Origin of the sequence: Collinsella aerofaciens, from assembly GCF_964283865.1 — a bacterium.
Classification (GTDB): Bacteria; Actinomycetota; Coriobacteriia; order Coriobacteriales; family Coriobacteriaceae; genus Collinsella.
The window spans coordinates 1-57398 of the sequence record NZ_CAXYLS010000004.1 but is presented as its reverse complement, the minus strand read 5'-3'; the positions used below and the strand labels follow the sequence as shown (position 1 = coordinate 57398).

Genomic DNA, 57398 nt, shown 5'->3' with positions numbered 1-57398 from the left:
CGACGATGACGATAACGATACCGATACCGACGATTTCGATGACGACGACGAGCACGATTCCGGCTCGCTCGACGATCATGAGCTCAAGATGGCCCGTCAGGCCGACGCCGAGATGGGTTCTTCCAAGAGCAAGAAGAAGCGCACCGTGCGCACGTCCCGTTCACGCTCGCGCGTGCGTGGCATCGATGCCTCCACGGTGATGCTGACCGGCGATCCGGTTCGTATGTACCTCAAGGAGATCGGCAAGGTCGACCTGCTGACCGCCTCCGAAGAGGTCGATCTGGCTATGAAGATCGAGGCCGGTCTTGAGGCCACCGAGAAGCTCGAGGCTGCCGATGCCGGTGAGCTCGAGCTCACGCGTGCCGAGATGCGTCGTCTTACGCGCATTGAGAACGTCGGCCTCGAAGCCAAGCAGGCACTCATCAGCGCAAACCTGCGTCTGGTTGTCTCCATTGCCAAGCGCTATGTCGGCCGCGGCATGCTGTTCCTTGACCTGATCCAGGAGGGCAACCTCGGTCTGATTCGCGCCGTCGAGAAGTTCGACTACCAGAAGGGTTTCAAGTTCTCCACGTACGCCACGTGGTGGATCCGTCAGGCCATTACGCGCGCCATTGCCGACCAGGCCCGTACCATCCGTATTCCCGTACACATGGTCGAGACCATCAACAAGCTCGTCCGCGTGCAGCGCCAGCTCCTTCAGGACCTGGGCCGCGACCCGACCCCCGAGGAGATCGGTGCCGAGATGGACATGAGCGCCGATCGCGTCCGCGAGATCCAGAAGATCTCGCAGGAGCCCGTGTCGCTCGAGACCCCCATCGGCGAGGAAGAGGATTCCCAGCTGGGCGACTTCATCGAGGACTCCCAGGCAATCGTTCCTCCCGATGCCGCCAGCTTCTCCATGCTGCAGGAGCAGCTCACTCAGGTGCTCGACTCGCTTGCCGATCGTGAGCGCAAGGTTATCGAGCTGCGCTTTGGCCTTGTCGACGGGCATCCCCGTACGCTCGAGGAAGTCGGCCGCGAGTTTGGCGTCACGCGCGAGCGTATCCGCCAGATCGAGTCCAAGACCCTGGCCAAGCTCCGCCACCCGAGCCGCAGCAGCAAGCTGAAGGACTACATCGAGTCATAACCTCGCAAGCAAGAAGCGCCCTCAAGCACATCCGCTTGGGGGCGCTTTCATGTGGTCATTGGGGACGTCTCCAATGACTAGGTCGGAAAAATTCTTAAAAAAGTTCTTGCCCTGAGCTGATTCGTCCGTATAATAAACTTCGTTGCTTGAGAGCACGCACCTATTCCTCGGTAGCTCAATGGTAGAGCACGCGGCTGTTAACCGCGCTGTTGTAGGTTCGAGTCCTACCCGGGGAGCCAGGTTGTAAAACCCGTCGCTTATGCGGCGGGTTTTTTCATGCCGCGACCACTTGACTCGAACGTTGCCATATCAACATTTCGTGTCGAGGATGTAATCCCGCGACCCACCACCTCAACATGGCGCGGTCGTTGTAGAATATTGCAATGATTGCTCCCACGACATGGTGCCGCGAGCACCAGATAAGGAGATTCTTGTGTCTGAGACCATTAACGGCAGCCTGAGCGTCTCGAACGACGTTATTGCCGATATTGCCGGTTATGCCGCGATGACGTGCTATGGCGTCGTCGGTATGGCTGAGCAGCTCCAAGGCGCCGAGAGCGTGCGCCTGCTTGCCGGTCAGCGCCTCCGCAAGGGCGTGCTTGTCTCCGCCGACGAGAACGGCCTTACGGTCGATCTTCACGTCGTGCTCGAGAACGGCGTCAACATGAAGTCCGTCTGCCACAATCTTTCGAGCTCCGTTGCCTTCACCCTGCAGGAGATCGCCCAGATCGATCCCGCCAGCCTTAAGATCGGCATCCATATCGACGCGCTCAAGAGCCGTCTGAACTAGCATCCGAAAACGGAGATTCAAATACCCATGATTGCAAAGACCATTCGCACCTGTTTTCCGATCGCTGCGGCTGCCGTTTCCGACAAGGCCGAGGAGATCAACAAGCTCAACGTCTTCCCCGTGCCCGACGGTGACACCGGCACCAACATGTCGCTCACGCTCGCCTCGGTGACCAAGGAGCTCTCCGCTCTTCCCGCCGACGCCGACATGGAGGCCATCGCCGGCGCCATCACCCACGGCTCCCTGATGGGCGCCCGCGGCAACTCCGGTGTCATCACCTCGCAGATCCTGCGCGGCGTGGCCGAGGGCCTTGTCTCCGCCGACGAGCCCATTACGTCCGCCAACATCGCCTTCGCTTTCCGTCGTGCCGTCAAGGTTGCCTTCCAGGCCGTCCGTAAGCCCATCGAGGGTACGATCCTCACGGTGCTGCGCGATGTCTCAACCAAGGCCGACGAGTGCGAAAAGAAGAAGTTCTCGGCTGAGGACGCGCTCGACGCCATCGTCGTCGAGGCCTACCAGTCCGTCGCCCGCACGCCCGACCTGCTGCCCGTTCTGAAGGAGAACGGCGTGGTCGACTCCGGCGCCTTCGGCTTTGCTATTTTCCTTGAGAACTTTGTTGCCGCCGCTCTTGGCCGCAGCACCGTGGTCGAGGATTTCTCCGCCACGTTTGATTCCGCCGGCTCTGCCCGCGACGCGGCCCTTGGTCGTGTTGAGATCGAGGCCAACGACGACTGGGAGGGCTCGGAGTTCCGCTACTGCAACGAGTTCCTCTTTAAGGCCGACGCTCCCTTTGACGAGGACGAGTGCCTCAGGTTCCTGGGCTCCATGGGCGACTGCGAGCTGCTTGTGGGCGCTTACCCCGATTACAAGATCCACGTGCACTCCAACACCCCCAACCTGGTGCTCGAGCACATGCTGCAGCTTGGTCAGATCTACGAAGTCTTTATCCACAACATGGAGATGGAGGCCCACGACCGTACCGCCAAGATCCACGAGGACCAGGAAAAGGCCGCCGAGCCCGCCAAGGCCCTGGGCTTTGTCGCCGTTGCCGCTGGTTCCGGCGAGGCCGACATCCTCAAGTCCCTCGGCGTCGACGTGATCGTGTCCGGTGGTCAGACCATGAACCCCTCGACTGCAGACCTGCTGGGCGCCGTCGACCAGGTCAACGCGACCTCGGTCATCATCCTGCCCAATAACGGCAACATCCGCATGGCCGCCGAGGCCGCTGCCTCTGCCTGTACCGACAAGAAGGTCGCCGTCGTTCCCACCAAGACCGTTCCGCAGGCCTTCTCTGCGCTGTTCGCGGTCCTGCCCGATTCCGAGCTCGAGGATGCCGTCGCCGCTATGGTCGACGCCATCAGTGAGGTTCGTGATGGCGAGGTCACCCGTGCCGTGCGCGATTCCAGCGCGTCCGACGGCTCGCCGATTCACTCCGGTGACGTCATGGGTATCATTGCCGGCTCCATTGACGTGGTCGGCTCCGATGTGAAGCAGGTCACGCTCGATTGCATCAACCGCATGCAGGAGGAAGAGGAGGGCGATGCGCTGACGATTCTGGCCGGCGAGGAACTGTCCGATGAGGCCTTCCAGGAGATCGTCGACGCCATTGAGGAGGCTCAGCCCGATCTGGAGATTGACGCCCATCGTGGCGAGCAGCCGCTCTATCCCGTGATCTTCTCGATCGAGTAGGCATCTGCCCATGTCCGAGCTGTGCTCCGTGCCGCGCGTCTCGGAGCGCTTTGCCCAGAGCAATGCGCTCGACGAGGATATCGCGCGACTCAAATATGTTTCGGGTAAACGTGAGGAGGCCCTTCGCCGTCTGGGAATTCGGACGGTGGGGGACCTCCTTCTCCATATCCCTCATCGATACCTGGACTTTACGCGCTCCTGGTCCATCGAGATGGCGCCCATCGGTACCGTGTGCACCATCATCGCCACGGTCGACCGTATCGTCCAAAAGCAGCCGCGTCCGCGCATGCAGGTGACCGAGGTCTCACTCGTTGACGAGACGGGCGTGCTGCAGGTCGCCTTTTTCCGCCAGCCCTGGATTGCCCAGCAGCTTAAGCAGGGCGACCGCCTGGCCGTGATGGGTAAGGTCGAGTTTGCCTACGGCTTTAAGCAGATGGCCTCGCCGCACTTTGAAAAGCTCGATGACGGGCGTGCTGCGGGCACCATTTTGCCGGTCCATTATGTGAGTGACGGCGTGAGCCAGGCATGGATGCGCCGCATCGTAAGCGGCGCGCTCGAGGTCGTCGGCAATCCCTTTGATCCCATTCCGGCACGCTTACGCGTTAAACGTCGCCTGATGAGCCATGCCCGTGCGCTCCGATCGATCCACTTTCCCTCGAGCATGGCCGAGCGCGATATCGCGCGCGCACGGCTTGCCTACGAGGAGTGCCTCTACCTGCAGTTGGCGCTGCGCCTGCGCAACGACGGCGGCCTGGTCGATGTAGTGCCCTACGCCCACGCCGCGGGCGAGCACCTGGCCGCGCTCAAGCAGGCCCTGCCGTTTTCGCTGAGCGACGAGCAACAGGCCGCGTTCCAAGACATCCTGCGCGATATGTGCGATGGCGGGCGCGTGATGAACCGCCTGCTGCTGGGCGATGTCGGTACCGGCAAGACCGCTGTTGCCGCCTGCGCGCTGGCTGTGGCTGCCGATAGCGGCACGCAGGCCTGCGTTATGGCGCCCACGGGCGTGCTGGCGCGTCAATATGCCGATAAGACCGGCCCTCTGCTCTCGCAGGCTGGCATGACCTGGGCGCTCCTGACGGGCGCCACGCCGGCGGCCGAGCGCGAACGGATCCATGCCCAGCTGGAATCGGGCGAGCTCGATGTCCTCTTTGGCACCCACGCGGTGCTTTCGGATAACGTTGCGTTCAAGCATCTGTCGCTCGTGGTCATCGATGAGCAGCACCGGTTTGGCGTCGGCCAACGCAACGCCCTGCGTGCGAAGGGCCCTGGTGCCGATCTGCTCGTTATGACGGCAACGCCCATCCCGCGTACGCTGGCGCTTTCAGTCTACGGCGATCTGGACACGAGCATCATCCGCCATCGGCCCGTCCCTGGCGCTGGCGTGACGACGCGCGTTCTCACCGAGTCGAGCCGTGACCTCGCCTATGGCGCCATCCGTAAGGCGCATGAAAAGGGTCAGCAGGCCTACGTGATTTGCCCGCTCGTGGAGCCGAGCGACTCGGCCGATGAGTTGGAGGACGTGCCCGGTATCGCCCGTGACGATGAGGGCCGCGTGACGGTCCCCGTGCCGCTGCACGATACGGCGACCGAACTCGATCGCCTGCGTCTGGCGTTGCCGGGTCTTGCCATCGATCGCCTTCACGGCCGCATGCCAGCGGGGGAGAAGGACCAGGTTATCGATGCCTTCAAGCGCGGCGAGATCGACGTGCTCGTCTCGACTACGGTGGTCGAGGTGGGCGTCGACGTGCCCAACGCCACCGTCATGGTCATCGAGAACGGCGAGCGCTTTGGTTTGGCGGCCCTGCACCAGCTACGCGGCCGCGTGGGCCGCGGCAGCGTGTCGGGCACCTGCCTGGTCATGACGCACTCCAAGGGCAACGGCGGCGCTTCGGCAGCACAAGATCGCCTGCAATCGCTCGAGAAGACCTCGGATGGCTTTACGCTCGCGCAGATGGACCTGCGTCTGCGCCACGAGGGCGAAATCCTGGGGTACCGCCAGCATGGCGGAGTGACCCTGCGCTTTGTCGACCTGGATGTCGACGAGGAGCTGATCGAGTGGGCCCATTTGGACGCGGTCGAGCTCTTGCGGTATGCTTGCAACCTTGACTCCGTGGCGACGCGCCCCCTGCGCGATGCGGTCGCCATGCGATATCGACACATTTTTAAGGAGGTCAGCGGAGGATGAGAATCATCGGCGGCGAATGGCGCGGTCGTAAGATCGAGGAGCCCCGTGGTCGCGATGTCACCCGCCCCACGACCGATCGCGTGCGCGAGGCATGCGCATCTATGGTCATGTCGGCATTTGACTTCGATCTGGACGAGGTCCGCGTGCTGGACGCCTTTGGCGGCTCCGGCGCTTTGGGTATCGAGATGCTCTCACGTGGTGCCCGCTCGCTCACGACGTTCGAGATCGATCGGAATGCCGCGCGGCTCATTGCCAAGAATATCGAGTCGCTCTGCCGTGACCGTGCGCGTTGGCGCGTGATAACGGGCGACATGCTGGCGAGTGCCTCGCGCGGTCGTGTGCCGGGCGGCCCCTTTGATCTGGTCCTGCTCGACCCGCCCTATGCTTTTGGTGCCGAGCCGGTCGAGGGGCTGCTGCAGAACCTGGCTCAGCAGGGTCTGCTTGCACCTGGCGCTTATACCCTGTTTGAGCATGCCGCCGCCGATGCGGGCGCGCATCCGGCAGGCTTTGAGATCGTGCGCGAGAAGCGCTACGGCATTACCTCGGTCGACCTGCTTCGTTGGGTCGGCGATGACGATGGTGAGGAAGATTGCGCTGGCACCGATGCTCACAACAACGATGCCACGACGTTTCAGGAGGACGCCCATGAATGACACCATCAACCGCGTGATCGTCCCGGGCACCTTCGATCCCATCACGTTTGGCCATATCGACGTCATCCGCCGCGCCCGTCGCATCTTTCCCAGCGTGATCGTCGCTGTTGCCGAGTCGCAGGGTAAAAACGGTGTGGGTACCACGTTTATGCTCGATGAGCGCGTGGCACTGGCCCGCGAGGCGCTCGGTGAAATCGACGGCGTCGAGGTCCTGCCCTTTACCGGCCTCTTGGTCGACTTCGCTCGTGAGCAGGGGGCGGGGGCCGTGGTCAAGGGCCTGCGCGCCATGACCGACTTTGAGTACGAGCTGCAGCAGGCAGATCTCAACTATCGCTTGGATAACGAGCTGGAGTCCATCTTTGTCATGAGTGCGCCGCAGTACGGTTATATCTCGAGCTCGGTCGTTCGCCAGATCGCCTCACTCGGCAGCGATGTATCGACGTTTGTCCCGCCCAACGTGGTCGAAGCGCTCAGACATCGCTTTTCGTGACGTTTTTTATTGCCTGGTGGCATGTGGTAAACTAGCACGATGATATGTTACCTATGAAAGGAGACCGGATGCCGGGCGAGAATTTTCCTGGCGATAGGATCGTCAGCTTGGTCGATGAGCTCGAAGGGCTGATCGAGGAAGCCAAGCCGCCTTTCGGCAAGAACGCTCAGTTCAAGGTCATCGACGCCGACGTGTTCTTCAACATCCTCGACGAGATCCGCATGAGTTATCCCGAGGAGTGGCAGAAGTCCCGCCGTATCCTTAAGGAGCGCGAGGAGCTTATGGCTTCCGCCGCCGCTCAGGCCGATTCCATCATCGCCGACGCTCAGCAGCAGGCCCTCACCATTGCCGGTGAGCAGGAGATCGTCCGCTTGGCACAGCAGCAGGCCGATGACATCCGCGATCGTGCCCAGCAGTACGAGCGCGAGACGCGTTATGCTGCCGAGGACTACGCAGAGCAGGTCTTTACGCACTTGGAGGAGAACCTTAAGAGCCTGACCGGCACCGTTACCCGTTGCCGTCAGCAGCTCAACGAGGGTGCCGCCCAGCAGAATGGTCAGTGGTAATGGCTGAGTTCCCGAGCGTTACCGTCGATCTTTCCGAGCAGCTCGAGTTTCCTGGAGATTCGTATCCGCTGACCGGTAAGGTCGATGTCGCCACCTACACGGTGGGCGAGAAGGAGTACCAGCTACAGGACGGCATCGACTACGACGTTGTCTTTACCAATGCCGGTACCGGTGTTTTGCTTACCGGCATGGTCCGCGCGCACGCCGCCGGCGAGTGCGACCGTTGCCTGGAGTCCGCCTCGTTTGATATCGCCGGCGAGATCGAGGAGTTCTACCTCTTTGAGGAACCCGAGGATCCCGAGGCCTACGAGGATGGCTACGAGCTCCTGGGTGAGGACCGCATCGTGGATCTGGGTGAGCCCATCAACGACGCGGTCGTCATGGACACGCCGTTTGTGGTGCTCTGCAAGCCCGATTGCCGCGGTCTGTGTCCCACTTGCGGTTGCAATCTCAACGTCGAGCAATGCGATTGCGCCGCCCAGGCAGAGGCAGAATGGGCCGCTGCCACGGAAAATCCATTTGCAGCATTGAAGAATCTCAAGCTCGATGAGTAAAACTGTGGTAGTATCGCTACTTGCGCGTAATCGCCACACTGGATAGTTCATAAGGAAGGTCACTATGCCCGTACCTAAACAAAAGCAGGGTCGTATCCGCACTCACACCCGTCGTTCCGCCAACATGAAGATCTCGGCTGCGGCTCAGTCCACGTGCCCCCGTTGCGGCGCTGTCAAGCTTCCGCACCACGTGTGCCCCAGCTGCGGTTTCTACAAGGACCGCGAGGTTATCGTTACCGAGTAACGGTATACTCTGGATGCGATGCCGTTCCAAATGGAACCACAATGGCCGGCTCAATGAGTCGGCCATTTTTGTATAAGGAGCATGTATATGAGTAACGTTCGCGTTTGTGTAGACGTTGTGGGCGGAGACGAGAAACCTCAGGTTGTTCTCGATGGTATCGAGGCTGCGCTTGCAGTCGATCCCGATATCGAGGTCTTGGCAGCTGGCCCCGCTGAAATCGTCAATCCCTTTGCTGCTTCCCATGCACGTGTTGAGGCCCTTGAGGCACCCGACGTTATCGCCATGGATGACGATCCCATTCGCGCCGTGATGACCAAGCGTAAATCGTCGATCGTGCTTGCCTGCCGCGCCATCAAGAAGGGAAATGCGGACGCGTTCTTCTCCGCCGGCTCGACCGGTGCCATGACTGCTGCCGCCACCGCCTATGTGACGCCGTTTAGGTATCAGGCCGAAGGCAAGAAGCAGCCGGTGCGTCCCTGTCTGACCAATGCGCTGCCCAATCGCGCCGGCGGTCTGACGGTGCTGTGCGATATGGGCGCCAACCCCGATGTCGAGGTCGATGACATGGTGCGTTTTGCCCAGATGGGTAGCGCCTATGCCCGCGTCGTCCTGGGCATCGAGCATCCCCGCGTGGGCCTGCTCGCCAATGGCACCGAGGACGAGAAGGGTTCCAACTTTACCAAGGCCTGTTTCCCTGCTATGAAGGCCGCCGTTCCCGGCTTTGTGGGCAACTGCGAAGGCACCGACCTCACCTCGGGCAATTTCGATGTCGTCGTTGCCGATGGCATGTCGGGCAATATTGCGCTCAAGGCCACCGAGGGCGCTGCCAAGTTTTTGCTGCAGGAGCTCAAGGGTGCCTTTATGGCCTCGCTCGGCACCAAGATCGCCGCGCTACTCATTAAAAAGCAGATGCGCGAGATTAAGGCCAAGCTCTCTGGCGATGCCAAGGGCGGCGCCATCCTGCTGGGCCTGCGCGGTGTGGTCTTGATCGGCCATGGCGCTACCTCGGTCGAGGCTGTTAAAAACGGTACGCTCGCGGCGGCCGAAGCCGTGCGCGTCGGGCTGGTCGAGAATGTCGCCAACTCTATGGACGGTATCGTTTTATAAGAGCGAGTTAGAGCGCTGTTATGTGCCTCGCGGCGCACGTCGTGGGGTAGAATCAAAACCGTGTCTTGGTGCCGCCCGCGCGGTGCCAATCTTTTGGTATTCATGCACTATGAGAGGAAGCGCTATGGACCGCTCCGAAATCTTCGACAAGATCGCCGAGGTCGCTGCTGACGTTCTGGGCGTCGATGTTGCCGAAATTAGCGATGAGACCACCTTTGACGACCTCGATGCCAACTCGCTCGAGCGCCTGCAGCTGGTTACGGCTATCGAGGACGAGTTCAATCTCGAGATCGATGATGAGACCTTGCTCTCGCTCAACTCTGTCGCCGACGCCGTCGACGCGATCGAAAACGCCAGGGAGGCTTAGGTCTTGGCTTTATCCGAACGACTTACGCGCGCCCAGGAGATTCTGGGCCACGAGTTCAATGACAAGGTGCTGCTGCGCGCGGCCCTTACGCATCCTTCGGCCGTCGAAGGCCAGCCAGTCTCGGCAAGCTACGAGCGTCTTGAGTTCTTGGGTGATTCCATTTTGGGCGCCGTCGTCGCCCGTTCGCTCTTTGAGTCCTATCCGGAGTTTGACGAGGGCAAGCTCACGCGCCTGAAGGTGTCGCTTGTCTCGGGCGCTACGCTGTCCGAGGTGTCGCATGAGCTGGGCATCGACGACATCATTATCTTTGGTGCCTCCGAGACCGGTACCGGTGCGCGCGGCCTGCACTCGGCGCTCGAGAACGTCTACGAGTCGCTCGTGGGCGCGCTGTACCTGGATGCCGGCTGGGATGTTGCGGCAGACTTTATCCATCGTACGCTCAAGCCGCACCTGGCCTCCGAGCGTGCCGAGCACCCCGCGAACCCCAAGTCGTTCTTGCAGGAGTGCGTGCAGGCAGACGGCCACGAGCCTCCCGCGTATAAGCTGGTCGGCTCCGAGGGCCCCGCGCATGCGCCCACCTTTACCGCTGTGGTGCTCATCGACGGTATTCGCCAGGGCCGCGGCACCGGTTCCTCCAAGAAGGAGGCCGAGGGAGCCGCTGCGCTCGAGGCACTTGACCGCATGGGCTACACCACCAACGGCGTGATTCTCAACAAGAAGCCTGTTTAAGCGAGGAGCCGTGTATCTCAAGTCCCTCACGCTCAAAGGGTTCAAGTCGTTTGCCGACCGCGCCCATATGTCATTTGAGCCGGGCCTGACCGTCATCGTCGGTCCCAACGGCTCGGGAAAATCGAACATCTCCGACTCGATTCTGTGGGTCCTGGGCGAGCAGAGCGCCAAGCAGCTGCGCGGCCAGGCCATGGAGGACGTCATCTTCTCGGGTTCGTCGGCTCGCAAGCCGGTGGGTGTCGCCGAGGTCACGCTGGTGCTCGATAACTCGGACCATGTGCTACCCGTCGATTTTGACGAGGTCGCCATCACTCGGCGCATGTATCGCTCGGGCGAAAGCGAGTACCTCATCAACTCGAGTCCGTGCCGCCTGATGGACATTCAGGACATCCTGCACGATTCTGGCCTGGGTAAGGATACGCATTCCATCATCAGCCAGGGCAAGCTCGATGCCATTTTGCAGAGCCGCCCTGAGGAGCGCCGTGCCCTCATCGAGGAGGCCGCCGGCATCTCCAAGCACAAGCGCCGCAAGGAGCGTGCGCTCAAAAAGATTAAGTCGATGGACGAGCACCTGACGCGTGCCCGCGACATCAATAAGGAAATTGCCCGTCAGCTGCGACCGCTGGAGCGTCAGGTCGATCGTGCGCGCAAGTACAAAGAGCTGTCCTCGCGCGCGAACGAGCTTACGCAGATGCTAGCCGTCGACGAGCTGCGTTCGCTGCAGTCGCAGTGGAACGACCTGGGGAGTCGCTCCAAGGAGGGTGCTGCCGAGCTTGAGCTTGCGCAGTACCGCTTGGGCGAAAAGGAGCGCGAGCTCGAGAAGCTCCAGGTCATGCTTGAGGAAAAGGGCCTGTTTGTGGGCGACCTGGGCGAGCAGCGCCGTCATATGCAAGATGTGGTCGGTCGCATTAACTCCGACATGCGCCTGCTTGAGGAAAAGGGCCACAACATGGTGTCGCGCCTGTCTGACATGCGCGGGCAGATTTCGAGCTCCGAGCATCAGCGTCGTCGCGTGGTCGAGGAGCTCGAGGACGCGCGTGCGCAGCTTGAGGAAGTGACCGGTGCGCATATGCAGGCCCAGGAGGACGTTGACGCCGCCGGACCTGCCGCCGCTGAGCTCCACGAGCGACGCGTGGCTCTCGACAATCAGATTTCGCAGCTTACGCGTGAGCAACGCGATGTGCAGCGTGGGGCCGATAACGCGGCGCTCGAACTCGCCAAGGTGAAGGACTCGCTGAGTAACGCCGAGGTTGAGGACAACATGTACGCCTCGCGCTTGGAGCAGATCGATGAACAGCTCGAGGAGGTCACGGCCTCGCTCGAGAGCCGTCGCGAGCGCGCCGAGGAGCTTGAGGGTGCTCTTGAGGAAGCGCGCCAGGCTCAGGTCGATGCGCGTGAAGCCACCGAGACGGCACGCGCGGCCCTGAAGGACCTGCGTGCCCGCGAGAGCGAGGCACGCAACAAGTTATCCGAGGTGCGCTCGGAGCTTGCCAGCCAAAAGAAGCTCGATGCCCGCATGGCTGACAGCTCGCCGCTGGTGAGCCGTCTGATGGGTGCGCTGGGCGATGATGTCTCGGGTCGTCTGGGTGACGTGCTCGAGGCTCCTCGTGAGCTCGAGGGCCTGGTCGAGCAGCTGCTTGCCGGCGATATCGATGCTCTTTTGTTTGATGACGCCGCCACGCTTGAGCGTGCCGGTCGCGCGGCTCTGGACCAAAAGAAGGCCTCGGGTGAGGCGCTGCTGGTCGCGCGCGGTGTAAGCGCCTCTGCTGCCGCTAAGGGCGCTGCCGGTTCCCGCCTGGTCGATCGTCTGTCCGTGCGCGCAGGCTACGGTCCCGTCGTTGAGGCACTGCTCGGCGGTTATTACGTCGTGGACGATCTTGCTGCCGCGCTGTCGGCGCCGGTCGTTGACGGCGTGACTTACGTGACCCCCGATGGCGCCCGCGTCGCCTGCGGCGGCCTGGTGCGTGTGGGGCTCGACGCGGGCGAGGCTTCGGGTGCCTTGGAGCGCAAGCGTCGCATTCGCGAGCTGGAGGGCCTGGAACCCGATCTGGCTGCCATCTTTGAGCATGCTTCGGACCAAGTCGTTGAGGCCAACGCCGCCGTCGAGGAGGCACGTGCCGCCGAGGGCGATGCCGCCGGTGAGATCGCCCGTCTTGAGGGCGAGCGCCGCTCGCTGCTCTCCGAGATCGGCCGCCTGGAGCAAAGCGCCAACAATGCCGAGGTCGAGCGCGTGCGTATCTCCAAGCGCCGTGAGCAGGCTGCCGAGGCCGTTCGCGCCGCGCGTCCGCGTGTGGACGAGCTCACCCGTTCGCGCGACGAGGCGCGTGCACAGGCAAGCGACCTGGGCCTTCAGATTGCCGAGGCCAACGACGAACTCGACCGCGTTCGCCGTGACGATTCCGAGGCTGCTGGCAAGCTCGCCGACGCCAAGGTTCGCCTGGCCCAGACGAGCGAGCGCCTGCGTTCGCTGAAGGGCCGCGTGCCCGACCTGGAGCATCGTCTTGAGGGTATCGACCGTCGTATCCGCGGAACACGTCAGGCTTCGCGTTCGCTCGAGCTGCTGCGCCTGCGCGTCGATCCCATGCACGAGCGCTATTCGGCCCTGCTGGAGCGCGCGTCAGATTGGGCCGCACGTCTGCGTGACCAGGCCTCTCTGGAGGAGGCGGACTCCGCTTCGCTCAAGAAGACCATCGAGGATGCCAAGGCAGAGGTTGCCCGCGCTAAGGAGCGGGTCGATACCGCCACCGCCACGCAAAACGAGTTCAAGGTCGCACGCGGCAAGCTTGAGGTGCAGGTAGAGGCCGCCATTAAGGCCATTACCGCCGATGGCACCACGGTACTCGAGGAAGCGCTCATGCTTCCGGCGCCCACCGACCGCGATGCCGCCGAGCGCGAGCTCAACCAGCTTGTGCGCCAGATCAACAACCTGGGCCCTGTGAACCAAGTTGCCATGGAGGAGTACGAGCAGCTCAAGCGTCGCGCCGATTACATCGAGGAGCAGCTGGCCGATCTGGAGAGCGCGCGCAAGGCGCTCACCAAGATCACCGTGGCCATCGACCGCAAGATGCGTAAGGCCTTCCTGGTGACCTTTGAGAAGGTCGATGCGAACTTCCGCGAGATCTTCGCCATGCTGTTCCCGGGTGGTCAGGCGCATCTGGAGATGACCGACCCCGAGTATCCGGCCGAGACAGGCATCGAGGTCGTGGCGCAGCCGCGCGGCAAGCGCATCACCAAGATGATGCTCATGTCGGGCGGCGAGAAGAGTCTGACGGCGCTCGCCTTGCTCTTTGCCGTGTATCGCACGCGCACGGTGCCGTTCTATGTGCTGGACGAGGTCGAAGCGGCGCTTGATGACGCCAACCTGTCCAAGCTCATCGGCGCCCTCGATGTGCTGCGTTCCGATACGCAGCTCTTGGTCATTTCGCATCAGCGCCGTACTATGGAGGACGCTGATGTTCTCTATGGCGTCTCGATGCAAGCCGACGGCGTCAGCCGCGTCGTCTCGCAAAAACTCGATCGCGAAACCGGAAAGGTCGTGAATGCATAATGGGATTCTTTGACGCTCTCTCGCGCGGACTTGAGCGCAGCCGCGAGGCCCTCAACGAGGTCTTCTACTTTGGCGGCGAGGTCGACGAGGACTTTTGGGAGGACCTTGAGGACACCCTCGTTATGGGTGACATGGGTGCCGAGGTCGCCATTCAGGTCTCCGATGACCTGCGCGAGACGGCCGCCAAGAAGAACCTCAAGACCGCCCCGCAGCTCCGTCGCGCCCTAGCCGAGCAGCTTGAGCAGCACTTTGTGCCCATCGAGCGCGATCCATTCGCCGACACGCCGAGCTGCGTGCTGTTTGTAGGCATTAACGGTGCCGGCAAGACCACGACGGTCGGTAAGATCGCGAGCGCCATGGCTGCCCGCGGCAAGAATGTCGTGATCGGTTCGGCCGATACCTTCCGCGCTGCCGCCATCGAGCAGCTCGATGTGTGGGGCCAGCGTGCCGGCGTCCCCGTCATCAAGCGCGATCGCGGCTCCGATCCGGCAAGCGTTTGCTACGACGTGCTCGACGAGGCCGATAAACGCGGCAGCGACCTGGTGCTTATCGACACCGCCGGCCGCCTGCACACGAGCCCCGAGCTCATGCGCGAGCTCGCCAAGGTGGTCAACGTGACGCGTAAGCGCGCCGCCAATATGGCCGCCGGCCCCATGCCCGTCTCGGTCGTGCTCGTGATCGATGCCGCCACCGGCCAGAACGGTCTGAACCAGGCGCTCGAGTTTAACGAGGCACTGGGTCTGGACGGTATTATCATGACGAAGCTCGACGGCACGGCAAAGGGCGGTATCGCCATGGCCGTGGCCGAGAAGCTCAAGCTCCCGATCCTGCGCGTGGGCGTGGGCGAGCAGGTCGATGACCTGCAGGAGTTCAATGCCAAAGATTTCTGCCGCGCCCTGGTGGGCGAGTCCAATTAAGGAGTGACTAGTGTTTGATTCCCTGAGCGATCGCCTCAACGACACATTTGACCGCCTGCGCGGCAAGGGCAAGCTGACCGAGGCCGATATCACCTCGGCCATGCGCGACATCCGCATGGCGCTGCTCGAGGCCGACGTCAACTTTAAGGTCGTCAAGGAGTTTGTCGCCAAGACCAAGGAGCGCTGCATGACCGCCGAGGTCATGGAGTCGCTGTCGCCGGCACAAAATGTCGTCAAGATCGTGCTCGACGAGCTCACCGAGATGCTCGGCTCCACCGAGAGCAAGCTCGTCTTTAGCAACCGTATCCCCAACGTCATCATGCTTGTTGGTCTGCAGGGCTCCGGTAAGACCACGGCGGCCGTAAAGCTTGCTTACCTGCTCAAGAAGCAGGGCCGCTCGCCGCTGCTCGCCGCGTGTGACGTCTACCGTCCCGCCGCTGCCGACCAGCTGGCCACGCTTGGCGGAGAGATCGGCGTTCCGGTCTTCCGCGGCGACGGTGCACACCCGGTCGACATCGCCAAGGGCGCCATTCAGGAGGCCGTCGACCACCTGCGCGACGTGGTCATCGTCGATACCGCCGGTCGTTTGCAGATCGACGAACAGATGATGCAGGAAGCCGTGGACATTAAGAAGGCCGTCAAGCCCGATCAGGTGCTGATGGTCGTCGATGCCATGACCGGCCAGGATATCGTCAACGTCGTCTCGACCTTTGCCGAGCGAACCGACTTTGACGGCGTGATCATCTCCAAGCTCGACGGCGATGCCCGTGGCGGCGGCGCGCTTTCCGTGCGCCAGGTGACCGGTAAGCCCATCAAGTTCGTGAGCATGGGCGAGAAACCCGATTCGCTGGAGCCGTTCTATCCCGATCGTATGGCCAAGCGCATTCTGGGCATGGGCGATGTTGTCGGCATCATCGAGAAGGCCCAGGAGGCCGCCGATGCCGAGCAGCTCGAGGCTGCCGAGCGCATGCTGCGCGAGGGCTTCACCATGAACGACATGCTCGACCAGATGAAGGCCGTCAAGAAGATGGGCGGTATGAAGGGCATCCTGGGCATGCTTCCCGGTGGCCAGCGTGCGCTCAACCAGATGGGCGGCAATCTGGACGAGGGCATCTTCGATAAGAACGAAGCCATCATCATGTCGATGACCAAGGAGGAGCGCCTGCGCCCCTCCATCATCAACGGTCAGCGCCGTGCCCGCATTGCCAAGGGTGCTGGTGTGACCCCCACTGAGGTCAACAGCCTTATGAAGCAGTGGGGCGAGATGAACAAGATGATGGGCCGCATGCGCACGATGGCCAATCAGGCACAGGCTGGTGGCAAGAAGGGCAAAAAGGGTAAGAAGGGCAAGAAGATGCGCATGCCCAATATTCCCGGTCTGGATGCCATGGGTCTGGGCGGCATGGGCGGCCTGGGTGGCTTGGGAACGGGCGGTCCCAAGTCCGATATGGACCTGCTGCGTCAGATGGAAGCGCAGATGCGCAATAAAAAGTAATGGCTCTTTTGAGTTGTGTATGACGAAGGCCGCCTGGATCGTATTCCAGGCGGCCTTCGCCGTTCGTTTGCAGGTCGTTGTACGCGTGGGAGCGTGCTGGCGGCAGGGTATTTGCCGCTAGTGGCAGCCGCAACCCTCGTGGCCCTTGTGCTCGTGATGGCCGTGGCAGCCGCAGGACTCGCCATGCTCATGGGCGTGCTCGTGGTCGTGACCATGGCAGTCGCAGGTGGCCTCGCCGGTCTGCGCGAGCGTGCCCGCGATAAGGGCCTCGACGCAGGCGTCGCAGCTGCCCTGGGCGCCCGCGTAGACCGTGATGCCGGCCTGGGTGAGCGCGTTGATGGCGCCGCCGCCGATACCGCCGCAGATGAGCGTGTCGACGCCGCCGTTGGCAAGCAGGCCCGCCAATGCGCCGTGACCGGTGCCGCCGGTGCCCACGACCTGTTCGTTGAGCACCTTGCCATCCTGGATGTCGTAGATCTTGAACTGCTCACTACGGCCAAAGTGCATAAAGATGTTGCCGTTGTCGTACGTCGTTGCCACCCTCATGGCGCCGACCTCCTTTGCTGGCCATGCGGCCGTCGTTGCGGTGATGGGGGAGTATGCGATAGTGCCGCCCTCGATGACGAGCGCCCGCCCGTTGACCAGCGCGTTTGCCACCTTGCGATGTGCGCGGCTGCAGATGGCCGCCACGGTGGCGCGGGCGATGCCCATTTGCTGGGCGACAGCCTCCTGATTGAGGCCTTCCAGGTCGCACAGACGCAGGACTTCGAGCTCATCGACCGTCATGTCGATCGCGTCTCCGCTGGCCAGGCCATCGGGGGTAAAGCCACGATATTCGGGGATGATCCCAACGCGGCGCAATTTTTCGCGTCTTCCTGCCATACACACTCCAAACCTGGCATATGTCAACAATAGAATAGCGCGCATGAGGAACCACGCAAGGTATTTCTGGCATATGTCAGAAAATGAGGGCTTATGTTTGGGCTGTGGGGCCGCGTGCGCCTGGGCTACAATAAAAATCGCTTATAGGCGACTGACAGGAGGGTCAATGAGCAAGGCTGATCAACAGTTTGTATCCATGTGCCGCGATATTCTGGACCATGGCACCACCACCGAGGGCCAAAAGGTCCGTCCGGTGTGGGAAGACGGCACCCCTGCCTATACCATTAAAAACTTTGGCGTTACGGCGCGCTACGACCTGCGCGAGGAGTTCCCCGCGCTTACGCTGCGTCGAACGGCGCTTAAGTCTGCGATGGACGAGATCTTGTGGATCTATCAAAAGAAGTCCAATAACGTCCATGACCTCAACAGCCATATTTGGGATGAGTGGGCCGACGAGACCGGCTCCATCGGCAAGGCCTACGGGTACCAGATTGGCCAGAAGAGCCATTATGCCGAGGGCGATTTCGACCAGATGGACCGCGTGCTGTACGATCTTAATCACACGCCGTATAGTCGCCGCATCATGACCAACACGTATGTGTTTAGCGACCTGTCCGAGATGCACCTGTATCCGTGTGCGTACAGCGTGACCTATAACGTGACGCAGCGCCCGCAGGATGACAAACCGACGCTCAACATGATTCTCAACCAGCGCAGCCAGGACATTTTGGCCGCAAACAACTGGAACGTGTGCCAGTACGCCATTCTGCTCATGATGGTTGCGCAGTCGGTCGATATGATTCCCGGCGAGCTGCTGCACGTGATCGCCGATGCACACATTTACGACCGTCATGTCGATATCGTCCGCGAGCTTATCGAGCGTCCGCAGTTTGCGGCGCCTAAGGTAACGCTTAACCCCGATGTGCATGATTTCTACGCGTTTACGACCGACGACCTGATCGTCGAGGGCTACGAGCACGGCCCGCAGGTCAAGAACATCCCCATTGCGGTATAGGTGGCAGGTATGACGTGTAAGCTTTCTGCCATCGTCGCCGTGTGTGACGACTGGGGCATTGGCTGCGAGGGCGATATGGTCGTGTCCAATCGCGCCGACATGCGTCATTTTGTGGCGTGCACCAAAGGTTGCCCGGTCATTATGGGACGCAAGACACTGCTGAGTTTTCCCGGCGGGCGTCCGCTCAAGAACCGCCGCAACATTGTGCTCACGCGCGATGAGGACTTTGCTCCCGAGGGCGTCGACGTGGTGCATAGCGTCGACGAAGCGCTCGCCGCGGTAGCCGATGAGCCCGTTGCTTGGGTGATCGGTGGTGGCGAGGTGTATCGGCAGTTTTTGCCGTATTGCGCCGAGGCCGAGGTTACGCAAAACCATTGCGTGCATGGCGTGGATACGTACTTTCCCGATCTGGATGCCGATCCCGCGTGGGAGATTGCGCGGCGTTACGGTGTTGCCACGATTGCCTCGGGCGAGGGCGACGAGGGTGTCGATTATGAGTTCATAACGTATCGTCGCGTTGAGGCGTAAATCTCCTATTTGCCCACGGTATTATCGGGTTGGAATGATTGAGGGGCGGCGCCTAGCGTCGCCTCGTTTGATATTGATGCTGCTGTAAGAAGGGTGCGGGCTGGCTGCTATGACTGATGCCGTTGAGGTTCTGCGAATCGATTCGCTCGAGGACGAGCGGCTCGATGCCTACGTGCGACTGACCGAGCGCGAGCTGCGCTGCGTGCTGGAGCCGCAAAAGGGCATCTTTATCGCCGAGAGCGCCAAGGTTATCGAGCGTGCGGTGCGTGCCGGATACCGGCCGGTGAGCTTTCTTTTGGGTGAACGCTGGCTCGACCAGATGATGCCGCTGTTTGAGCGCCTGGTTGTGCGCGAGGGCGCGGGTCCGGTTCCTGTGTTCGTGGCCTCCATGGAGCTCATGGAGCAGTTGACGGGCTTTAACGTGACGCGCGGTGCGCTCGCGGCGTTCCGTCGCCCGCGTCAGATTCCTGTTGATGAGTTCCTGGGCGGCGTTGTCGAGGCGGCGGGGGAGCGCCCGGTGCGCGTATGCGTGCTCGAGGGTATTGTCGACCACACCAACGTCGGCGCGATTTTCCGCTCGGCGGCTGCGCTGAACGTCGATGGCATTTTGGTGAGCCCTACGTGCTGCGATCCGCTGTATCGTCGCTCGGCCCGTGTGAGCATGGGCACCGTGTTTCAGGTGCCGTGGACGCGTATCGGCAGTGAGGCGCGCGTGTGGCCGCATGATGGCCTAGCTGCGCTGCACAATGCCGGTTTTTCCTGTGCCGCCATGGCGTTGACGGATGACTCCGTTTCGCTGGACGATCCTGTGCTGCAGGAGATTGATCGCCTGGCGATCTTTATGGGCACCGAGGGTGCCGGTCTGGGCGCCAAGACCATCGCGGGCTGTGACCGGGCCGTGCGCATCCCGATGGCGCACGGGGTCGATTCGCTCAACGTGGCCGCGGCGAGTGCCGTCGCCTTTTGGCAGCTGTGCCCGCACGTGAGCAACGAGTATCACTACCAGCCGGGTTTGTATCACTAGGCAAATATTTCGCACCGCGCTCTAATTCGGGGTGTTTCGGTTGCCGCCGGCCGGTGCTAATCTGGTTTTGGCTTTGGTTCTAAATCGCTGTTTTGTTGTTTGACGTACGCTTTTGGGGAGGGCGTGTGGCTAAGAAATCTACGGCTATCGATGTAACGCAGGGTGTTATTTGGCAGCAGCTGCTTTCGCTGTGCGTTCCCATCTTTTTTAGTTCGTTTTTTCAGCAGGCTTACACGCTTATCGGCACCTATATCGTCGGTCAGTTTGGCGGCAAGCTTGCGCTTGGCGGCATTCAAGCCACGATGGTGCTCACCGAGCTCTGCATTGGTTTTTGCGTTGGCGTTGGCGCCGGTTGTGCCGTTATCACGGGTCAGTTTTTTGGCCAGCACGATGATGAGCGACTGAGTCGTTCGGTCCATACGGCCATGACGCTCGCGCTGGTGTGCGGTATCGTTTTCTCGATTCTTGGCATAGTGTTCGTTGAGCCCATGCTGGTGCTTATGAACACGCCGCATGAACTATTGGCCGAGGGCGTGGCCTATGCTCGTTGTTATTTTGCCGCCATGGTTGCGGCGCTGCTGCTCAATATGGGAACGGCATTGCTGCGCGCCGTGGGCGACACGCGCGGGCCTGCTGTGATCATCGCTTCCGGCTGCCTTGTTAATGCGGTGCTGGATGTCATCTTCGTTGCCGTGCTTCATATGGAGGCTTTGGGTTGCGGCATCGCGGTGGCGCTGACCATTTGCTCCAACGCCACGATGATCGTGATTCGTATGATGCACGCACCGGGTGCGTGGCGGCTTTCACTGTCCAAACTCGGCATTGAGCCTGGCATTTGTAAGAGCATGATCTCGTGTGGTCTGCCGCTAGGCTTTCAATCTGCTGCGTATTCGATTTCCAACGTTTTGATTCAGGTGTCGGTCAATTCGTTTGGTGCCGATGTCACCACGGCGTGGGGTCTTTCGGGCCGTTTGGATGGCATTGTCTGGATGGTTACCGAGGCGCTTGGCGTTTCGATCACCACGTTCTCGGCGCAGAACTTTGGCGCACGCAACTACGAGCGCATGCGCAAGGGCTACCATACGTCGCTCGTGCTGTCGTTTATGCTCATTGGTGGCCTGTCTGCCGTGCTGCTGGTGTTCTCGGGTCCGTTGTCGCGTCTGTTTGTCGATGATGCTTCGATTTCGGCGTACACCACGACGATTCTTCATTTTATCGCGCCGTTCTACGCGATCTTCTCGATTATCGAAAACGCGTCGGGCTCCATTCGCGGTGCCGGCGTGAGCTTGCAGCCCATGCTGCTCACGATTTTTGGCACTGTCGTGCTCAGGGTGATCTGGGTGTTTGCGATCATGCCGTTCGATCCGTCGCTTGAGCACCTGCTGCTTGTTTACCCCGTAACCTGGCTCATCACGGCCACGATGTTCACCATCTACCACCACAGCGGCAACTGGCTAGGCCGCGCCACCGCCTAATGATCCGTATGAGACGGAGGAAAACGGATCCTTGGCCCGGCGATAAGGCGAAATGATCCGTTTTCCTCCGTTCCCTTCTGATCAATTAGTATTCGATGCCTTGGCGGGCTAGGAGGCCTTCGTCGAAGTAATGTTTGACGGGGCGCATTTCGGTTACTAGGTCCGCGAGATCGGCGAGGGGCAGCAAGCCGCGGCCGGTGAGCACGAGCTCCGTGGTGGTCGGTTTTATCGCGATCAACGCTTCGACATCTTCGCGCGTCGCAAAGCCCCGTCGCATGGCTTCTCCCAGTTCATCTAAGATCAGCACGTCGACCTGGCTAATCTGCTCGCGCGCCAGCTCCATGATCTGTGCGGCACAGGCTTCGGGCGTGACGCGGTCGGCTTGTACGATGCGTAGCCCCAATCGAGGTGCTGCGTCATGTTCGGCGCAGTGCAGCTTCTTGGCAAACTGAAGCATGAGTACGTTAAGTCCATAGCCCGTGGCGCGCAGAGCGAGCCCCAGTGCAGCCGTCGTCTTGCCCTTGCCGTCGCCCGTGTAGATCTGAACCCTGCCGACTTCCAGTGATGCCATATCTGTCCTTTCGTGCCCGGCGTCGGTTTATCGCCGTCCGGGTTGGGTATTCTAGAAAGCATTATCAACCCCAGTAGATGGAGTTCAAGCAGATGGAGATGGATGACAACAAACGTAGACGGAATATGATCCTCTACGTGCTCATCGCCTTCGTCGTCTACCTCGTGCTCTCGACCGTTCTGTTCCCCAACATCGGTCACACGCAGCAGATTACGAAGACCGATTACTCGACGTTTGTCAAAGCGCTCGATAAGAGGAGTGTCGACAAGGTCGAGTACAACACGGACGATTACACGATTTATTACACCAAGAAGGGCGAGGACGAGAACATCGCCTACAAGACGACCGGTGTGCCGAATGATGCGGGTTTTACCGATCGCGTGCTTGAGTCCGGTGCTTCGCTGGAGTCGGTCGTTCCCGATAAAAACTCGGGTTTGATGACCTACTACTTGCTCACGCTCATTCTTCCCATGGCGATTTTCTTCCTGATCGGCTGGTGGCTCAACCGCCGCATGAAGAAGGCCATGGGTGATGACGGTCCGTCGATGAACTTTGGCGGCGGTGGTTTTGGCGGCGGTGGACTGGGTAAGTCCGGCGCGCGCGTGATCGCCTCCAAGGACGTGGGCGTGACCTTTAAGGATGTCGCCGGCCAGGAAGAGGCCAAGGAGTCTCTCAAGGAGGTCGTCGACTTTCTGGAGAAGCCGCAGCGCTACGAGGAGATCGGCGCCAAACTGCCGCGCGGTGCTCTTCTTGTCGGCCCTCCGGGTACCGGTAAGACCCTGCTTGCCAAGGCTGTGGCCGGTGAGGCGGGCGTGCCGTTCTTTAGCATTTCGGGTTCTGAGTTCGTCGAGATGTTTGTCGGCCGCGGCGCCGCCAAGGTACGCGATCTGTTTAAGCAGGCCAAGGAAAAGGCTCCATGCATCGTCTTTATCGATGAGATCGATACCATCGGCAAGAAGCGCGATGGCGGCGGCTTTAGCGGCAACGACGAGCGCGAGCAGACGCTCAACCAGCTGCTGACCGAGATGGACGGCTTCGATAACCACAAGGGTATTGTCGTTCTCGCTGCTACCAACCGGCCCGACAGCCTTGACCCGGCCTTGTTGCGCCCCGGTCGTTTTGACCGCCGTATCCCCGTTGAGCTGCCCGACCTGACCGGCCGTAAGAACATTCTTGAGTTGCATGCCAAGAGCGTGAAGACGCAGCCGCCGATCGACCTGACCGCGATTGCCCGCGCTACGCCCGGTGCCTCGGGCGCCGACCTTGCCAACATCATCAACGAGGGCGCCCTACGTGCCGTTCGCGAGGGTCGCAAGCGCGCCACGCAGGACGATTTTGAGGAGTCGGTGGAGGTTGTCATCGCCGGTCAGCAGCGCAAGTCCACGGTGCTGTCCGACCACGAGAAGCAGGTTGTGTCCTACCACGAGATCGGCCATGCCATTGTTGCCGCTCGCCAGAAGGGCTCTGCGCCGGTCACCAAGATCACCATCGTGCCACGCACGAGTGGTGCTCTGGGCTACACCATGCAGGTCGAGGAGGACGAGCGCTTCCTGACCACGCGCCAGGAGGTCCTGGACAAGCTCGCCGTCTATTGCGGTGGCCGTGCAGCCGAGGAGCTCATCTTTGGCGAGATGACGACCGGTGCCGCCAACGATATCGAGCAAGCCACCAAGCTCGCCCGCAACATGGTGACGCGCTTTGGTATGTCCGACGAGTTTGGCATGATGGCACTCGGTACCGTTCAGAACGCGTACCTCAACCAGGACACGTCGCTTACCTGCGCTCCCGGTACGGCCGAGCGCGTGGACGCAATTGTCGCTAAGCTGATCGAGGACGCGCACGATCGCGCCCTGCAGATCCTCAAGGAGAACAAGTTTAAGCTCCATGAGCTGGCTCGTTATCTGTACAAGAAGGAGACGATCACGGGCGAGGAGTTCATGAATCTCCTCACGCGCGAGAATCCTCTGATGCCAAAGCAGCAGTAATACTAGTCGCGCAGTGTCAATCGCCCCATTTGAGTGTCCATCTCAAATGGGGCGTTTTGCGTGGGGAGAGTTGTATATGAAGATCGTGGTAAGTGCCTGCTTGATGGGCGAGAGCTGCAAGTATAACGGGCTCGACAACTACCATCGCGAGCTGGTCGAGGCTTGCGAGCGCACGGGGACCGAGGTCCTGTTGGTATGCCCTGAGGTTTTTGGTGGCTTGCCTACACCGCGCAAGCCGTCCGAGATTGTGAGCGGCGAGGTCCGTACCTGCGAGGGCGTGTCGGTCGATCGCGAGTTTCGCCTGGGCGCCCAGCGCGCACTCGATATGTGCGAGCAGGCGGGTGGCCCGTCCGAGATCGCCGCGTGCGTCTTGCAGGATCGTAGTCCCTCGTGCGGCGCGGGTCGCATCTACGACGGAACGTTCAGCGGTACGCTCACTGCGGGCAACGGCGTTTTTGTCGATCTGCTGCTGCGTCACGGGTACCGTGTGATTCCGGCTAGCGAGTTCGATCCCAGCATGCTGGAACATTGTCCATAGCACTCGAACCCAACACTTCCTCACGGGTGACCGTTTTGGCATCATCCGTGAAGTTGATATTGAGTACGACCCGGTCATCAAAGACGTAGAACGAGTTCACAGGCGCCGTACCCAGGCAGCCCCTCCCTGCGGCCCTCGCGCAGGAACGCGCACACGGCCTTCCCGTCTCTTGCGGCCCTCCCGGAACTGTCCACATCAGTGTAGCCAATCCAGTCCGCCAAGGGCTGCAGCCCGGACAACGCGGCGATGGAGGGCTTCTTCGGCCTGCTCAAGAAGGAGTTCTGGCACGGCAGGGACTGGTCGGACTGGACCCCCGCCCGCTTCATCGAGGAGCTCGGGGGCTGGATCGGTCGATACAATACGGTGAGGCGCAGCGATGCGCTCGGTGGCCGCACGCCGGCCGAGTTCCGCTCCGCGCTGGGAAGGGCCGCGTAACGGTCCAAGAAATCGTCCGCAGTCCCCATTCTTGCCCCTTTGGGACAGCTTCTTGTTGGGGCGTGCCTGCCCCAAGCCCTGCTAGGAACGAGTACAGCAAACTGGAATTTTTAAATTAGTCTTTGCAAATTACCTTTGAACCTTCACCATCAATTACTATTCCCTGACGGTTGTTAATTGGGTATAGATTCAAATCCGAAAACTCAGTCATTATTTTCTCGGTAACTTTCTTAAATGGTGCCGTAAGATAATGCGGAAGAACATAGAAATCAATCAAATTAAGCCCTGAATCATCTTCTTGTGAGTAGTCCTCCGGCTTTTCATCCATTTGCTCGATATATTGGATGCTTGGAGCGCATACAATCGCACCTGCCGATTCACCAATCATCAGTTTTCCCTTTGCCAATTCTTTCTTCAACAGCTCATCCGTTCCCGTTTTACGGAGCTGGTCTATAAGGAAAAAAGAATTTCCGCCGGTAAAATAGATCACATCCGCATCTTCAAAAAGAGACTGTATCGTTGAATAAGCCTCCGTTGAAATATCAATTTCAGTTACGATTGCTCCCAACTTTTTGAATAATTTTCGAGCCGAGCCGACATAACCGGTGTAGCCTTCACGCAGCGAAGCTGTTGGAATAAATGCGACTTTTTTATTTTCAATTTCTTCCTTTATTTGACTTCCTACACTTGAAAAGTGAGAACATAAAAACAGTTTCATCAATATTCTCCTTTATATATAAATTCTTATTTGTTGAACTAAGCCGTGTATACCATACTCTCCAATGAAAGAACGCCCTGATATAGCGAAATTTTGCCGTTTTCCTGCGCACGTGCGTACACACTCCACAGGAATTCTAAGGGGCCTGCCCCCTTAGCACACGGACTTTGGAACAAAGTCTAGTGTGTTACGCCTTGCCAGAGGTGTACAGGCTCCCGGTATGCACGTACGCAGCAATTGCCATCAATGCGCCATATAAGTGGCGATCAAGTTCGCATAAAGCGACCTTGATCCCGCAAAACAAAAGGCAGGATACCATCACCACGATGATACCCTGCCTCTGTTCGTTCCTGTTTACCGTTCCGAGTAGTCCTTTCGCAGAATTTCCGATAAACAAAAAACGTACCCGAACCCTTTCTCGTAAAGAATCGGGTTCGAGTACGAACTGAATGCCGGAGCAATAAACAACCACCAGAAAGGTGCCTGTCTCCTTTGTGGTTGTTTTGGGCCAGTCCTAGAGCGTGTGGCCGTAAGCGTCGGCGGCCTTGATGGCGGCGGCGAACTTCTCGTCGGTGAAGGGCTCCGGGTTGCCCTGCTTCCATTCGTTGGTGGCGTGCGCGTACTCGCACAGGGCAGGGATATCGGCCTCGGATAGCCCGACCTGCTCAAGCGTCACGGGCAGGCCCATCTGCTTGTTGAAGGCGGCGTAGCGCTTAAGGTTCTCGGTGTCGCCCGTGTAGGCGAACAGCACCAGCACGCCCAGGCTCACGACCTCACCGTGCAGGTAAGAGCCCTCGCGCGGAATGCTGCACGTGGCGTTGTAGAACGCGTGCGCCACGCTCGAGTTGTAGTAGTAATCGTTTTGGTTGGTCAGGTTCGAGACATAGCCCGTGTTGACCACGATGTCGAGCGCGATCTGCTTGACGGCTTCGGTCGACTGGTCCTGGCGCACGTCTTCAAGACCCTGCACGCCATAGGTAAACAGCGGCTCGGAACAGGTGTGCGCGAGTGCCAGGCCAAGACCGGCGGTGTGCTCCAGGTTACCGGCGCTCGTGGCGTACTCGACCTCGGGCTGCTTGGACAGGGCATCGCCCACGCCGGCCCAGAAGTACTCTGCCGGTGCCTCAGCGATGATCTTGGGGTTGATGAAGATGTGCGCGGGGCGGTTGGGGTACGAATAGCCCTCGAGCGAGCCGTCGTCGTTGTAGACGACGGCAATGGCGGTCGCGGCCGAGCAGTTGGAGCAGATCGTCGGCACCGTAAAGACGATCTTCTTGAGCTCGATGGCCGCCGTCTTGACGGTGTCGAGTGCCTTGCCGCCGCCGCAGGCGATGAGTACGTCGGCTTCCTGGCAGGCAGGGGAGTTCACGACCTTGGCGATATTGGCACGTGTACTGTTGGTGCCATAGACGCGCGTCTCCAGAATCTCGACGTCGGTACCTGCCAGCGCAGCTTCGATACCGGGAAGTGCTGCGGCCAGTGCCCGCTTGCCACCGATGATTGCGACCTTGGTCGCTCCGTATTCGGCCAGCGCTCCGGGCAGCTCGTCAAAGCAGTCTTCGCCGACGGTATAGTCGCTCATTCCAATTGTGCGCATAGGTACCTTCTTTCGTTCGATAAAGTGCTTACAGGTATTTTGCTCCAAGAGAAGGTCCACGGCCGCAAGAAATTTTGAACGTATAAAACCAGTGTTGAGGGTTTTTCGCCGGCACGGAACGTGCTAGCATACTCCGCATAAGCGTTGATGGGGACGAGTAGTCGGCCATCCGCATGCTACAGAGAGCGGGGAGTGCTGAGAACCCGCGCATGCGACCGATGAAAATCACCCCGGAGCTGCGGTCCCAACGGACGTGCCGCGCAGGTTCGTCTTAGTAGACATCGCCGAGATGGTCGTCGATACAGGCCAGCCGAGTAACGGATGCGAGCGCGCTATCACGCGGGCGAGGGCATCTAAGCTGGGTGGTTAAGCGAAGAGCTTTTACGGGCATGCAGCCCGTTTTATGGCGCTTCGTCCCAGCTTGTAGGGACGGGCGCTTTTTTGGTGCCCAGAGGGCGTGCGCGCCCACGACATGAAAGGGGTACCGTGGCAAACGAGTACAAGCAGACGATGAATCTGCCCAAAACCGGATTTCCCATGCGTGCCGGTCTTTCCAAGTCCGAGCCCAAGCGACTCAAGGACTGGCAGGACAACAAGGTCTACGAGCAGGTTCTGAAGAAGAACGAGGGTCACAAGAAGTTCGTGCTGCACGACGGCCCTCCGTACGCCAACGGCCCGATCCACATCGGCCACGCCATGAACAAGATCTCCAAGGACATGATCAACCGCTACTGGATGATGCAGGGCTATGAGGTCCCCTACGTCCCCGGTTGGGACTGCCATGGCCAGCCGATCGAGCACAAGGTCGAGGAGAAGCTCGGCACCGAGAAGTTCAACCAGACTTCCACGGCCAAGATCCGTGAGCTCTGCAACGAGTTTGCTGTCGAGAACATCGAGCTGCAGAAGGCCGGCTTCCGTCGTCTGGGCGTGCTCGGCGATTGGGACAACCCCTATCTGACGCTCTATCACCAGCATGACGCCGCCGACATCGAGGTTTTCAAGGCCATGTTCGATAAGGGCATGATTTATCGCGGCCACAAGCCCGTCCACTGGTGCAAGCACTGCCACACCGCGCTCGCCGAGGCCGAGATCGAGTACTCCGACGAGACGAGTCCCTCCATCTTTGTGCGCTTTGAGATGACCTCCAAGCCCGCCGGCCTCGAGAACTTCGACGGCCCGGTCGACTTTATCATCTGGACGACCACGCCGTGGACCATCCCCTCTGACCAGGCCGTTTCCCTTAAGCCCGGTGCCGCCTATGTCGCCGTCGAGCACGATGGCCGCGCCGAGGTCATGCTCGAGGACCTTGCTCCCAAGTGCTGCGAGGAGTTTGGCTGGGAGTACACCCCGGTCATGGTCGACGGCAAGCCCTACGTGGTTCCCGCCGAGACCTTCCACCACATCCACTACAAGCAGCCGATCTTTGACGGCGTTGAGGGCGTGGCGCTGCTGGCCGATTACGTCGGTGTCGATGACGGTACCGGTATCGTCCACAACTCGCCCGGCCACGGCGTCGACGACTACTTCGCCTGCCTCAAGGAGGGCATCACTGACATCTGTATGCCGGTCGATGACGACGGTAAGTTCTACACCGGTGAGGAGTTTGGCACCGGTGGCCCCTTCAGCGGTATGGATACCGATGAGGCCAACCCGCACATCATCGAGTTCCTGCGCGAGCGCGGCACCCTGGTCCTCGAGAAGAAGATCACGCACAGCTATCCGCACTGCTGGCGCTGCAAGCACCCGGTGCTCTTCCGTGCTACCGACCAGTGGTTCGTCTCGATGGACAAGACGGGTCTGCGCGAGCAGGCTGGCAAGGAGGTCCGCGAGAACGTCAAGTGGTATCCGGCACATGCCGCCAACCGCATTGGCGCCATGGTCGAGCAGCGTCCCGACTGGTGCATCAGCCGCCAGCGCAACTGGGGCGTGCCTATCCCCAGCTACACGTGCGCCGACTGCGGCGAGAAGGTCATGAACGACGCCACACTCGACGCCGTCATCAAGCTCTTCCACGAGAAGGGCTCCGACGCCTGGTTCACTGACGCTCCCGAGAGCTACCTGGGCGAGGCCTGCGTCTGCCCCAAGTGCGGCGGCCATCACCTCAAGGCCGATAAGGACATCCTCGACGTGTGGTGGGACTCCGGCGTTTCCTGGAAGGCCGTCTGCGAGTATCGCCCCGAGCTTGAGTACCCGGCGGACGTGTATCTCGAGGGCTCCGACCAGCATCGCGGTTGGTTCCAGAGCTCGCTGCTCACCTCGGTGGGCGCCAACGGCCACGCTCCGTACAAGGCGGTCGTCTCGCAGGGCTTCACGCTCGACGGCCAGGGCCGCAAGATGTCCAAGTCGCTCGGCAACGTCATCGACCCCAACAAGGTCTGTGACGAGATGGGCGCCGACATCATCCGCCTGTGGGTTGCCTCCGTCGACACCAGCTCCGACGTGTCCATCGACCACGAGATCCTTGCTCGTACGTCCGATGCCTACCGTCGTTTCCGCAACACGCTGCGCTTCCTGCTCTCCGAGCTCGAGGGTCAGTTTGAGCCCGAGACCGACGGCGTCGCCTTTGCCGACCTGCTGCCGCTCGACAAGCTCATGGTTGCCCGCCTGACCCAGGTTCAGGCCGAGGTCGACGACGCTTACTCTTGCTACGAGTTCCCGCGTGCCTACCGCGCGCTCTACGACTTTGTGGTTACCGAGCTCTCCAACGTGTATCTCGACGCCCTGAAGGACCGCCTGTACTGCGAGAAGCCCGGCTCGCTCGAGCGCCGCAGCGCCCAGACCGTGCTTGCCGAGCTCTTCTCGATGCTCATGCGCGACCTGCAGCCGATCCTGTCCTACACGGTTGACGAGGCCATGGCCTATGCGCCCGCCGGCTGCGTCGATCACCAGAAGTACGCCGCGCTGCTCGATTGGTATAAGTCGCCCATTACGGTCGACGAGGCCAATGAGTTTGAGGGCGTGCTCGAGGCTTCACTCGAGCTCCGTAGCGCCGTGACCAAGGCCCTTGAGGATGCCCGCTCCGCCGGCACCTTCACTAAGAGCCAACAGGTCCGCGTCAAGGCGGTCGTTCCCGCCGAGATGTATGCGCTGCTGACCGGCGACAAGGCCGTCGACCTGGCCGAGTTCTACATCGTCTCCGCTGTTGAACTGACCCAGGGCGAGGAGCTCTCCGTTGCCATCGAGGCTGCCGAGGGCGAGTGCTGCGACCGTTGCTGGAACTACCGCACCACCGTCGGCGAGTACAACGGCCACGCTCACATCTGCGAGAGGTGTGCGAACGCTTTGTAGTTACGCGGTTTTACCAAACCGCGTAACAGGTTGACGCTGCAAACCCGCCAGAGCGGCAATCTGCCTTTCAGCTTCGGCGGCATGACCAGAAGGTCTATGCCGCCTTGCTTCAAGGCACCTTGCTCGCTCTGGCGGGTTTTCGCTGTTGGTAACGAATCATCGGCTATTTCGTTGCTGGTCAATATAAGATATTGATTTGCGTTAAACGTAATTCGATGTTCTTGAGGGTAGGGGATTGATTTGGGTCGTACTGGGGATATGACGCCGCCTTTGCGTTGGCGGTTGGGTGTTGCTGGTGGGATGGCGCTGGTTGTGCTGCTTCTTGACCAGCTGACCAAGTTTGCGGTTCGTGCCGTGGGCGACGCTTTGCATGTGACCGTCATCCCTGGTGTCATCGACTTTATGTTTGTCCGCAATATCGGTGCCGCCTTTAGCATGGGCGAGGGGCATGGCATCGCGTTTGCCGTGCTGGCGTTGGCGGTCATTATCGCTATTTTTGTGTACCTCGTTCGTGCACCCCAGCTTGCCCATCTTGAGGTTGTGGGCATGGCGATGGTTGCGGGCGGTGCTATCGGTAACGCAATCGATCGTTTGGCCTTTGGCTTCGTGACCGATTTTATTGCCACCACCTTCATCGACTTCCCCGTCTTCAATGTGGCCGATGTCGGCATTACGGTCGGTGTGGTGCTTGCCCTCATCGGCTACATGTTCTTGAGTCCTGCGGCCCGTGAGGTCGATGCGACCGCCGAGCTCAACGCCCGTGACGAGGTCCGCGCTAAGCGCAAGGCCCAGCAGCGTGGGGAGCGTGCCCGCAAGATTCGCGAAAGGAGCGAGCGCTAATGGCCGACATCCATATCCTTGTTGCCGACGATGCCGCTGGTCAGCGTCTTGACGCCTATCTGGGCGCTAATGACGGCTGCCCTACGCGCTCTGCCTGCGCGCATCTGATCGAGGGCGGTGCCGTTGCCGTCAACGGCGAGACATGCCTGTCAAAAAAGTATGCCGTGCGCTCCGGCGACCGTATTTCGGTCGATTTGCCCGAGCCGCACGATCCCACCGATGTGATTCCCGAGGCCATTCCCCTCGATATCCGCTACGAGGACGACTACCTCATCGTGCTCTCCAAGCAGCGCGGTCTGGTGTGCCATCCCGCCCATGGCCACGAGAGCGGCACCCTTGCGAACGCCTTGGTCTATCACTGTGGCATTGACCATCTGGGCACCGTGCAGGGCGAGGACCGCCCCGGCATCGTGCATCGCCTGGATCGTGACACCTCGGGCCTTATGCTCGCGGCAAAAGACGACGACACCCAGCGCGCGCTCCAGAATCTCATCCGCACGCGCACGCTCGACCGCCGCTACATTACGCTCGTCCACGGCCACATTGCCATGGACGAGGGCACCATTAACACCGGCATTGCCCGTTCTACGCGCGACCGTGTCAAGATGGCGGTTTCGGACGATCCTTTCGCGCGCCAGGCCATTACGACCTTTAGGGTCCTCGAGCGCTTCGATTCCACGCGTTTTGACGATGGCTATACGCTCGTCGAGTGCCACCTGTTTACGGGTCGCACGCATCAGATTCGCGTGCATATGCGCCATATCAACCACGCCTGCGTGGGCGATCCGCTCTACGGTAAGTGCGATGCGCGTGCCGACCAGGGTTTGACCAGGCAATTCCTCCATTCCTGGCGTGTGGCGTTCGATCATCCCGTGACGGGGGAGCACATTGAGTGCCGCGATGAGCTGCCGTGGGATCTCGCCGCCGTTCTGGATGACCTAGCCCCGCGCTCGCTCGGCCGCACTGCCGCCGGCGACGAAATCGTTCCGCAGCTCGGTCTGCTCGAAGCCTAACCAGTATTAGGTGGTTTCTTGAACTCGGTTAGCCTACGGTAAGATATACGGTTGTTTACGTAACGCGTTCTCGGGAGCCTGCATGCTCGCCTTTTTACAAACCAACACACCCATCGTGATCTTCAACCAGATTGTGGTTACGCTGCTCACGGTCTGCTTTCTGTACCAGGTGGTCTTCTTTGTCATTGGCGCTCTTCGTGGCGAGGTCGCGCCTCCCAAGGCCAAAAAACTCCACCGCTATGCCTTCTTCATTGCGGCGCATAACGAGGAGGCCGTGATCGCCAATCTCGTACGCTCTATCAAGGATCAGGACTATCCGTCCGAGCTCATCGAGGTCTTCGTGGTCGCCGATGCTTGCACCGACAACACGGCGCAGCTCGCGCGCGAGGCCGGTGCCATTGTTTACGAGCGCAATGACCTGGCCCGCAAGGGCAAGAGCTGGGTCATGGATTTTGGCTTCGACCGCATCCTTAACGAGTATCCCGACACCTTCGAAGGTTACTTTATCTTCGATGCAGATAACGTCATCGCCCGCGATTACGTGTCCAAGATGAACGATGCCTTTGACCAGGGCTTCCATGTGGTCACGAGCTATCGTAACTCCAAGAACTTCGGCAGTTCGTGGATTTCCTCTGCCAACGCCACCTGGTATTTGCGTGAGGCCCGCTTCCTCAACAACGCGCGTAATATCTGCAAGACGTCCTGCGCCGTCTCGGGCTCGGGCTACCTTATCTCCGCCAGTGTTATCGAGGGCATGCACGGCTGGCAGTTCCATACACTGACCGAGGACATCCAGTTCACCACGTTCTGCGCCATTCACGGCATCCGCATCGGTTATGCGCCGGCGGAGTTCTTTGACGAGCAGCCGGTGACGTTTAAGGCGTCCTGGAAACAGCGCATGCGCTGGACCAAGGGCTTCTACCAGGTTTTTTTTACCTACGGCAAGCATCTGGTCAAGTCGACGTTCCGCTATCATCGCTTTGCCGCATATGACATGTTTATGACCATCGCTCCGGGCATGCTGCTGTCCCTGATCTCCATGCTCGCCAATGCGACGTTCCTGATCGTGGGTGGCCTTTCGCATGGTTTCTTGGCTACCGAGGTCGAGATGCAGGCTTGTGCCGCCTCGCTTATCATGACGTTCGTGATGATGTACCAGACCTTCTTTATCCTGGCGCTGCTCACGACCATCTTTGAGTACAAGCACATTCATTGCGCTCAAAAGTGGCGCCTGGTGACCAACCTGTTTACCTTCCCGATCTTTATGTTCAGCTATATCCCCATCACGGTTGCCGCGCTGTTCCTGAAGGTCGACTGGGTGCCCACGCAGCACGCCGTTAACGTTACCCTCGACGAGGTCATGCAGGGCGCAAAATAACCACGATCAGAACCACCACAAAGGGGATACACCTTTGTGGTGGTTTTTGCTTTAGAACAGCCGTCCCGGGAGGTGTCCTGTGGTCTATATCCCATTTTGGATCTGCGCCTTTGCCGGCGCGGCGATTGATATCCGCGAGCGGCGGTTTCCCAACGCGCTTGCTGCTGCGTGTGCCGTGGCGGCGTTTGCGGGCGTGTGGCTGGATGGGGGCTTAAACACGGCACTTGACCACGCTGGCCTTGCGGTCATCGTGTACCTTTCTCTTGTGCTGACTGAGTCGCTTTGGCGGCGACATCGCCAGACCCCCGGCATCGGCATGGGAGATGCCAAGGCGCTCTTCGCGCTTTGCACGCTCGACCCTATGGGTGGCTTCGTGGCATTTGCCGCCGCGCTCCTGGCCCTGGCCCTCTCCTGCCTCATCACGAAATCGCGCTCCCTGCCATTGCTCCCGTTTTTGGTGCCGATTTTTGCCATAATCGAGGTTGTGGGCTGCACTTTGTAACCGATTGCGCATCCTTCTTAAGGAGCATGCCATGGCAACTAATCAAGAAACGGCCGTCATTAAGGCGCGCATGGACCGAATTCCTTCGGCGTTGTCGCCCGAACTTTTCGAGCGCATTGCCACCGATCGTGCTTCGGGCTATGTTAACCCGTATCGTTGCAACGACGATCAGGTCATTCGTCGTATTGATCGCGCCTCCGACAAAGGCACGCTTATGCGTCCGGCGTTTATGCGCGATACCGAAAAGATTCTTCATCTTCCGGCGTACACTCGCTATGCCGGCAAAACACAGGTCTTCAGTTTTCGCAGCAACGACGACCTGTCGCGTCGTGGCCTGCACGTGCAGCTTGTTTCGCGCATTGCGCGCGATATCGGTTGCGCCCTGGGGCTCAACTGCGATCTGATCGAGGCGATTGGCTTAGGCCACGACTTGGGCCACACGCCTTTCGGCCATGCCGGTGAGCGTTTTCTCAACGATATCTATCATGAGCGCACGGGTCGCTACTTTTTCCATAACGTGCAGTCGGTCCGCGTGCTCGACGCCCTGTATGGCCGCAACGTGTCGCTCCAGACGCTCGACGGCGTGCTATGCCATAACGGCGAGTACGAGCAACGCGTGTTTGAATTGTCGGATATGGGCTCCTTTGACCAGTTCGATCAGGCGGTCGAGGACTGCATCGCCACGGGCTATGGCGCCATTGGGCACCTGCGTCCCATGACGCTCGAGGGCTGCGTCGTTCGCATCTCGGATATTCTTGCCTACGTCGGTCGTGACCGTCAGGATGCGATCGCGGCGGGTCTGCTTTCGCCCGACGCTTTTGACGATGGTCGGGGCGGCGCCTATAACAGCTGGATCCTCACGCACGCTTCCATCGATATCGTTGAGCATAGCTATGGTAAGCCGCGCATCGAGATGAGCGAGGACCTGTTTGAGGAAATTCGCCGAGCCAAGCGCGAGAACTACGAGAAGATCTATAGCAAGGGCGGTATCGAAGGCGATTCCGAGGAGGAGCTGCGCGAGGCGTTCGGAAAGCTCTACGACCGTTGCCTGCGGGATCTAAACAGTGGCGACGAGTCCTCTTATATCTTTAAGCACCATATTTCGCGCATTGAGCAGCAGCTTTCCTACTACGATCGTACCTATGCCTGGCAGGACGACAAGGATCAAGCCGTGGTGGATTACATCGCGAGCATGACGGACGGCTATTTCTGCGAGCTGACGAGCAAGCTATTCCCTGGTCTGGAGTTTCCGCACCGCACCTATATTAACGAACGGTAGTTCGTATTTATTCGGTATACTGTTTGTGGAAAACGTTTTTGATTGATGCACGGGATGGCTATGGACGACCTTTTTTCTGCTTCGACGCGCGAGCGTTCCTTTCAGAATGCGCCGCTTGCGGTGCGCATGCGCCCCAATTCGCTCGACGATTATGTGGGCCAGCAAAAGGCCGTCGGTAAGGGCTCATGGTTGCGTGCCGCGATCGAGCACGACGTGCTTTCGAGCGTGATTCTGTACGGGCCGGCCGGTACGGGTAAGACGACGCTGGCCCACATTATCGCCAACCATACTAAGAGCGAGTTTGTCGAGGTCAGCGCCGTGACGGGCACCGTAAAGGACTTGCGCCGCGTGATCGATGAGGCCAAGACGCGCCTGAATACGTACGACCGCCGCACCATTCTATTCATCGATGAGATTCACCGCTTCTCTAAGTCGCAGCAGGATGCCCTGCTGCATGCAGTTGAGAACCGTACCGTCATTATGATTGGCGCTACGACGGAGAATCCGTACTTCGAGGTCAACTCGGCGCTGCTCTCACGTGGTCGAGTCGTGGAGCTTGAGCATTTAAAGGACGAGGATATCGCCATGCTTATCGAGCGTGCGCTCGAGGCGCCTCAGGGCCTGAACGGCAAATTCTCGGCCGATGATGATACGGTCAAGACCATTTGCACGCTGGCAGCGGGTGATGCACGCTCGGCCCTGACGACGCTTGAGTTGGCGAGCGAGATTGCCGTCACGCGTCCCGATACCGAGGGGACGCCGGCTCCGGCGGCGGGGGAGCGGTATCCCATCACGGTCGACGATGTGAAGATCGCCAATCCGCGCCGTGGGTTTTCGTATGACAAAAACGGTGACATGCACTACGACATTATCAGTGCGTTCATTAAGTCCATGCGCGGCAGCGACCCCGATGCTACCATTTATTGGCTCGCGCGCATGATCGATGCAGGGGAGGATCCCAAGTTTATTGCACGCCGTATTATGATTCAGGCTTCTGAGGATGTTGGCAACGCCGATCCGCAGGCGCTTTTGGTGGCGCATGCCGCGTTTAAGTCTGCCGAGGTCATTGGCTATCCCGAGTGCCGCATTAACCTGGCTCAGGCTGCACTCTATGTGTGCTTGGCGCCTAAATCCAACGCGTGTGAGGCTTCAATCGATGCGGCGCTGGCCGATATCCATTCTAGTGGGCTTCGTGAGGTGCCGAGCTATCTGCGCGATCGTCATCGTCCGGGCAGCGACGAATACGGTGTGTATAAGTATCCGCACGATTATCCCGAAGGCTGGGTCGACCAGCGCTATTTGCCCGAGGGGCTGGAGCGCGGCGCCTTCTGGCATCCTGCCGGCCGCGGTTGGGAAGAGTGGCGTGTTGAGCAAAGCGAACGCGACCGTAGCGGTAATGCTCCGAAGTAACTGCTGATTATTTTGTCCCAGGATCTCACGCTTGGCATGTTCGGTCCCCTTTGGGGTACCATGAACAGCGTCTGTATTTCGATTCCTTTGGGAGGCTTGTATGAGTCCCATTCAAATCGCCCTGCTGTTGCTCGCCGTTGCCGGCGTGTGGGCTGTTGTCGAGCTCGCGCTCACGCTGCGCAAGACCCGCACCGTCGTTGATTCGCTCGACAAGACGGTGAGTGACCTTAACAATACGCTCGCCGAGGCACAGCCTGTGGTGGCAAAGCTCGACGGCGCTGTCGATGAGCTCACCCCCGCGCTGGCACAGGTTGAGCCGCTCCTCAAGTCGAGCAAGACTGCCGTTGATGCTCTGACGTCTAACCTCGTTGAGGTTGAGGCGGTCGTTCGCGACATCTCCGAGGTCACGGGCAGCGTGGCTGAGGCCAGCAATGCCGTATCGAGCGTAACTGATTCTGCTGCTGGCGCCGTGCAGAAGCTCTTCAATAAGGTGAAGGCTCCTGCAGCCGACGCCGATCGCAAGCTCGCCGCTGCCGCCGCCGAGGCCGAGCAGCCCACTGAGCGCGTTCTGATTGGCGACGACGATGCCGCTGCTGACGACGATGATGTTCAGAAGCCCGCTGCTAAGCCTGCTCAGTATTACACCTATACGCCTGCCGAGACCTCCGAGGAGTCCTGCGATGAGTAGCGAAGCAACCTGCCCCATTACGCTGAGCGTTGCCGGTGATCCGCGTCTCGCGCGCTTGGTGCGCATGACGGCCGCCAACGTCGGCGCCCTGTGCTCTATGTCCGTCGATCGCATCGAGGACATTCGTATGGCTGCCGAAGAAGCCTTCATCTTTGGCTGCACGGCTGTTGATTCCGACGATATCTTGATCAAATTCGATGTCGACGAATCGCATGTGGGCATGACCTTTACCTTTGGCGACCAGGCGACTGTTGATGAGGATGACCAGGCTGCCGTGTATGCCGAGCTCATTTTGGCGAGTGTGTGCGACTCCTACGAAAAGACTACAGCGCCCCTAACGCTTTCCCTCGACCTCAAGGCGGATATCTAATATGACCGAACGCTCCCGGAGCGGCAAGACCGCTTGGGACAAGGAGAAAACCCGCGAGCTGTTTCGTCGTTATAAGGAGACCGGTGATCCGGATGCTCGCGAGCAACTCGTCATGTCCCATATGAACCTGGTAAGGTTTCTTGCCAACAAATTCAAGAACCGCGGCGAGCCGCTCGATGACCTTTTGCAGGTCGGGTACTTGGGCTTGCTCAAGGCTATCGATCGCTTTGATCCCGAGCGTGGACTTGAGTTCACGACGTTTGCCACACCCACCATCTTGGGCGAGATTAAGCGCCACTTCCGCGACAAGGGCTGGAGTGTGCGCGTGCCGCGTCGTCTGCAGGAGCTCTCTGCCAAGGTTAACCAGGCCACCGATAAGCTTACCAACGAGCTTCAGCGCTCGCCCAAGGTTGAGGAAATCGCCGATTACCTTGGCGTGACCGTCGACGAGGTGCTCGAAGCCATGGAATCGTCCTCGGCCTACACCTCGGTGCCCATCGAGGCCCCCGGTGCGTCCGATTCCGATGATGCGCCTTCGATTCTCGATCGCTATGCCGACGACGACAACGAGCTCGACTTTACCGATGACCGCCTGGTAATCGAGGAAGCCATCCGCGATTTCTCGCCGCGCGAGCGCGAGGTTATCGAGCTGCGCTTCGTTAAGGGCATGACCCAGATCGAGATTGCCAAGAAGCTTGGCATCTCGCAGGTGCAGGTCTCGCGCCTGCTGCGCCGTACCCTTAAGAAGATTCAAGATAAGATCGACCCCGACGGAGTGATGGTTCGTTCATGAGTGAGCACCCCCAACAAATCGACCGCACGCTGCGTGATACCCGTATTCTGACGCTGCGCATTTGGGGCGTCGTCGGCTGCATTGTTATCGCTGCCGTCATCTTTAACCTTATGGGCATCCTGGCGCCGGTTATCGAGTTTTTGGCAGTCGGTTCCATCATCGCTTTTGTCATGTCGCCGATCACCAACTGGCTCGAGCATCACGGCGTGAATCGCGGCATCGGTTCGCTTATCGCGCTTATTGTGGTCGTGGCGGTGCTCGTTGGTGTTGTCTGCATCCTCTCGCCTATTTTGCTCGGTCAAATCATGGAAGTCCTGAGCCGCCTGCCCGAGCAGCTTCGTGTTGCGGGTGGCGATCTCAACGAGATGCTCTCGCACGCCAAGACGCTCAACAACACGCCGCTCAAGGAGTATCTGGACGACAATCTTTCTTCGCTGGTTACCGTAGCGTCCAAGTACGTCTCGCAAATCGCTGCCGAGCTCGGTCGCGGTGTATTCCCGCTCATTACCAATACGGCCTCGCAGCTGTTCGTCATCTTCCTGGGCTTGGTGCTTGCCTATTGGTTGGCCTGCGACTATCCCCGTATGCACCACGAGGTCTGCACCATCATCGGACAGGAAAAAGAGACCTCGTACCGCTTTATGGTTGCCATCCTTTCACGCTCGGTCGGCGGCTATATGCGCGGCATGGTCGTGACGTCCATCTGCGGTGGCTTTTTGGCTTTTATCGGCTTTACGCTCATTGGCCATCCATACGCAGCACTTATGGCCATCTTCACCGGCATCATGCACTTGGTTCCGGTTGTCGGTCCCTGGGTGAGCGCGGCGATCGCCACGGTGCTCGGGTTTATGTTCAGCCCTATGCTGGCGTTATGGACGCTTGTCGTGACCATGGTGGCTCAAAACGTCACCGATAATGTCATTTCGCCTAAGGTCATGCAGAGCTCGGTGCAGGTGCATCCCGTTATGAGCCTGACGGCTCTCGTTATCGGTTCGGCACTCATGGGTCCCATCGGCATGGTTATCGCCATTCCGCTGTGCGCGGCCCTCAAGGGCATTTTCGTCTACTACTTTGAGAACGAGACCGGTCGCCAGCTCGTGGCATACGATGGCGCCGTGTTTAAGGGCACGCCGTATCGCGATACCGAGGGCAACCCGGTCGCCGCCTACGACGCGCTCGGCGACGACACCTTCATCTACGAGTCCGAGCTCATCGGCAACGAGACCGCGCCCGAGGCCAAGGCTATGCCCAAGCCCGAGCTCGATAATCCCTGGATCAAGCTCTCGGGTCTTCAGCCCGATGCCACGGGTTTCTTCAAGAATCCCTTCGCCAAGGATGACGATTCCAGCTCTGATGACGATACCAAAACCGGCATCGACGGGTCCATGGACGATTCGGATTCTAAATAGGCCCCATTAACGTTTCTTGAAGTTGTAAATGACAAGAAACGCGAGCAAAGCGATTGATAAGGGACCGGCAACATAGAAAAAGAGAATGTCAATTGCGCGTAAAGTGTAATAAGCCTTATCGCCGGACATTACTGCATACAACACGTAGCCAAATGCTGGTTGGTTTGCGTACCAGCAGGAGAAAGCCAATAGCGTTAAAAGTGCCGCTAACAGAAGTGCATTGAGGAAAAATCGTTTGCTTTTCATTGATCGCTCCTTCCGGGTGACTCTTATATGTAATTCTACAGCAGTCCTTTTTCAAAGGATCGCACAGTACTAAATAACGTGCACTTTCGCTGGAGGGTCGCTGTTTGGCGGCTCTCTTTTTTGCACAGGCGCGGTGGGATGGTAATATCTTTACGTTTGAACTGTTTCGATGTGAAACCGAGGAGACTCCCTCTATGAGTGCTGACTACCCGTCAATGACTACGGCCGAGATTCGCTCTAAGTTCCTCAACTTCTTTGAGGAGCGCGGTCTTAAGCTCTATCCTTCTTCGTCCCTCGTCCCCGACGACCCTTCGCTGCTGCTTGCCAACGCCGGCATGAACCAGTTTAAGGAGTATTACCAGGGCAAGAAGACCATGAAGGAGATCGGCGCGATCTCCTGCCAGAAGTGCGTCCGCACCAACGACATCGACTGCATCGGCGAGGACGGCCGTCACCTGTCCTTCTTCGAGATGCTCGGCGACTTCTCCTTTGGTGGCGTCTCCAAGCAGCAGGCCTGCGCTTGGGCCTTTGAGCTCATCACCAAGGAGTTCAAGCTGCCGCTCGACCGTCTGTACTTCACCGTCTTTACCGAGGACGACGAGACACATGACGTGTGGCGCTCCCTGGGCGTTGCCGAGGATCACATCTCGCGTCTGGGCGAGGACGACAACTTCTGGGCTGCTGGCCCCACCGGCCCCTGCGGTCCGTGCTCCGAGATCTACTTTGACATGGGCGAGGAGGTCGGTTGCGGCAGCCCCGACTGCAAGCCTGGCTGCGACTGCGATCGCTTCCTTGAGTTCTGGAACCTCGTGTTTACCCAGTACGACCGCCAGGAGGATGGCTCCATGCCGGAGCTGCCGCACCGCAACCTCGATACGGGCATGGGTCTGGAGCGCATGGCCGCCATCATGCAGCACAAGACCGCTAACTACGACGGCGATCTGATGCAGCACCTCATCAAGCTGGGCGAGAAGATCAGCGGCAAGACCTATGACGCCGACGATTATTCCGGTGCCAGCCGCTCCCTGCGCATCATCGCGGATCACTCTCGTGCCGTTGACTTTATGATCTCGGACGGCATTCTCCCCGGTAACGAGGGTCGCGAGTATGTTCTTCGCCGCCTGCTCCGCCGCGCCGTGTTCCACGGTCGTCTGCTGGGCATCGAGGGCGCCTTCCTAACCAAGTTTATCGACGAGGTCAACACTCAGATGGGCGAGGCCTATCCCGAGCTGCTCAAGAACGTCGCGCTCGTTAAGGGCATCGTCGCCTCCGAGGAGGAGCGTTTCTCCACGACGCTCGACAACGGCCGCGTCTACCTGGATGAGGCCCTGGCCGCGCTTGCCGAGGGTGCTGTCCTTCCGGGCGACGTCGCCTTTAAGCTGCATGACACCTTTGGTTTCCCCATTGACCTGACCGTCGAGATTGCCGGCGTCGCTGGCCACGACGTCGACATGGACGGCTTTACCGCCTGCATGGAGGACCAGAAGGCCCGCGCTCGCGCCAACGCCAAGGGCGACGCCTGGGGCAGCTTCAACGACGTGTGGGTCGAGCTTTCGGACAAGGTCGCTGCGACCGAGTTCGACGGCTATGACAACGATGTGATCGAGGATGCCAAAGTTGTCGCTATCGTTCGCAACGGCGAGTCCGTCGAGTCCGCCGCTGCGGGCGAGGATGTCGAGGTTGTTCTCGACCGCACCCCGTTCTACGCCGAGATGGGCGGCCAGCAGGGTGACGCCGGCGAGCTTTCCGCCGAGGGCGTTGCGCTGACCGTTTCCGATACCAAGAACCACAACGGCCTGTATGCTCACGTCGCCCACGTCACCGAGGGTACGCTGACCGTCGGTACTACCGTGACCGCCGCGCTCGACGCCGAGCGCCGTGGCTTCCTGCGTCGCAACCACACCGCCACGCACCTGCTCGACGCCGCGCTTAAGCAGGTCCTGGGCAAGCATGTCTCCCAGGCTGGCTCGCTGGTGACGCCCGAGCACCTGCGCTTTGACTTCACGCACTTCGAGGCCCTGTCCTCCGAGCAGCTCAAGGCTGTCGAGGACCTGGTCAACCAGCAGATCTTCGCCTCCAAGCCGGTCGTGACCCGCGTCATGGGCATCGACGAGGCCAAGGCCGCCGGTGCTGTCGCCCTGTTTGGCGAGAAGTATGACGACGTCGTCCGCGTTGTCTCCGTGGGCGCCGAGGACCAGCCGTTCTCCCGTGAGCTTTGCGGTGGCACCCATGCCGCCAACACCGCCGAGATCGGCCTGTTCAAGATCATTTCCGAGTCCTCTACGGGCTCCAACGTCCGCCGCATTGAGGCCGTGACCTCTAAGGGTGCTCTCGACTACATGGCCGACCGTCTGGCGCTCGTCGACGCCGCCGCTGCTGCGCTCAAGTGCCGTGTGGATGAGGTTCCCGCCCGCGTGGAAAACCTGCAGGCTGAGCTGCGCGAGACGTCCAATAAGCTTAAGAAGGCGCTGACCGGTGGCTCCTCCGATGCTATCTCCAGCGCCATCGAGGGCGCCGTCGAGCTCGACGGCTACAAGCTCGTCGTCGCTGAGCTCCAGGGCCTTGAGGCTGCTGACCTGCGCAACGTCTGGGATACCGTGCACCAGAAGGTCGCCGGCCCCGTCGCCTGCGTCGTCGCTAGCGTGACCGAAAAGGGCACCCCGGCCCTGCTCGCTGCCGGCTCCGATGACGCCGTCAAGGCCGGTTTCCACGCCGGTAACGTGATCAAGCAGATCGCGGGCCTGGTCGACGGTCGCGGTGGCGGTCGTCCCAACATGGCCCAGGCTGGCGGCAAGAACGCTGCCGGTATCGCCGATGCCCTCGCGGCTGCCAAGACCGCGCTCGGCGCTTAAGTAGTCGCTGTGGTCGCGCTCGCGCTGGACATAGGGGAGACCCGGATTGGCATTGCCGTCTCGAGCCGTGATGGCAAGATGGCAATGCCCGTCAAGGTGCTCCCGGCTGCCGAGGTCACTGGCATGGCCAAGACGTTCCGATACCTGGTTGAGGACTATGAGCCCGATATCCTGGTAAGCGGACGTCCCTTGACCATGGCCGGTGAGCCCGGCCCCCAGGCCGAGCACGTTGCCGCCGTTGCGCAAAAGATTGCCCAAGAGCTCGATCTTCCGCTTGAGTTTGAGGATGAGCGCCTGTCCTCGCAAGAGGCAAAGCGTATCCTGCGCGAGCAGGGACTCAACGAAAAGCAGATGAGGGGCAAGATTGACATGATCGCCGCCAGCCTGTTCTTGCAGACGTGGCTCGATCGCAAAAACGAGGAGGTTTCGCATGCCTAGCGCTTCCGATCCGCGCCAGCAGAATCGTACACGGCAGCCGGCGTCGCGCCCTGCTCAGCCTGGCCAGCGTCCGGCACAGCCGACGCAGCGCGCAGCTCAGCCTGCCGCGCGCTCGGTGCAGTCCTTCTCTCATTCGGCCCAACCTGTTCAACGGACGGGTCAGCAGCCTTCTGCTCGTTCTGTTCAGCATTCGGCTTCTCACGCGGCTCAGCAGCCCACTGCTCGTACGGCCCAGCCTGCAGGCGGTACCCGCTTTAAGCAGCAGGCACCTACCCAGCGAACTCAGGCCCCTCAATCGCATTCGCATCACACTCGCGGTTCGCATGGCGTTGCTCCGGCGACCCGCTCGAGCTACAACACGCATGCTCGTCGCGGTGCTCAAAAGAAGAGTGCTCCGGTTCCCATGATCATCGGCGTTGTGGTGGCGGTGCTTGCGCTTGCTGCGATCGCTTTCTTTGTCGTGCCGGCCGTCAAGGGCTTCTTCGCCGGTGGGGATACCAAGGTCACGGCTGGTCAGCAGGTTACGGTGACCATTCCCGACGGTGCTTCGGGCGATACTATCGCCTCGATTCTCTCCGAGAACCATATCGTCGAAAATCCCAAGGATTACTATGCGGCGGTGAAAAAGCTCAACGCCGATATGTCGCTCAAGCCTGGCACCTATTCGTTTACCACGCTCATGGATGCGACCAAGGTTGTTCAGCAGCTCATGGAAGGTCCCAACGCGGGCTCCAATGCGCTGACTATCCCTGAGGGCCTAACGGTCGATCAAGTCGCCGACCGTGTGGCCCAGGCCTACGACGGCATCTCTAAGGAAGACTTCCTCAACCAGGCCAAGGCCTCCAACTACGTGGACGACTATAGCTTCCTTAAGGGCGCCGCCAACGACTCGCTTGAGGGTTTCTTGTTCCCCAAGACTTATTCGTTGGGCGATTCGCCGACGGCCGATGACGTGATTCGTGCTATGCTCGATCAGTTTAAGACCGAGTACAAGTCGCTTGACTTTGCGAGCTGCGAAGCCAAGATCAAGGAGCGCTATGGTGTGGAGATGTCCGACTACGACATCGTCAACTTGGCCTCTATCGTTGAGCGCGAGGGCCTCAACGCCGATCAACGTGCGCACGTGGCCTCGGTCTTCTACAACCGCCTTGCCGGCAAGCTCGACGGTCTGCGCTATCTCAACAGCGATGCGACCATGATGTATGTCACCGGTGGCGAGGTTACCGCCGACGACCTGCAGAGCGATAGTCCGTATAACACCTATAAGCACGAGGGCCTGCCGCCCACGCCCATCTGCTCTCCGTCGCTCGAGGCGCTTAAGGCCACGCTTGAGCCGACCGACTCCGATGACCTGTATTTCTACATTACGCAGGACGAGGAGTACTTCTCGCAAACCTACGAAGAGCATCAACAGTCTTGGAATTTGCATGAGGATTTTTAGCCCCAAACGATACGTTGCCTCGGTCGATCGCATCGACCTTGATACCCTGTGGGCCGACGGCAAACGCGCCATTCTGCTCGATCGCGATAACACCCTGGTGCCGCGCGACACCGAGCAGGTTCCCGCCGCGGTTTCCGCTTGGCTCGATGCCGCCCGCGCCAAAGGCTTTAAGCTGTGCATGGTGTCCAACAACTGGCATCGCGACCAGGTCATGAGCTCTGCACGCGAGCTGGGACTCGAGGCCATCAGCCACGCCATGAAGCCGGCGCCGTTTGCCCTCAAGGCGGGTCTTAAGCGCCTCGGCGCCACAGCCGACGAGGCGGTGCTGATCGGTGATCAGCTCTACACTGATGTGTGGAGCGGCAATTTTGCCGGCGTCGATACTATCCTGGTTAAGCCGCAGGCAACCCAGGACCTGTGGTACACGCAGATCTTCCGTATCTTTGAGCGCCGGGCCCTGCGCGACCTTCCCTGCGAGGAATAGGTTTCGCCATGTCTCAGCACATCAAACACGGCTGCGACCATATCTTCTTTATCGGCTTTTTGGGCGCGGGCAAATCGACACTCGCGCGCAACGTCGGCACTATGTTCAAGCGGCGTTTTATCGATACCGACCGCCTGGTCGTGCGCCGTTGCGGCAAGTCGGTAACCGAGATTTTTGAGACCGAGGGCGAGGATCGTTTTCGCGAGCTCGAGACCTCGGCGCTCCGTTCGCTCCAAAGCGAGCGCAGCCTGTTGGTTTCGTGCGGGGGCGGTATCGTCGAGACGCCGGTGAATATTGAGTTGATGCACGAAATGGGTACGTGTGTGTACCTCGAGGGCGACTTCGAGGATTCGATTCGCCAGATTCGTCGGTCCGACACGCGCCCCGATTTCCGCTCGCCCGAGCATGCCGCGCGCCTGTTTGAGCATCGCCGTCCGCTGTATCGACAGGCCGCCGACCTTACCCTTGATATTCGCAACAAGTCCTTCGAGGACGTTTCCTACCTTTGTGCCGAGATGCTTTTGGAGCGTGGACTGCTATGATTCGCCGTCAACTGATCAATTTCCAAAACCGCAGCGTCGATGTCCGTGTCGGATTGGGTGCGTTCGATGAGCTTTCGCGCATGTTTGCCTCGGCCGTGGGCAAGCCTAAGCGCGCGATGGTGGTTTGGAACGACGCCACATCCGAGCGTTTTGGCGAGGTCGTCGAGCATGCGCTGGTCGACGCCGGCTTTGCCGTGTCGCTGCTCGTCTTCGAGGTTTCGCCTGCCGGCGCTACGCTGGCCGATGCCGATACCGTCTTTGGCGCCCTGTCGGCTAACGGCATTACCTGCGACGATTTGGTTGTCGCCGTTGGCGATGCCTCAACCTGCTCGGTTGTTAGCTGGTGCGCCAACCAGTGGTGCGGTCGCACCGAGTGCGCGCTGCTGCCGACGACGTTTGACGCCATGCTCACGGTCGCGACGACCATGAAGCCGCTCGTCGCCTCGTCGGCCAATGCGCTTCCCGCTATCGCGTTTCGTCCCGAACCGGGCTTGGTCGTGTGCGACCTCGACCTTGTTCGCGAGGCGGACCCCGAGGACCTCAAGCTCGGCTATGCGGTACTTGTTGGCACCATGCTTTCGAGCAGCAAGTCCCGCTGGAATCAGTTTACTGAGACCGTCCCCGAGATTCTCGCGGGCGAGGAGGTCGCGCTCGTCAATGCCGTTCAGTGGTCTCAGACTGCCCGTAAGGACGTACTGATGGCCACGAACCCGAGCGCCCGCCATGCGCTCGATTTTGGCAAGATGGGGGAGCGTACCCTGCGCGCCTGCCTGGGTAAAGCCGCGGCGCAGGTTCCTGCCTACCAGCTGCTGTCTGAGGGCATGCGCTTTGAGGCGCGCTTAGCACATGATGCCTGCGACTTTGATATCGATTACGTCTTTGAGGTCGATGACTGCCTGGAGGACTTTGGTATCGAGGAACTTGCCTTCGATCTGGAGCCTGCCGCATATATCGAGGAGTTCCGCAGGCAGCAGTTCGCGCGCTCAAACCGCAGCATGCTGCCGCTGCCCGCGGCACTCGGCGCCATTCGCCTAACGAACGTTGAGGACGAGGTTCTTGAGCGCCATGCTCACGCCTACTTGGCTTCTCGCAAAGAACTTCTCTAAGTTTTATTGACATCCATCGTCTTTCGTATCATGTTGAGGGGCGGGTTTCCAATCGGTTGCGGATCGCATGCGATTCCGTCGTTCGGTTGAGACCCGTCCCGTCTTTTTAGAGACAACAAGAAAGGAATCTGCATGTCTGAGTTTGCTGCCGGTCCCGCCGGTCGTATCGAGCGTGTCCGTGCCCTTATGGCCGAGCGTGGCTACGACGCCATCGTGGTACGCGACGAGGCCAACCTTCGTTGGCTTACGGGCGTGAAAGGCGTCTTCGACTACACCTTCGAGTTTCCGCACGCTGCGTTTATTACGGCCGACCAGTGCCTGTTCCACACCGACTCGCGCTACCTCAACAGCTTTGAGGAGAACACGCCCGCCGGCAGCCCTTGGGTCTACGACATGGACGAGGGCACCATCCCCGGTTGGGTCGCCGGCAAAATCGCGGCCAACAAGTGCCGCGTCTGCGCTGTCGAGGACGACATGCAGATCAACTTCTATCAGGGTATTCAGCGTGGTCTGGAGGATCGTTCCGTCGCCTGCATGCTGCCGCTGATGCATGCCGACATTCGCAAGATGCGCGCCATTAAGGACGCTGAGGAGATCGAGCTCATGCGCCATGCGCAGTCGATCACCGACGCCGCCTTCCAGCACATGCTCGGCTTTATTAAGCCTGGTATGACCGAGAAGCAGGTTCGCAACGAGCTCGAGAACTTTATGTTCGCCAACGGCGCCGATAGCCTTGCCTTCGGCTCCATCGTGGCGAGCGGTCCCAACACCGCCAACCCGCATGCCGTGCCGAGCGACCGCGTGATCGAGAAGGGCGATTTCGTTCTTATGGATTACGGCGCGGGCTACTGTGATTACCGCTCCGACATGACACGCACCGTCGTGATGGGCGAGCCCACGCAGGAGCAAGTCGACCTGTACGCACTCGTGCGCCGCACGCACGAGGAATGCGTCGCCGCCATCCATCCGGGCGTCGAGGGCAACGACATCTTTAAGCTCTCCAAGAAGATCATCGGCGATGCCGGCTATGGCGATTACTATAACCATGGCTTGGGCCACGGCGTCGGTATCGACATCCACGAGCTGCCCAACTTCAACCGCAGCAAGAACACCATCGAGGTCGGCTCGGTTATCACCATGGAGCCCGGCGTCTACCTGCCCGGCGTGGGCGGCGTGCGCCTGGAGGACTACGGCGTGGTCACCGAGAACGGCTACGAGCCCTTCACTAAGACCCCGCATGACCTGCACGTTATCGATTGCTAGTCTACTTCGGTAGATAGTTTGGGGCGGGGCGTTCGGATCGATTCGGACGTCCCGCGTTCTCTTTTTATGCGCTCGCTGCAGGCGCCGTCTGCAAGTGTATAATTTCCATCGTATGTAATTTGGACGCTTGTGCGTTCTGCCCGTAACAAGAAAGGTCGCTATGCCTACCATTTCTACCGCCGACTTCAAGAACGGCCTCGGTCTCCGCATCAAGGACAAGGTCTACACCATTGTCGAGTTCCAGCATGTCAAGCCGGGCAAGGGCGGCGCGTTTGTGCGCTACAAGACCCGCGACATCAAGAGCGGCCGCGTCGTCGAGAACACCTGCAACGCCGGCACCAAGTTCGAGAGCGTCATGCTCACCACCCGTGAGTTCCAGTACCTCTACAACGATGGCACCGACTACATCTTCATGGACAACGAGTCCTATGAGCAGGTTCCCGTTCCCGAGGACATGGTGGGCGAGAACTCCAAGTGGCTGCGCGAGAACGACGTCTGCCAGCTGCTCTTCGCCGACGATGAGCTCATGGGCGTGACCCCGCCGATGTTCATCGAGACTACTATCGTCCAGACCGACCCGGGCTTTAAGGGCGACACCGTCCAGGGTTCCACCAAGCCGGCCACGATCGACACCGGCGCTGTTATCCAGGTCCCCATGTACCTCAATGAGGGCGAGGTCATCAAGGTTGACACCCGCGACGGCAAGTTCGTCTCCCGCGTCTAGCAACCAACTCTTCTAGGAGGATTCATGCTCCAGGAAATCAAGATTGACGGCATCGGCATTTCGCCCGATGTTCTGACCGCCATCGTCTCGCGCGCCGTGTCCGATGTCGAGGGCATCGCCTCCGTTGGCGTCAAGGACCTTGCCACCAACCTTGTCTCCATGATGCTCTCGTCCAAGGCCCCCGCTTCCGAGCCGGCGGTCGAGGCCGAGGTCGTCGGCGACAAGCTCGCACTCACTGTGCGTGTCGTGGTGTTCTTTGGCTATCCGTTCAAGAAACTCGCCGAGGCCGTTCGCGCCGCAGTGGTCGCCGCCATCGATGCCCAGGTTGGCGTTGAGGTCGAGCGCGTTGACGTTTGTATCGACGGCCTCGTTTTCCCCAAGGAGTAACCTTTGAGCCTTAAGGTTTATCGCGGGCGTACTCTTGCCCGCAGTCAGGCGCTTCAGCTTCTGTTCCAGGCCGAGGCCACGGACAGCCCGCTCGAGCGCGTCCTCGAGGGTGATTTCCTGATCTCGAAGGGTCCCCTCGACCCCTATGCGCTGGAGCTGTGCCGCGGTGCCTATGAGCATATCGACCGCATCGACTGTGCTCTGCGCTCTGTTGCCAAGAACTGGGATCTTATGCGCATGCCCGGCGCCGACCGCAACCTGCTGCGTATCGCCGTTTACGAGATGCGTTTCCTCACCGACGAGGAGGTCTCTGACGCCATCGTGATTAACGAGGCCGTCGAGCTTGCCAAGGCCTATGGCACCGACCAGTCCGCGTCGTTCGTCAACGGCGTGCTGGGTAAGATCGCTCGCAGCGAGGAGCTGCCGGGCGAGGACCTATACCAGGAGCTGCTGGCCGAAGATCGCGCTCGCGAGGAGGCACAGGCTGCCGAGGCTGCCGCAAAGGTTGCGGTTGCCCAGGCCGAGACTGGCGTGCTGTCCGAGGACGTGGACGCTGCTGAGGTCGCCGAGGCCGAGACCGGTACCGTCGAGGAGTAGCCATGCCAGAGGGTTCCGTCCGCAACTTCGACGAGATTTCGGACCGCTTGGACCAGATCATAGCTACCGTTCGCTCTAAGGATACGTCCTTGGAGCGTTCGCTCGATCTGTTTGACGAGGCGATTGAGCTGGGCTCCCGTGCGGTCGACATGGTCGACAAGTTTGAGCTGACGCCGCGTGAGGCCGACAAGCTCGAGCAGGAATACGATGAGGATGCGGCAAACGAATCCCAGGATAGCTAGGCCGCATCTCCGGATACGAATGGTTGATGGCATTCATGAAACGCGTGCGTCTTGATGACGAACTGATTTCACAGGGCATCTGCGCCGATCGCGCGGATGCCCTTCGCACTCTTATGGCTGGCTTGGTCTCGAGTGGCGGCGAGCGCTTGACTTCGCCGGGCCTTAAGGTGACCCCGGGCCTGCCGTTGCACGTGAAGGGGCGCATTCCCTATGTTGGCCGCGGCGGTCTTAAGCTCGAAGGCGCGCTTGATACGTTTGGTATCAATCCGACGGGCCTTGCCTGTCTGGATGTGGGCTGCTCTACCGGCGGCTTTACCGATTGCCTGCTCAAGCGCGGAGCTGCGACCGTTGTCTCGGTGGACGTTGGTCGCGCCCAGTTCGATTGGTCGTTACGTCAGGACGATCGCGTGACGCTGCATGAGCGCACAAACGTGACGCAGCTGCCTGAGCTTGGCTATGCCGGCGCCATCGACCTGGCTGTGTGTGATGTCTCGTTTACCAGCATCGCGAACATTATCGATGCGGTGCTGGCGTGCCTGGCGCCTACGGGTGCATTCTGCACGCTTGTAAAGCCGCAGTTTGAGGCTCCGGCGGCGCTGGTGGGTGAGGGCGGCATTGTGACCGATCCCGCCGTGCGCCGCGATACACTCGTTGCGGCAGTTGAACTCTTTGCTGCCAAGGGGCTGTTCCCGGTCGATGTGTGCGTGTCGCCCATTCATGGTGCCAAGGGAAACGTTGAGTTTTTCCTGTACGGCACGAGATTTGACCCCGGCGACCGCACGCAAGACGAGCTGCAATTCCAGGTATCGGTTTTGAGCGAGAAAGCTGCAACGCTATGAAGGTCTTTCTGGTTCCCAATTACTACAAGCAAGAGGCGGTTGAGAGCGGCCTGATGCTCGAGCTTTGGCTGACGCGCCAGGGCTATGAGGTCGCATGGGCTGCCGACCAGCGATCGAAGATTCAAAGCACGCCTGATATTGACGGCTCCGATCTGGTCATTACGCTCGGCGGCGACGGTACGTTGCTGCGCGCTGCCCGCATCCTCAACCATCGCGAGATTCCTATCCTCGGTCTTTCCTATGGTCACCTGGGCTTTTTAACTGCTGCGAGCCCCGAGGAGCGCGACATTCTGCAGGTCGTGAGCGACGCCCTTTCCGGCGAGCTGCACGTGAGCCGTCGCGCCACCATCGCCGCGGATATCGTGTCCGTGCGCGACGATGGCACGAAGGATGTCGTGCGCACGTTCGCCCTCAACGACATGGCGCTCACGCGCGGCCCCCTGTCCGATATGGTTGAGTTCGACATCACGGTGTCGGGCCACCATATCGATCGACTGCGTGGCGACGGCGTGGTCGTGTCCACGGCGACTGGTTCTACGGGGTACGCGCTCAGTGCAGGTGGCCCCATTGTGAGCCCCGACTATACGGGTATGGTCTGCGTACCCATTGCGCCGCACACCATTCAGGCCCGTGCCTTCTTGACTTCGCCGAGTGATGTCGTCGAAATCTTTATGTCCGATGATCGCCCGAGCGTTCCGGCGATCGCTATCGATGGACAGTTTATTACCTGCGACGGCACGGTCGAGAGCGTGGCCGTGCGCCGAGGCCCAGGCGATGTGCTGCTGCTCGACTACGGCCCCGAGAGTTTTTACAACTCGGTGAGCCGCGTATTCTACGGAGTCCGTCATGATCGATGAGCTGCAGGTTTCTAACATTGCACTCATTCGTGAGGCGACGCTGGTGCCGAGTGCCGGCCTGACTGTCCTGACAGGCGAGACCGGCGCCGGCAAGACCGCGCTGCTCTCGGCCCTTAAGCTTATTTTGGGCGAGCGTGCGGATTCGTCGACGGTGCGCGAGGGCGAGGCGCTGGCGAGCGTCGAGGCACGCCTGTTTGACGGCCCGCACGACACGGAGGGCTTCACGGTCCAGCGCAGCCTTTCTGCTGAGGGCCGCAGCCGCGTGAGGATTGACGGCCGCATCGCCAGCGTGCGCGAGCTTTCGGAGCGCGTCGGCGTGATGATGGATCTGTGCGGTCAGCACGAGCACCAGCGCCTCCTCGACCCGGCGCATCACGTTGCCATGGTCGATGCCTGGGCGGGGCGCTCTGCGCTCGAGGCACTCGAGCACTACCGTACTTGCTTTAAAGCCTCGCGCGCGGCTGCCAAGGAGGTCCGTCGCGTTGAGGAGGCCTCGCGTGCGCAGGGGAGTCGTGTCGAGGAGGCGCGCTTTGCCCTCGAGCGCATCGGCGAGGTCGACCCTAAGCCGGGCGAGTATGAGGAACTCGAGGAATTGCTGCCGCGCTCCGAACATGCCGAGGTACTGGTTGCCACAGCTAACGATGCCCATGCATCGCTTGCCGCCGAAGGGGGAGCGCTCGATGCCGTGAACAGCGCCGTGGCAGAGCTTTCCCGAATGGCTACCGTCGATCGCAAACTGGGCGACATTGCCGAGACGCTTTCGGATGCCTGCATCTCGCTTGAGGATTGTGCCAACGAGCTGCGCGCCTATCGCGATGGGGTCGCCTTCGATCCTCGCGAGCTCGCTCGCATGCGCGAGCGGTATTCCGACCTCAAGGGCCTGCTGCGTCAGTGGGGTCCGACCATGGACGATGTTTTTGCCATGCGTGATCGCTCGCAAGAGCTGCTTTCGCTGGTTGATGATGGCGATGAACAGATCAAAATGGCGCGTGAAGCGCTTGGCGCGGCGGAGCACGAACTGTTTGCTGCCGCCAAGGCGCTTAAGCGCGCTCGCAATACGGCGGCCCCGCGCTTCTGTCACGAGGTTGGCCGCCAGATGGCTCGCCTGGAGATGGGTAGTGCCGAGCTCGTCTGGGAGTCGCGCGATCTTCCCCGTGCTGAGTGGACGCCGGTTGGTCCTTCGAGTTACGAGCTGCTATACCGCAGCGGTGCCGGCTTGACGCCACGCCCCCTGCGCCGCATTGCGTCGGGCGGCGAGCTCAGCCGCGTCATGCTGGCAAGCAAGGTTGTCCTCGGTAACGCGGACGGTGTCGATACGCTGGTGTTTGACGAGGTCGATGCTGGTGTCGGTGGCTCCACGGCGCGTGCGCTCGCGGGCGTGCTGGCAGATCTCGCCGCTACGCATCAGGTGATTGTCGTAACCCACTTGGCGCAGGTCGCCGTCATGGCCGACAAGCATTATGTTGTCAGTAAGGAACCGGGCGATGTTCCCCAGACGCATTTGGACGAGGTAACCGGCGAAGCGCGTACCGCCGAGATCGCCCGCATGTTGAGCGGCGATCAGTCCGAGGCAAGCCTGGCGCACGCCAAACAGATGCTTGCGGAGGCGCGTGCCTAGGCCGAGCCGCCACATGTATGTCCAATCCGGCCGCCACGAAACGGGTCCATCTACTACGTTTGGCAGGGCATCGGCAACCACGCCAAGAATTGCAAAAAGAAAACCGCAGGTAGAACGCCTGCGGTTTTCTCTATTTTGGGTGTATGGTTGGCGCTTGAGGTTAAAACGTAGTAGATGGGCGGATTTCGTGGCGAGGGGCGTCTATCGGCTCCCCAATCTACCTACTCAACGACCTTATCCGGCTGGATGAGCTCCTCGTAGTAGCTGATATGCTCACGCGCGTCTTCAATCTCGGGCAGCAGGAAGTTGTAGATGACTTCGATGATCATCGTGGCACTGATCTTGGAGAACGCAAAGTCGCCTGTCGTCAGCAGCGCTTCGTGGTTGACGGTATTAAAAGTGTAGTCTGCCAGGCGCGCGAGTGGGGATTTGCTGTCACTGCTGATGACGACTACGGTTGCGCCGCAGTTGCGAGCCGCTTTTGCCATGCGATTCAATCGGCGCGATTTGCCGGAGTTTGAGATAAGCACGATGACGTCACCCGGGCGTAACGTGAGCGCAAAGCCGATTGATGTCTCGCTAATGGTGCTCGCCATGCAGCGCAGGCCCAGCTGCGAAAACTTAAACGTCGCATCGAGCGCGACCGCGTTCGTATTGCCCACAGCTGCAAACTCAATAACCCCTGCATGCTTAAGGGCATGCACAACAGCCGCCAGCGTATCGTGGTCGATCCCGTCGATGGTCGCATTAAGCTCGCTCACCTTGGCAGCCAGGATATTCTTGAGGCTCTGCTCCATATTGTCGAGCGAGACCTCGTCAGTCAGGCCCTCGTTACGCTGGCTTTCCAAATCCCTCGCCAACGAAAACTGAAAGCTGCGGAAGCTACCAAAGCCAAGCTTGCGGCAGAAGCGCGAAACGGTCGCCTCGGACGTGGCGGCGGCGCGTGAGAGCTGAGCGGCCGTGAGGCGCGGCGCCTCGGACTGGTGCTCCAATATATAGTCGACAATGCGCTGCTCGGACTCGCTGTATCCCTGATGGGTGCTTATGAGGGAAAGTGCGCTCTTGCTACTATCGGTCATGGATGGCTCCTGGTTGGCATGAAAATCCAATTTGATTTGCAATGCCATAGTATACGGGCATTTCCAATTACAAGATACACCTTGCCGTTTCAAGTGTTGATGGTAAACTTTCACCTACCGTTTACGGTTATGAAAGAACCTTTCACCGGAGAATTGCACCTTGCCTCTTCTCACGCGGACGGTAGGTTGGTATCTTTCAGTTGTGGAAAAACGCGCATCGAAGCGCGTGTAGGGGAGCGCCCGCGGGCGCTGTACTCAAGAAGGAGGGACACATGGCTAAGTTTGACATCATCGCCGCCACCGGTTGCCCGACCGGCATTGCGCACACCTTCATGGCGAAGGAAGCGCTGGAGAAGGCAGCTGCCGAGCGCGGTCTGACCATTAAGGTCGAGACTCATGGCCAGGTCGGTGTCGAGAACGAGCTCACCAAGAGTGAGATCGCTGGTGCCAAGGCCGTCGTCGTCGCAGCCGACAAGGATGTCCAGGCTGAGCGTTTCGCCGGTAAGCCCATGGTTTCCGTTGGTGTTTCCAAGGCCCTGTCCGTTGAGGCCGCCGGTAAGCTGATTGACCGCGCGCTCGCCGCCAAGGGCGACAGCACGGTTGCAGCCGCTGCCGATGTCGAGGATGAGGTCGAGGAGAAGGAGTCCATCGGCCACGTCATCTACAAGCACCTCATGAACGGCGTCAGCCACATGCTGGTCTTCGTTGTTGCTGGTGGTGTTCTGACCGCTGTCTCGTTCCTGTGGGGCATTACGTCCTTCGATTCGACGGCGTCTGACTACAACAGCTTTGCTGCGATGCTCAAGATCATCGGCGGCATCGCCATGAACCTTATGGTTCCGGTGCTTTCCGCCTACATCGCCGAATCCATCGGCAAGCGCCCGGCGCTCGTCCCCGGCTTTGTTGCCGGTATGATCGCCATCCAGGGCCTGCCTGTTAACGCCGAGACCGGCATGATCGATGCCGGTGGCGCCGGCGTGGGCTTCGGCTTCCTGGGCGGCATCGTCGGCGGCTTCCTTGCCGGCTATGTCATCTTGCTGCTCGAGAAGGTCTTTGCCGGTCTGCCCAAGAATCTGGACGGCCTCAAGGCTATCTTCCTGTACCCGCTGTTCTCGACGGCTATCGTCGGCCTGGTCATGCTCGGCATTTCCGGCCCCATGGCTGCCATCAACACCGCCATGATGGACTTCCTCAAGGGCCTGTCCGCCTCTGGCGCCGTTGTCCTGGGTCTTGCCATTGGCTGCATGTGCGCCTTTGACATGGGCGGCCCGGTCAACAAGGCTGCTTACGTCACCGGTACCGCTATGCTCACCGAGGCTCTGGCCGCCGGTGTTGGCACCGATACCTATAACTTCGGCACCAACTTCATGGCTGCCGTCTCCGCCGCCTGCATCGTTCCGCCGCTGATCACCACCTTTGCCGTCGTTGTCGGCAAGAAGTACTTCAGCCAGGAGGATCACGACGCCGGTGTCGTCAACCTCATCCTTGGTTGCACCCACATCACCGAGGGCGCCATTCCGTTCATGACCAAGAACATCTGGCCCGTCATGCCCATCATGATGCTCGGTTCCTCTATCGCTTCGATCCTGACCATTATGTTCAACGTTCACGATCCGGCGCCTCACGGTGGCTTCCTGGTCCTGCCCGTTGTCGAGAACGGTCCGCTTTGGGTCCTCGCGATCCTCATCGGCGCTGTGGTCGGTGGCATCCTGTTCGTGGCCTTCAAGAAGTACGACTTCGAGAAGAACCAGAAGGCCGCTCCTGTAGCCAAGCCCGTTGAGGCCCCCAAGGCCGCTGCCGTCGAGGCCCCCAAGGCCGAGGCTGCTGACTTCGTGAAGGTCGAGAACGTCTTTGTCGCCGAGGACTTCGCTTCTCGTGACGAGGCTCTGAGCTTCGTTTCCAACCAGGCCGTCAAGGCCGGTATCGCAAGCGACGCCGACGCCGTGATGAACGCCTTCCTGGCCCGCGAGGCCGAGGGCACCACGGGCATGATGGAGGGCTTCGCCATCCCGCATGCCAAGTCCGATGCCATTACCGAGGCTGCCGTTATCGTCGTCAAGGACGAGTCCGGCGTGACCGGTTGGGATACCATGGACGGCGCTCCCGTCAACGTGGCTATCGCCCTGCTCATCCCCGGTGCCCAGGCCGGCACTACGCACCTCAAGATCCTGTCCAAGGTCGCCGAGGCGCTCATGGACGAGGACTTCCGTGCCACCGTCAAGGGTTCCACCGACGCCGCCGAGATCGCCAAGACGATCAACGCCCGTCTGGTCTAATCCCGCAACACGCGAATACCATCGCCCCCTGTAACAAAGGCGAGGACTCCACTCGGAGCCCCCGCCTTTTTTCATTCCCTTCTGTAAGGTGCGGTGAAATAGGGATTGTTTAAACGTTTCAACCGCAAAAGGGGGTGCGGACGATTTCTTGGACCGCGCCTAGGCGTATCCAAGCTTCCTGCGGTACTCCATCGGGCTCAGCCACCC

54 protein-coding genes and 1 tRNA gene (1 of these 55 running past the window's edge) are annotated in these 57398 nt (G+C 60.2%); 49 read left to right on the top strand and 6 right to left on the bottom strand.

Going from position 1 to position 57398, the window contains the following annotated elements; genetic code table 11:
* From rpoD to ffh, 16 genes are all read left to right on the top strand, one after another.
* Positions 1-1126, top strand: partial view of an RNA polymerase sigma factor RpoD gene (gene rpoD / locus ACRX4W_RS03980; RefSeq protein WP_055286388.1) — the 3' portion only. Its footprint begins 224 nt before the window's first position; only the last 1126 of its 1350 coding nucleotides appear in the window; its start codon lies beyond the left edge, outside the window; the stop codon is at positions 1124-1126.
* A gap of 164 nt (positions 1127-1290) precedes the next feature.
* Positions 1291-1365, top strand: a tRNA-Asn gene (locus ACRX4W_RS03975).
* A 161-nt stretch (positions 1366-1526) separates the two neighbouring features.
* Complete coding sequence (locus tag ACRX4W_RS03970; protein WP_187361832.1) at positions 1527-1916, top strand: Asp23/Gls24 family envelope stress response protein; 390 nt, start codon at positions 1527-1529, stop codon at positions 1914-1916.
* Between the two features lie 27 nt (positions 1917-1943).
* Positions 1944-3605, top strand: a complete 1662-nt coding sequence (locus ACRX4W_RS03965) for a DAK2 domain-containing protein (RefSeq protein WP_432299286.1) — start codon at positions 1944-1946, stop codon at positions 3603-3605.
* A gap of 10 nt (positions 3606-3615) precedes the next feature.
* Positions 3616-5793: an ATP-dependent DNA helicase RecG gene (gene recG, locus ACRX4W_RS03960; RefSeq protein ID WP_432299284.1), complete on the top strand. Its 2178-nt coding sequence runs from the start codon at positions 3616-3618 to the stop codon at positions 5791-5793.
* Complete coding sequence (gene rsmD, locus ACRX4W_RS03955; RefSeq protein WP_432299282.1) at positions 5790-6446, top strand: 16S rRNA (guanine(966)-N(2))-methyltransferase RsmD; 657 nt, start codon at positions 5790-5792, stop codon at positions 6444-6446. The genes recG and rsmD overlap by 4 nt, the downstream gene beginning before the upstream one ends.
* Positions 6439-6936 (top strand): pantetheine-phosphate adenylyltransferase, encoded by a 498-nt coding sequence (gene coaD / locus ACRX4W_RS03950; protein ID WP_316365925.1) that lies wholly within the window; start codon positions 6439-6441, stop codon positions 6934-6936. Before rsmD ends, coaD begins: the two co-directional genes overlap by 8 nt.
* 68 nt (positions 6937-7004) lie before the next feature.
* Entirely contained in the window at positions 7005-7502 is a 498-nt protein-coding gene (locus ACRX4W_RS03945; protein WP_040358176.1) for an ATP synthase subunit B family protein, read from the top strand.
* Positions 7502-8056, top strand: a complete 555-nt coding sequence (locus ACRX4W_RS03940; RefSeq protein ID WP_432299280.1) for a YceD family protein — start codon at positions 7502-7504, stop codon at positions 8054-8056. The genes ACRX4W_RS03945 and ACRX4W_RS03940 overlap by 1 nt, the downstream gene beginning before the upstream one ends.
* Positions 8057-8120: 64 nt before the next feature.
* Positions 8121-8300 carry a 50S ribosomal protein L32 gene (rpmF, locus tag ACRX4W_RS03935; RefSeq protein ID WP_022094017.1) on the top strand — a complete coding sequence of 60 codons (180 nt, stop codon included), beginning with the start codon at positions 8121-8123 and terminating at the stop codon, positions 8298-8300.
* A gap of 87 nt (positions 8301-8387) precedes the next feature.
* The gene (gene plsX / locus ACRX4W_RS03930) at positions 8388-9407 is read left to right on the top strand and encodes a phosphate acyltransferase PlsX (protein ID WP_432299278.1); all 1020 of its coding nucleotides are present in this window, start codon (positions 8388-8390) and stop codon (positions 9405-9407) included.
* Between the two features lie 124 nt (positions 9408-9531).
* On the top strand, positions 9532-9774 hold the full coding sequence (locus tag ACRX4W_RS03925; protein WP_055309519.1) for an acyl carrier protein: 243 nt from the start codon (positions 9532-9534) through the stop codon (positions 9772-9774).
* Between the two features lie 3 nt (positions 9775-9777).
* Entirely contained in the window at positions 9778-10503 is a 726-nt protein-coding gene (gene rnc / locus ACRX4W_RS03920; RefSeq protein ID WP_432299275.1) for a ribonuclease III, read from the top strand.
* Positions 10504-10513: 10 nt separating this feature from the next.
* Positions 10514-14050: a chromosome segregation protein SMC gene (smc, locus tag ACRX4W_RS03915; RefSeq protein ID WP_432299273.1), complete on the top strand. Its 3537-nt coding sequence runs from the start codon at positions 10514-10516 to the stop codon at positions 14048-14050.
* Positions 14050-14967 (top strand): signal recognition particle-docking protein FtsY, encoded by a 918-nt coding sequence (gene ftsY, locus ACRX4W_RS03910; protein ID WP_432299271.1) that lies wholly within the window; start codon positions 14050-14052, stop codon positions 14965-14967. The genes smc and ftsY overlap by 1 nt, the downstream gene beginning before the upstream one ends.
* 10 nt (positions 14968-14977) lie before the next feature.
* Positions 14978-16462, top strand: a complete 1485-nt coding sequence (gene ffh / locus ACRX4W_RS03905; protein ID WP_195234549.1) for a signal recognition particle protein — start codon at positions 14978-14980, stop codon at positions 16460-16462.
* A 117-nt stretch (positions 16463-16579) separates the two neighbouring features.
* On the opposite strand, the gene ACRX4W_RS03900 is transcribed toward ffh, so the two are convergent.
* The gene (locus tag ACRX4W_RS03900; protein WP_432299269.1) at positions 16580-17344 is read right to left on the bottom strand and encodes a NifB/NifX family molybdenum-iron cluster-binding protein; all 765 of its coding nucleotides are present in this window, start codon (positions 17342-17344) and stop codon (positions 16580-16582) included.
* Between the two features lie 166 nt (positions 17345-17510).
* Between ACRX4W_RS03900 and thyA the strand changes: the two genes are divergently transcribed.
* The 4 genes from thyA (at position 17511) to ACRX4W_RS03880 (ending at position 21386) form a co-directional block, all read left to right on the top strand.
* Positions 17511-18359, top strand: coding sequence for a thymidylate synthase (gene thyA / locus ACRX4W_RS03895; RefSeq protein WP_432299267.1), 849 nt, complete (start codon positions 17511-17513; stop codon positions 18357-18359).
* Between the two features lie 9 nt (positions 18360-18368).
* Positions 18369-18887, top strand: a complete 519-nt coding sequence (locus ACRX4W_RS03890; RefSeq protein WP_432299266.1) for a dihydrofolate reductase — start codon at positions 18369-18371, stop codon at positions 18885-18887.
* A 109-nt stretch (positions 18888-18996) separates the two neighbouring features.
* The gene (locus ACRX4W_RS03885; RefSeq protein ID WP_432299265.1) at positions 18997-19911 is read left to right on the top strand and encodes a TrmH family RNA methyltransferase; all 915 of its coding nucleotides are present in this window, start codon (positions 18997-18999) and stop codon (positions 19909-19911) included.
* A 125-nt stretch (positions 19912-20036) separates the two neighbouring features.
* Positions 20037-21386, top strand: coding sequence for an MATE family efflux transporter (locus ACRX4W_RS03880; protein ID WP_432299263.1), 1350 nt, complete (start codon positions 20037-20039; stop codon positions 21384-21386).
* A gap of 85 nt (positions 21387-21471) precedes the next feature.
* Here the strand turns inward: ACRX4W_RS03880 and ACRX4W_RS03875 are convergent, their stop codons facing one another.
* The gene (locus tag ACRX4W_RS03875) at positions 21472-21957 is read right to left on the bottom strand and encodes a cob(I)yrinic acid a,c-diamide adenosyltransferase (protein ID WP_432299262.1); all 486 of its coding nucleotides are present in this window, start codon (positions 21955-21957) and stop codon (positions 21472-21474) included.
* A 92-nt stretch (positions 21958-22049) separates the two neighbouring features.
* On the opposite strand from ACRX4W_RS03875, the gene ftsH reads away from it, so the two are divergent.
* From ftsH to ACRX4W_RS03860, 3 genes are all read left to right on the top strand, one after another.
* Positions 22050-23942, top strand: coding sequence for an ATP-dependent zinc metalloprotease FtsH (gene ftsH, locus ACRX4W_RS03870; protein ID WP_432299260.1), 1893 nt, complete (start codon positions 22050-22052; stop codon positions 23940-23942).
* Between the two features lie 76 nt (positions 23943-24018).
* Complete coding sequence (locus ACRX4W_RS03865) at positions 24019-24480, top strand: 2-thiouracil desulfurase family protein (protein ID WP_432299259.1); 462 nt, start codon at positions 24019-24021, stop codon at positions 24478-24480.
* A 207-nt stretch (positions 24481-24687) separates the two neighbouring features.
* Positions 24688-24915 (top strand): IS3 family transposase, encoded by a 228-nt coding sequence (locus ACRX4W_RS03860; protein ID WP_373118266.1) that lies wholly within the window; start codon positions 24688-24690, stop codon positions 24913-24915.
* Between the two features lie 115 nt (positions 24916-25030).
* On the opposite strand, the gene ACRX4W_RS03855 is transcribed toward ACRX4W_RS03860, so the two are convergent.
* Positions 25031-25633 (bottom strand): Type 1 glutamine amidotransferase-like domain-containing protein, encoded by a 603-nt coding sequence (locus ACRX4W_RS03855; RefSeq protein ID WP_432299257.1) that lies wholly within the window; start codon positions 25631-25633, stop codon positions 25031-25033.
* Positions 25634-26147: 514 nt separating this feature from the next.
* Positions 26148-27230, bottom strand: coding sequence for an iron-containing alcohol dehydrogenase family protein (locus ACRX4W_RS03850; RefSeq protein WP_432299255.1), 1083 nt, complete (start codon positions 27228-27230; stop codon positions 26148-26150).
* A 510-nt stretch (positions 27231-27740) separates the two neighbouring features.
* Between ACRX4W_RS03850 and ileS the strand changes: the two genes are divergently transcribed.
* The 11 genes from ileS to ACRX4W_RS03795 all read left to right on the top strand — a co-directional run bounded on the left by ileS (position 27741) and on the right by ACRX4W_RS03795 (position 40200).
* The gene (gene ileS, locus ACRX4W_RS03845; protein ID WP_432299406.1) at positions 27741-30518 is read left to right on the top strand and encodes an isoleucine--tRNA ligase; all 2778 of its coding nucleotides are present in this window, start codon (positions 27741-27743) and stop codon (positions 30516-30518) included.
* 312 nt (positions 30519-30830) lie between these two features.
* Positions 30831-31358, top strand: a complete 528-nt coding sequence (gene lspA, locus ACRX4W_RS03840; RefSeq protein ID WP_432299253.1) for a signal peptidase II — start codon at positions 30831-30833, stop codon at positions 31356-31358.
* A complete protein-coding gene (locus tag ACRX4W_RS03835; RefSeq protein WP_117757598.1) occupies positions 31358-32371 on the top strand; it encodes an RluA family pseudouridine synthase in 1014 nt (337 codons plus the stop codon). Before lspA ends, ACRX4W_RS03835 begins: the two co-directional genes overlap by 1 nt.
* Before the next feature lie 82 nt (positions 32372-32453).
* Positions 32454-33749 (top strand): glycosyltransferase family 2 protein, encoded by a 1296-nt coding sequence (locus tag ACRX4W_RS03830; RefSeq protein WP_117736295.1) that lies wholly within the window; start codon positions 32454-32456, stop codon positions 33747-33749.
* Between the two features lie 79 nt (positions 33750-33828).
* Positions 33829-34251: a prepilin peptidase gene (locus ACRX4W_RS03825; RefSeq protein WP_117736296.1), complete on the top strand. Its 423-nt coding sequence runs from the start codon at positions 33829-33831 to the stop codon at positions 34249-34251.
* Between the two features lie 31 nt (positions 34252-34282).
* Positions 34283-35530: a deoxyguanosinetriphosphate triphosphohydrolase family protein gene (locus ACRX4W_RS03820; protein ID WP_432299251.1), complete on the top strand. Its 1248-nt coding sequence runs from the start codon at positions 34283-34285 to the stop codon at positions 35528-35530.
* 60 nt (positions 35531-35590) lie between these two features.
* A complete protein-coding gene (locus tag ACRX4W_RS03815; protein WP_432299249.1) occupies positions 35591-36940 on the top strand; it encodes a replication-associated recombination protein A in 1350 nt (449 codons plus the stop codon).
* Positions 36941-37040: 100 nt separating this feature from the next.
* The gene (locus ACRX4W_RS03810) at positions 37041-37628 is read left to right on the top strand and encodes a hypothetical protein (RefSeq protein ID WP_117758144.1); all 588 of its coding nucleotides are present in this window, start codon (positions 37041-37043) and stop codon (positions 37626-37628) included.
* Positions 37621-37998 carry an ATP-binding protein gene (locus ACRX4W_RS03805; protein WP_432299246.1) on the top strand — a complete coding sequence of 126 codons (378 nt, stop codon included), beginning with the start codon at positions 37621-37623 and terminating at the stop codon, positions 37996-37998. The genes ACRX4W_RS03810 and ACRX4W_RS03805 overlap by 8 nt, the downstream gene beginning before the upstream one ends.
* Position 37999: 1 nt before the next feature.
* Positions 38000-38791, top strand: coding sequence for an RNA polymerase sigma factor SigF (locus ACRX4W_RS03800; protein ID WP_117635146.1), 792 nt, complete (start codon positions 38000-38002; stop codon positions 38789-38791).
* A complete protein-coding gene (locus ACRX4W_RS03795) occupies positions 38788-40200 on the top strand; it encodes an AI-2E family transporter (protein WP_432299244.1) in 1413 nt (470 codons plus the stop codon). Before ACRX4W_RS03800 ends, ACRX4W_RS03795 begins: the two co-directional genes overlap by 4 nt.
* Positions 40201-40206: 6 nt before the next feature.
* On the opposite strand, the gene ACRX4W_RS03790 is transcribed toward ACRX4W_RS03795, so the two are convergent.
* Positions 40207-40446 (bottom strand): hypothetical protein, encoded by a 240-nt coding sequence (locus ACRX4W_RS03790; protein ID WP_117736302.1) that lies wholly within the window; start codon positions 40444-40446, stop codon positions 40207-40209.
* 194 nt (positions 40447-40640) lie between these two features.
* On the opposite strand from ACRX4W_RS03790, the gene alaS reads away from it, so the two are divergent.
* The 14 genes from alaS (at position 40641) to ACRX4W_RS03720 (ending at position 53836) form a co-directional block, all read left to right on the top strand.
* Positions 40641-43298 (top strand): alanine--tRNA ligase, encoded by a 2658-nt coding sequence (gene alaS / locus ACRX4W_RS03785; RefSeq protein WP_432299242.1) that lies wholly within the window; start codon positions 40641-40643, stop codon positions 43296-43298.
* A gap of 9 nt (positions 43299-43307) precedes the next feature.
* Positions 43308-43736, top strand: coding sequence for a Holliday junction resolvase RuvX (ruvX, locus tag ACRX4W_RS03780; RefSeq protein WP_432299240.1), 429 nt, complete (start codon positions 43308-43310; stop codon positions 43734-43736).
* A complete protein-coding gene (gene mltG, locus ACRX4W_RS03775) occupies positions 43729-45177 on the top strand; it encodes an endolytic transglycosylase MltG (RefSeq protein ID WP_432299238.1) in 1449 nt (482 codons plus the stop codon). The genes ruvX and mltG overlap by 8 nt, the downstream gene beginning before the upstream one ends.
* Entirely contained in the window at positions 45164-45661 is a 498-nt protein-coding gene (locus ACRX4W_RS03770) for a YqeG family HAD IIIA-type phosphatase (RefSeq protein ID WP_117646451.1), read from the top strand. The genes mltG and ACRX4W_RS03770 overlap by 14 nt, the downstream gene beginning before the upstream one ends.
* Positions 45662-45669: 8 nt before the next feature.
* Positions 45670-46203 (top strand): shikimate kinase, encoded by a 534-nt coding sequence (locus tag ACRX4W_RS03765; protein ID WP_035138190.1) that lies wholly within the window; start codon positions 45670-45672, stop codon positions 46201-46203.
* On the top strand, positions 46200-47309 hold the full coding sequence (locus ACRX4W_RS03760) for a hypothetical protein (protein WP_432299235.1): 1110 nt from the start codon (positions 46200-46202) through the stop codon (positions 47307-47309). Before ACRX4W_RS03765 ends, ACRX4W_RS03760 begins: the two co-directional genes overlap by 4 nt.
* Positions 47310-47441: 132 nt before the next feature.
* Positions 47442-48572: a M24 family metallopeptidase gene (locus ACRX4W_RS03755; RefSeq protein WP_343000843.1), complete on the top strand. Its 1131-nt coding sequence runs from the start codon at positions 47442-47444 to the stop codon at positions 48570-48572.
* 160 nt (positions 48573-48732) lie between these two features.
* Positions 48733-49296, top strand: a complete 564-nt coding sequence (efp, locus tag ACRX4W_RS03750) for an elongation factor P (protein WP_117799248.1) — start codon at positions 48733-48735, stop codon at positions 49294-49296.
* Positions 49297-49320: 24 nt separating this feature from the next.
* Complete coding sequence (locus tag ACRX4W_RS03745; protein WP_432299232.1) at positions 49321-49683, top strand: Asp23/Gls24 family envelope stress response protein; 363 nt, start codon at positions 49321-49323, stop codon at positions 49681-49683.
* A 3-nt stretch (positions 49684-49686) separates the two neighbouring features.
* Positions 49687-50280, top strand: coding sequence for a transcription antitermination factor NusB (nusB, locus tag ACRX4W_RS03740; RefSeq protein WP_349076110.1), 594 nt, complete (start codon positions 49687-49689; stop codon positions 50278-50280).
* Between the two features lie 2 nt (positions 50281-50282).
* Positions 50283-50522, top strand: a complete 240-nt coding sequence (locus ACRX4W_RS03735) for an exodeoxyribonuclease VII small subunit (RefSeq protein WP_006233978.1) — start codon at positions 50283-50285, stop codon at positions 50520-50522.
* Positions 50523-50557: 35 nt separating this feature from the next.
* Positions 50558-51361, top strand: a complete 804-nt coding sequence (locus ACRX4W_RS03730) for a TlyA family RNA methyltransferase (RefSeq protein WP_229028394.1) — start codon at positions 50558-50560, stop codon at positions 51359-51361.
* Positions 51358-52218, top strand: a complete 861-nt coding sequence (locus ACRX4W_RS03725) for an NAD(+)/NADH kinase (RefSeq protein WP_117746039.1) — start codon at positions 51358-51360, stop codon at positions 52216-52218. Before ACRX4W_RS03730 ends, ACRX4W_RS03725 begins: the two co-directional genes overlap by 4 nt.
* The gene (locus tag ACRX4W_RS03720; protein WP_432299230.1) at positions 52208-53836 is read left to right on the top strand and encodes a DNA repair protein RecN; all 1629 of its coding nucleotides are present in this window, start codon (positions 52208-52210) and stop codon (positions 53834-53836) included. The genes ACRX4W_RS03725 and ACRX4W_RS03720 overlap by 11 nt, the downstream gene beginning before the upstream one ends.
* Positions 53837-54057: 221 nt before the next feature.
* Here ACRX4W_RS03720 and ACRX4W_RS03715 read toward each other — a convergent pair whose 3' ends face one another.
* On the bottom strand, positions 54058-54915 hold the full coding sequence (locus ACRX4W_RS03715) for a MurR/RpiR family transcriptional regulator (RefSeq protein ID WP_226790721.1): 858 nt from the start codon (positions 54913-54915) through the stop codon (positions 54058-54060).
* A 272-nt stretch (positions 54916-55187) separates the two neighbouring features.
* Here ACRX4W_RS03715 and ACRX4W_RS03710 point away from each other — a divergent pair, with 272 nt between their 5' ends.
* A complete protein-coding gene (locus ACRX4W_RS03710) occupies positions 55188-57191 on the top strand; it encodes a fructose-specific PTS transporter subunit EIIC (RefSeq protein WP_368138533.1) in 2004 nt (667 codons plus the stop codon).
* Positions 57192-57398: the final 207 nt, after the last annotated feature.

Bases quoted from the DNA above. Each gene is read 5' to 3' on its own strand.
- ACRX4W_RS03805 (WP_432299246.1), top strand. From the start codon at position 37,621: ATGAGTAGCGAAGCAACCTGCCCCATTACGCTGAGCGTTGCCGGTGAT.
- ACRX4W_RS03875 (WP_432299262.1), bottom strand. From the start codon at position 21,957: ATGGCATCACTGGAAGTCGGCAGGGTTCAGATCTACACGGGCGACGGC.
- ACRX4W_RS03710 (WP_368138533.1), top strand. From the start codon at position 55,188: ATGGCTAAGTTTGACATCATCGCCGCCACCGGTTGCCCGACCGGCATT.
- ACRX4W_RS03885 (WP_432299265.1), top strand. From the start codon at position 18,997: ATGACTGATGCCGTTGAGGTTCTGCGAATCGATTCGCTCGAGGACGAG.
- ACRX4W_RS03765 (WP_035138190.1), top strand. From the start codon at position 45,670: ATGTCTCAGCACATCAAACACGGCTGCGACCATATCTTCTTTATCGGC.
- ACRX4W_RS03850 (WP_432299255.1), bottom strand. From the start codon at position 27,230: ATGCGCACAATTGGAATGAGCGACTATACCGTCGGCGAAGACTGCTTT.
- ACRX4W_RS03810 (WP_117758144.1), top strand. From the start codon at position 37,041: ATGAGTCCCATTCAAATCGCCCTGCTGTTGCTCGCCGTTGCCGGCGTG.
- ACRX4W_RS03970 (WP_187361832.1), top strand. From the start codon at position 1,527: ATGGTGCCGCGAGCACCAGATAAGGAGATTCTTGTGTCTGAGACCATT.
- alaS (WP_432299242.1), top strand. From the start codon at position 40,641: ATGAGTGCTGACTACCCGTCAATGACTACGGCCGAGATTCGCTCTAAG.
- ACRX4W_RS03790 (WP_117736302.1), bottom strand. From the start codon at position 40,446: ATGAAAAGCAAACGATTTTTCCTCAATGCACTTCTGTTAGCGGCACTT.
- ACRX4W_RS03770 (WP_117646451.1), top strand. From the start codon at position 45,164: ATGAGGATTTTTAGCCCCAAACGATACGTTGCCTCGGTCGATCGCATC.
- ACRX4W_RS03925 (WP_055309519.1), top strand. From the start codon at position 9,532: ATGGACCGCTCCGAAATCTTCGACAAGATCGCCGAGGTCGCTGCTGAC.
- thyA (WP_432299267.1), top strand. From the start codon at position 17,511: ATGAGCAAGGCTGATCAACAGTTTGTATCCATGTGCCGCGATATTCTG.
- ACRX4W_RS03830 (WP_117736295.1), top strand. From the start codon at position 32,454: ATGCTCGCCTTTTTACAAACCAACACACCCATCGTGATCTTCAACCAG.
- ACRX4W_RS03940 (WP_432299280.1), top strand. From the start codon at position 7,502: ATGGCTGAGTTCCCGAGCGTTACCGTCGATCTTTCCGAGCAGCTCGAG.
- rsmD (WP_432299282.1), top strand. From the start codon at position 5,790: ATGAGAATCATCGGCGGCGAATGGCGCGGTCGTAAGATCGAGGAGCCC.
- efp (WP_117799248.1), top strand. From the start codon at position 48,733: ATGCCTACCATTTCTACCGCCGACTTCAAGAACGGCCTCGGTCTCCGC.
- ACRX4W_RS03890 (WP_432299266.1), top strand. From the start codon at position 18,369: ATGACGTGTAAGCTTTCTGCCATCGTCGCCGTGTGTGACGACTGGGGC.
- ACRX4W_RS03735 (WP_006233978.1), top strand. From the start codon at position 50,283: ATGCCAGAGGGTTCCGTCCGCAACTTCGACGAGATTTCGGACCGCTTG.
- ACRX4W_RS03855 (WP_432299257.1), bottom strand. From the start codon at position 25,633: ATGAAACTGTTTTTATGTTCTCACTTTTCAAGTGTAGGAAGTCAAATA.
- ileS (WP_432299406.1), top strand. From the start codon at position 27,741: ATGAATCTGCCCAAAACCGGATTTCCCATGCGTGCCGGTCTTTCCAAG.
- ACRX4W_RS03945 (WP_040358176.1), top strand. From the start codon at position 7,005: ATGCCGGGCGAGAATTTTCCTGGCGATAGGATCGTCAGCTTGGTCGAT.
- recG (WP_432299284.1), top strand. From the start codon at position 3,616: ATGTCCGAGCTGTGCTCCGTGCCGCGCGTCTCGGAGCGCTTTGCCCAG.
- ACRX4W_RS03800 (WP_117635146.1), top strand. From the start codon at position 38,000: ATGACCGAACGCTCCCGGAGCGGCAAGACCGCTTGGGACAAGGAGAAA.
- ACRX4W_RS03965 (WP_432299286.1), top strand. From the start codon at position 1,944: ATGATTGCAAAGACCATTCGCACCTGTTTTCCGATCGCTGCGGCTGCC.
- ACRX4W_RS03820 (WP_432299251.1), top strand. From the start codon at position 34,283: ATGGCAACTAATCAAGAAACGGCCGTCATTAAGGCGCGCATGGACCGA.
- ftsY (WP_432299271.1), top strand. From the start codon at position 14,050: ATGGGATTCTTTGACGCTCTCTCGCGCGGACTTGAGCGCAGCCGCGAG.
- ACRX4W_RS03730 (WP_229028394.1), top strand. From the start codon at position 50,558: ATGAAACGCGTGCGTCTTGATGACGAACTGATTTCACAGGGCATCTGC.
- coaD (WP_316365925.1), top strand. From the start codon at position 6,439: ATGAATGACACCATCAACCGCGTGATCGTCCCGGGCACCTTCGATCCC.
- ftsH (WP_432299260.1), top strand. From the start codon at position 22,050: ATGGAGATGGATGACAACAAACGTAGACGGAATATGATCCTCTACGTG.
- ACRX4W_RS03865 (WP_432299259.1), top strand. From the start codon at position 24,019: ATGAAGATCGTGGTAAGTGCCTGCTTGATGGGCGAGAGCTGCAAGTAT.
- ACRX4W_RS03835 (WP_117757598.1), top strand. From the start codon at position 31,358: ATGGCCGACATCCATATCCTTGTTGCCGACGATGCCGCTGGTCAGCGT.
- mltG (WP_432299238.1), top strand. From the start codon at position 43,729: ATGCCTAGCGCTTCCGATCCGCGCCAGCAGAATCGTACACGGCAGCCG.
- plsX (WP_432299278.1), top strand. From the start codon at position 8,388: ATGAGTAACGTTCGCGTTTGTGTAGACGTTGTGGGCGGAGACGAGAAA.
- ACRX4W_RS03795 (WP_432299244.1), top strand. From the start codon at position 38,788: ATGAGTGAGCACCCCCAACAAATCGACCGCACGCTGCGTGATACCCGT.
- ACRX4W_RS03745 (WP_432299232.1), top strand. From the start codon at position 49,321: ATGCTCCAGGAAATCAAGATTGACGGCATCGGCATTTCGCCCGATGTT.
- ACRX4W_RS03755 (WP_343000843.1), top strand. From the start codon at position 47,442: ATGTCTGAGTTTGCTGCCGGTCCCGCCGGTCGTATCGAGCGTGTCCGT.
- ACRX4W_RS03760 (WP_432299235.1), top strand. From the start codon at position 46,200: ATGATTCGCCGTCAACTGATCAATTTCCAAAACCGCAGCGTCGATGTC.
- ACRX4W_RS03815 (WP_432299249.1), top strand. From the start codon at position 35,591: ATGGACGACCTTTTTTCTGCTTCGACGCGCGAGCGTTCCTTTCAGAAT.
- ACRX4W_RS03725 (WP_117746039.1), top strand. From the start codon at position 51,358: ATGAAGGTCTTTCTGGTTCCCAATTACTACAAGCAAGAGGCGGTTGAG.
- rpmF (WP_022094017.1), top strand. From the start codon at position 8,121: ATGCCCGTACCTAAACAAAAGCAGGGTCGTATCCGCACTCACACCCGT.
- ACRX4W_RS03720 (WP_432299230.1), top strand. From the start codon at position 52,208: ATGATCGATGAGCTGCAGGTTTCTAACATTGCACTCATTCGTGAGGCG.
- ACRX4W_RS03900 (WP_432299269.1), bottom strand. From the start codon at position 17,344: ATGGCAGGAAGACGCGAAAAATTGCGCCGCGTTGGGATCATCCCCGAA.
- ACRX4W_RS03715 (WP_226790721.1), bottom strand. From the start codon at position 54,915: ATGACCGATAGTAGCAAGAGCGCACTTTCCCTCATAAGCACCCATCAG.